General features: G+C 67.0%; 52 protein-coding genes and 1 tRNA gene (1 of these 53 running past the window's edge). 15 read left to right on the top strand and 38 right to left on the bottom strand.

The window, feature by feature from the left end; all coding sequences use genetic code 11:
* From ACZYZ5_RS17485 to ACZYZ5_RS17450, 8 genes are all read right to left on the bottom strand, one after another.
* Positions 1 to 1,027 carry the 5' portion of a DEAD/DEAH box helicase gene (locus ACZYZ5_RS17485; RefSeq protein ID WP_463903435.1) on the bottom strand. The gene continues 758 nt to the left of window position 1, outside the view, so the window shows 1,027 of its 1,785 coding nt (coding positions 1-1,027); its start codon is at positions 1,025 to 1,027; its stop codon lies beyond the left edge, outside the window.
* Positions 1,028 to 1,247: 220 nt separating this feature from the next.
* Positions 1,248 to 1,556: a DUF3039 domain-containing protein gene (locus ACZYZ5_RS17480; RefSeq protein ID WP_463903461.1), complete on the bottom strand. Its 309-nt coding sequence runs from the start codon at positions 1,554 to 1,556 to the stop codon at positions 1,248 to 1,250.
* A gap of 90 nt (positions 1,557 to 1,646) precedes the next feature.
* A complete protein-coding gene (nagB, locus tag ACZYZ5_RS17475) occupies positions 1,647 to 2,429 on the bottom strand; it encodes a glucosamine-6-phosphate deaminase (protein WP_463903434.1) in 783 nt (260 codons plus the stop codon).
* 106 nt (positions 2,430 to 2,535) lie between these two features.
* Positions 2,536 to 4,107 carry a transporter gene (locus ACZYZ5_RS17470; protein WP_463903433.1) on the bottom strand — a complete coding sequence of 524 codons (1,572 nt, stop codon included), beginning with the start codon at positions 4,105 to 4,107 and terminating at the stop codon, positions 2,536 to 2,538.
* Positions 4,089 to 4,895 (bottom strand): ABC transporter ATP-binding protein, encoded by an 807-nt coding sequence (locus ACZYZ5_RS17465; protein WP_463903432.1) that lies wholly within the window; start codon positions 4,893 to 4,895, stop codon positions 4,089 to 4,091. Before ACZYZ5_RS17465 ends, ACZYZ5_RS17470 begins: the two co-directional genes overlap by 19 nt.
* A gap of 77 nt (positions 4,896 to 4,972) precedes the next feature.
* Positions 4,973 to 6,073, bottom strand: a complete 1,101-nt coding sequence (locus tag ACZYZ5_RS17460) for an NADH:flavin oxidoreductase/NADH oxidase (RefSeq protein WP_463903430.1) — start codon at positions 6,071 to 6,073, stop codon at positions 4,973 to 4,975.
* Positions 6,073 to 7,080: a tetratricopeptide repeat protein gene (locus tag ACZYZ5_RS17455; RefSeq protein WP_463903428.1), complete on the bottom strand. Its 1,008-nt coding sequence runs from the start codon at positions 7,078 to 7,080 to the stop codon at positions 6,073 to 6,075. The genes ACZYZ5_RS17460 and ACZYZ5_RS17455 overlap by 1 nt, the downstream gene beginning before the upstream one ends.
* A 145-nt stretch (positions 7,081 to 7,225) precedes the next feature.
* Positions 7,226 to 9,049, bottom strand: a complete 1,824-nt coding sequence (locus ACZYZ5_RS17450) for a hypothetical protein (protein ID WP_463903427.1) — start codon at positions 9,047 to 9,049, stop codon at positions 7,226 to 7,228.
* 328 nt (positions 9,050 to 9,377) lie between these two features.
* Between ACZYZ5_RS17450 and ACZYZ5_RS17445 the strand changes: the two genes are divergently transcribed.
* On the top strand, positions 9,378 to 10,550 hold the full coding sequence (locus ACZYZ5_RS17445) for an AI-2E family transporter (RefSeq protein ID WP_463903459.1): 1,173 nt from the start codon (positions 9,378 to 9,380) through the stop codon (positions 10,548 to 10,550).
* Between the two features lie 84 nt (positions 10,551 to 10,634).
* Here the strand turns inward: ACZYZ5_RS17445 and ACZYZ5_RS17440 are convergent, their stop codons facing one another.
* Complete coding sequence (locus ACZYZ5_RS17440; protein ID WP_463903426.1) at positions 10,635 to 11,447, bottom strand: alpha/beta hydrolase; 813 nt, start codon at positions 11,445 to 11,447, stop codon at positions 10,635 to 10,637.
* Positions 11,448 to 11,494: 47 nt separating this feature from the next.
* On the bottom strand, positions 11,495 to 11,848 hold the full coding sequence (locus ACZYZ5_RS17435) for an Rv1322 family protein (protein WP_463903425.1): 354 nt from the start codon (positions 11,846 to 11,848) through the stop codon (positions 11,495 to 11,497).
* 59 nt (positions 11,849 to 11,907) lie between these two features.
* Here ACZYZ5_RS17435 and nucS point away from each other — a divergent pair, with 59 nt between their 5' ends.
* On the top strand, positions 11,908 to 12,603 hold the full coding sequence (nucS, locus tag ACZYZ5_RS17430; RefSeq protein WP_463903423.1) for an endonuclease NucS: 696 nt from the start codon (positions 11,908 to 11,910) through the stop codon (positions 12,601 to 12,603).
* A 488-nt stretch (positions 12,604 to 13,091) separates the two neighbouring features.
* Complete coding sequence (locus ACZYZ5_RS17425) at positions 13,092 to 13,295, top strand: cold-shock protein (RefSeq protein WP_024365900.1); 204 nt, start codon at positions 13,092 to 13,094, stop codon at positions 13,293 to 13,295.
* An 80-nt stretch (positions 13,296 to 13,375) separates the two neighbouring features.
* Here ACZYZ5_RS17425 and ACZYZ5_RS17420 read toward each other — a convergent pair whose 3' ends face one another.
* The 14 genes from ACZYZ5_RS17420 to ACZYZ5_RS17355 all read right to left on the bottom strand — a co-directional run bounded on the left by ACZYZ5_RS17420 (position 13,376) and on the right by ACZYZ5_RS17355 (position 26,952).
* Positions 13,376 to 15,931: a phosphatidylglycerol lysyltransferase domain-containing protein gene (locus ACZYZ5_RS17420; protein ID WP_463903422.1), complete on the bottom strand. Its 2,556-nt coding sequence runs from the start codon at positions 15,929 to 15,931 to the stop codon at positions 13,376 to 13,378.
* Complete coding sequence (locus ACZYZ5_RS17415) at positions 15,928 to 17,325, bottom strand: alpha/beta hydrolase (RefSeq protein WP_463903421.1); 1,398 nt, start codon at positions 17,323 to 17,325, stop codon at positions 15,928 to 15,930. Before ACZYZ5_RS17415 ends, ACZYZ5_RS17420 begins: the two co-directional genes overlap by 4 nt.
* Before the next feature lie 5 nt (positions 17,326 to 17,330).
* Positions 17,331 to 17,762, bottom strand: a complete 432-nt coding sequence (locus ACZYZ5_RS17410; RefSeq protein ID WP_463903420.1) for a DUF2550 domain-containing protein — start codon at positions 17,760 to 17,762, stop codon at positions 17,331 to 17,333.
* 10 nt (positions 17,763 to 17,772) lie between these two features.
* On the bottom strand, positions 17,773 to 18,057 hold the full coding sequence (locus tag ACZYZ5_RS17405) for a F0F1 ATP synthase subunit epsilon (protein ID WP_307459655.1): 285 nt from the start codon (positions 18,055 to 18,057) through the stop codon (positions 17,773 to 17,775).
* Between the two features lies 1 nt (position 18,058).
* Entirely contained in the window at positions 18,059 to 19,513 is a 1,455-nt protein-coding gene (gene atpD / locus ACZYZ5_RS17400) for a F0F1 ATP synthase subunit beta (protein ID WP_282382444.1), read from the bottom strand.
* A gap of 80 nt (positions 19,514 to 19,593) precedes the next feature.
* Positions 19,594 to 20,487: a F0F1 ATP synthase subunit gamma gene (locus tag ACZYZ5_RS17395; RefSeq protein ID WP_463903419.1), complete on the bottom strand. Its 894-nt coding sequence runs from the start codon at positions 20,485 to 20,487 to the stop codon at positions 19,594 to 19,596.
* A gap of 76 nt (positions 20,488 to 20,563) precedes the next feature.
* Positions 20,564 to 22,201 carry a F0F1 ATP synthase subunit alpha gene (gene atpA / locus ACZYZ5_RS17390; RefSeq protein ID WP_056426670.1) on the bottom strand — a complete coding sequence of 546 codons (1,638 nt, stop codon included), beginning with the start codon at positions 22,199 to 22,201 and terminating at the stop codon, positions 20,564 to 20,566.
* Positions 22,202 to 22,283: 82 nt separating this feature from the next.
* Positions 22,284 to 23,108: a F0F1 ATP synthase subunit delta gene (locus ACZYZ5_RS17385; RefSeq protein WP_463903418.1), complete on the bottom strand. Its 825-nt coding sequence runs from the start codon at positions 23,106 to 23,108 to the stop codon at positions 22,284 to 22,286.
* Positions 23,108 to 23,656 (bottom strand): F0F1 ATP synthase subunit B, encoded by a 549-nt coding sequence (locus tag ACZYZ5_RS17380; protein ID WP_463903416.1) that lies wholly within the window; start codon positions 23,654 to 23,656, stop codon positions 23,108 to 23,110. The genes ACZYZ5_RS17385 and ACZYZ5_RS17380 overlap by 1 nt, the downstream gene beginning before the upstream one ends.
* Positions 23,657 to 23,713: 57 nt before the next feature.
* Positions 23,714 to 23,917, bottom strand: coding sequence for an ATP synthase F0 subunit C (gene atpE, locus ACZYZ5_RS17375; protein WP_009356484.1), 204 nt, complete (start codon positions 23,915 to 23,917; stop codon positions 23,714 to 23,716).
* 79 nt (positions 23,918 to 23,996) lie between these two features.
* Positions 23,997 to 24,797 carry a F0F1 ATP synthase subunit A gene (gene atpB, locus ACZYZ5_RS17370; protein WP_463903415.1) on the bottom strand — a complete coding sequence of 267 codons (801 nt, stop codon included), beginning with the start codon at positions 24,795 to 24,797 and terminating at the stop codon, positions 23,997 to 23,999.
* Between the two features lie 91 nt (positions 24,798 to 24,888).
* Positions 24,889 to 25,218, bottom strand: a complete 330-nt coding sequence (locus ACZYZ5_RS17365; protein ID WP_463903414.1) for a hypothetical protein — start codon at positions 25,216 to 25,218, stop codon at positions 24,889 to 24,891.
* A complete protein-coding gene (locus tag ACZYZ5_RS17360; protein WP_463903412.1) occupies positions 25,211 to 25,696 on the bottom strand; it encodes a hypothetical protein in 486 nt (161 codons plus the stop codon). The genes ACZYZ5_RS17365 and ACZYZ5_RS17360 overlap by 8 nt, the downstream gene beginning before the upstream one ends.
* A 122-nt stretch (positions 25,697 to 25,818) precedes the next feature.
* The gene (locus tag ACZYZ5_RS17355; protein ID WP_463903411.1) at positions 25,819 to 26,952 is read right to left on the bottom strand and encodes an MraY family glycosyltransferase; all 1,134 of its coding nucleotides are present in this window, start codon (positions 26,950 to 26,952) and stop codon (positions 25,819 to 25,821) included.
* Positions 26,953 to 27,247: 295 nt separating this feature from the next.
* Between ACZYZ5_RS17355 and ACZYZ5_RS17350 the strand changes: the two genes are divergently transcribed.
* A complete protein-coding gene (locus ACZYZ5_RS17350) occupies positions 27,248 to 28,144 on the top strand; it encodes a glycosyltransferase (RefSeq protein ID WP_463903409.1) in 897 nt (298 codons plus the stop codon).
* On the opposite strand, the gene ACZYZ5_RS17345 is transcribed toward ACZYZ5_RS17350, so the two are convergent.
* The 10 genes from ACZYZ5_RS17345 to argS form a co-directional block, all read right to left on the bottom strand.
* On the bottom strand, positions 28,141 to 28,908 hold the full coding sequence (locus ACZYZ5_RS17345) for a WecB/TagA/CpsF family glycosyltransferase (protein WP_463903407.1): 768 nt from the start codon (positions 28,906 to 28,908) through the stop codon (positions 28,141 to 28,143). The genes ACZYZ5_RS17350 and ACZYZ5_RS17345 overlap by 4 nt on opposite strands.
* Positions 28,905 to 29,711, bottom strand: a complete 807-nt coding sequence (locus tag ACZYZ5_RS17340; RefSeq protein ID WP_463903405.1) for an L-threonylcarbamoyladenylate synthase — start codon at positions 29,709 to 29,711, stop codon at positions 28,905 to 28,907. The genes ACZYZ5_RS17345 and ACZYZ5_RS17340 overlap by 4 nt, the downstream gene beginning before the upstream one ends.
* Before the next feature lie 33 nt (positions 29,712 to 29,744).
* Positions 29,745 to 30,617 (bottom strand): peptide chain release factor N(5)-glutamine methyltransferase, encoded by an 873-nt coding sequence (prmC, locus tag ACZYZ5_RS17335; protein WP_463903403.1) that lies wholly within the window; start codon positions 30,615 to 30,617, stop codon positions 29,745 to 29,747.
* 17 nt (positions 30,618 to 30,634) lie between these two features.
* Complete coding sequence (gene prfA, locus ACZYZ5_RS17330; protein ID WP_463903401.1) at positions 30,635 to 31,708, bottom strand: peptide chain release factor 1; 1,074 nt, start codon at positions 31,706 to 31,708, stop codon at positions 30,635 to 30,637.
* A 191-nt stretch (positions 31,709 to 31,899) separates the two neighbouring features.
* The gene (rho, locus tag ACZYZ5_RS17325) at positions 31,900 to 34,110 is read right to left on the bottom strand and encodes a transcription termination factor Rho (RefSeq protein WP_463903399.1); all 2,211 of its coding nucleotides are present in this window, start codon (positions 34,108 to 34,110) and stop codon (positions 31,900 to 31,902) included.
* Positions 34,111 to 34,434: 324 nt separating this feature from the next.
* Positions 34,435 to 35,421, bottom strand: a complete 987-nt coding sequence (gene thrB, locus ACZYZ5_RS17320; RefSeq protein ID WP_463903397.1) for a homoserine kinase — start codon at positions 35,419 to 35,421, stop codon at positions 34,435 to 34,437.
* A 2-nt stretch (positions 35,422 to 35,423) separates the two neighbouring features.
* Entirely contained in the window at positions 35,424 to 36,530 is a 1,107-nt protein-coding gene (thrC, locus tag ACZYZ5_RS17315; RefSeq protein ID WP_463903395.1) for a threonine synthase, read from the bottom strand.
* Entirely contained in the window at positions 36,531 to 37,853 is a 1,323-nt protein-coding gene (locus ACZYZ5_RS17310; RefSeq protein WP_463903393.1) for a homoserine dehydrogenase, read from the bottom strand.
* The gene (gene lysA, locus ACZYZ5_RS17305) at positions 37,854 to 39,350 is read right to left on the bottom strand and encodes a diaminopimelate decarboxylase (protein WP_463903391.1); all 1,497 of its coding nucleotides are present in this window, start codon (positions 39,348 to 39,350) and stop codon (positions 37,854 to 37,856) included. It abuts the gene before it with no gap.
* 5 nt (positions 39,351 to 39,355) lie between these two features.
* Positions 39,356 to 41,020, bottom strand: coding sequence for an arginine--tRNA ligase (gene argS, locus ACZYZ5_RS17300; RefSeq protein WP_463903389.1), 1,665 nt, complete (start codon positions 41,018 to 41,020; stop codon positions 39,356 to 39,358).
* 170 nt (positions 41,021 to 41,190) lie between these two features.
* Between argS and ACZYZ5_RS17295 the strand changes: the two genes are divergently transcribed.
* From ACZYZ5_RS17295 to yidC, 6 genes are all read left to right on the top strand, one after another.
* The gene (locus tag ACZYZ5_RS17295; protein WP_463903387.1) at positions 41,191 to 41,628 is read left to right on the top strand and encodes an FMN-binding protein; all 438 of its coding nucleotides are present in this window, start codon (positions 41,191 to 41,193) and stop codon (positions 41,626 to 41,628) included.
* A gap of 68 nt (positions 41,629 to 41,696) precedes the next feature.
* Positions 41,697 to 42,569 (top strand): FAD:protein FMN transferase, encoded by an 873-nt coding sequence (locus tag ACZYZ5_RS17290; protein WP_463903385.1) that lies wholly within the window; start codon positions 41,697 to 41,699, stop codon positions 42,567 to 42,569.
* Positions 42,566 to 44,101: an FAD-dependent oxidoreductase gene (locus tag ACZYZ5_RS17285; protein ID WP_463903383.1), complete on the top strand. Its 1,536-nt coding sequence runs from the start codon at positions 42,566 to 42,568 to the stop codon at positions 44,099 to 44,101. The genes ACZYZ5_RS17290 and ACZYZ5_RS17285 overlap by 4 nt, the downstream gene beginning before the upstream one ends.
* 78 nt (positions 44,102 to 44,179) lie before the next feature.
* Positions 44,180 to 44,252 (top strand) — tRNA-Arg (locus ACZYZ5_RS17280).
* Positions 44,253 to 44,503: 251 nt separating this feature from the next.
* Positions 44,504 to 45,283, top strand: coding sequence for a potassium channel family protein (locus tag ACZYZ5_RS17275; protein WP_463903382.1), 780 nt, complete (start codon positions 44,504 to 44,506; stop codon positions 45,281 to 45,283).
* Positions 45,284 to 45,512: 229 nt separating this feature from the next.
* The gene (gene yidC, locus ACZYZ5_RS17270; RefSeq protein ID WP_463903380.1) at positions 45,513 to 46,310 is read left to right on the top strand and encodes a membrane protein insertase YidC; all 798 of its coding nucleotides are present in this window, start codon (positions 45,513 to 45,515) and stop codon (positions 46,308 to 46,310) included.
* Between the two features lie 25 nt (positions 46,311 to 46,335).
* Here yidC and ACZYZ5_RS17265 read toward each other — a convergent pair whose 3' ends face one another.
* Positions 46,336 to 46,791: an SRPBCC family protein gene (locus ACZYZ5_RS17265; RefSeq protein ID WP_463903379.1), complete on the bottom strand. Its 456-nt coding sequence runs from the start codon at positions 46,789 to 46,791 to the stop codon at positions 46,336 to 46,338.
* Between the two features lie 198 nt (positions 46,792 to 46,989).
* On the opposite strand from ACZYZ5_RS17265, the gene ACZYZ5_RS17260 reads away from it, so the two are divergent.
* On the top strand, positions 46,990 to 48,048 hold the full coding sequence (locus ACZYZ5_RS17260) for a M4 family metallopeptidase (protein ID WP_463903377.1): 1,059 nt from the start codon (positions 46,990 to 46,992) through the stop codon (positions 48,046 to 48,048).
* A gap of 59 nt (positions 48,049 to 48,107) precedes the next feature.
* On the top strand, positions 48,108 to 48,407 hold the full coding sequence (locus ACZYZ5_RS17255) for a protealysin inhibitor emfourin (RefSeq protein WP_463903376.1): 300 nt from the start codon (positions 48,108 to 48,110) through the stop codon (positions 48,405 to 48,407).
* Between the two features lie 12 nt (positions 48,408 to 48,419).
* On the opposite strand, the gene ACZYZ5_RS17250 is transcribed toward ACZYZ5_RS17255, so the two are convergent.
* Positions 48,420 to 49,388: a GlxA family transcriptional regulator gene (locus ACZYZ5_RS17250; protein WP_463903374.1), complete on the bottom strand. Its 969-nt coding sequence runs from the start codon at positions 49,386 to 49,388 to the stop codon at positions 48,420 to 48,422.
* A gap of 81 nt (positions 49,389 to 49,469) precedes the next feature.
* Between ACZYZ5_RS17250 and ACZYZ5_RS17245 the strand changes: the two genes are divergently transcribed.
* Positions 49,470 to 49,637 (top strand): hypothetical protein, encoded by a 168-nt coding sequence (locus ACZYZ5_RS17245; protein WP_463903372.1) that lies wholly within the window; start codon positions 49,470 to 49,472, stop codon positions 49,635 to 49,637.
* A gap of 122 nt (positions 49,638 to 49,759) precedes the next feature.
* On the top strand, positions 49,760 to 53,794 hold the full coding sequence (gene hrpA, locus ACZYZ5_RS17240; protein WP_463903370.1) for an ATP-dependent RNA helicase HrpA: 4,035 nt from the start codon (positions 49,760 to 49,762) through the stop codon (positions 53,792 to 53,794).
* A 55-nt stretch (positions 53,795 to 53,849) separates the two neighbouring features.
* Here the strand turns inward: hrpA and ACZYZ5_RS17235 are convergent, their stop codons facing one another.
* Both ACZYZ5_RS17235 and ACZYZ5_RS17230 read right to left on the bottom strand, forming a co-directional pair.
* The gene (locus ACZYZ5_RS17235) at positions 53,850 to 54,275 is read right to left on the bottom strand and encodes an HIT family protein (RefSeq protein ID WP_463903369.1); all 426 of its coding nucleotides are present in this window, start codon (positions 54,273 to 54,275) and stop codon (positions 53,850 to 53,852) included.
* The gene (locus ACZYZ5_RS17230; RefSeq protein WP_463903367.1) at positions 54,272 to 55,429 is read right to left on the bottom strand and encodes an NAD(P)-dependent alcohol dehydrogenase; all 1,158 of its coding nucleotides are present in this window, start codon (positions 55,427 to 55,429) and stop codon (positions 54,272 to 54,274) included. Before ACZYZ5_RS17230 ends, ACZYZ5_RS17235 begins: the two co-directional genes overlap by 4 nt.
* 306 nt (positions 55,430 to 55,735) lie before the next feature.
* Between ACZYZ5_RS17230 and ACZYZ5_RS17225 the strand changes: the two genes are divergently transcribed.
* On the top strand, positions 55,736 to 56,549 hold an 814-nt coding region (locus ACZYZ5_RS17225), incomplete at its 3' end, for a 13E12 repeat family protein (protein ID WP_463903366.1).

Raw genomic sequence — 56,549 nt, 5'->3', positions numbered from 1 at the left:
CCATCCAGCGCTTCTCGCTGGCCGTGAACTCCTCGATTTTGCTGGAGGCCTTGGTGTCGTCGGAGAGAATCACCGTCGGCGACTCACCCGTGATCCTCTTCAGCTGCCCGGCGTAGGCGCGCGCGTCCTCATGGTCGGTGGCGATGACGAGCCCGCCGGCGTCGGGAACGGTCCGGCGCACCTCGCTGAGGCGCTTGTCCGCCCCGGCCAGCACCGCGGGGATCCATTCGCCCGCGGGATTCAGCGCGGTCCGCCAGGCCTGGGAGGTGACGTCCTTGGTCACCGCCGACTCACCGAGCGAGGCCGCCATCTCCTCGCCGCCGCTGGTGCGCCAGCGCATCTGCCCGGAGTAGGCCATGAACATGACGGGACGGACCACGTGGTCCCGGAGGGCCTTGCCGTAGCCGTAGGTGTAGTCCGCCTTGGACCGCCGGATCCCGTCCCGGTCCTCAGCGTATTCCACGAACGGAATCGGCGAGGTGTCGGAACGGAACGGCGTACCCGTCAGTGCAAGCCGGCGTGCCGCGGGCTCGAAGGCTTCGCGGAGTCCGTCGCCCCACGACAGGGCCTCGCCGCCGTGGTGGATTTCGTCGAGGATGACAAGGGTGCGGGCCGCCTCGGTCTTGGCCCGGTGCAGCATCGGCTTGCTCGCCACCTGCGCGTAGGTGACCGCGACGCCGATGAAGCCGCGGCCGTGCTGGCCGTCGGCGTTCTTGAAGTTCGGATCGATGGCGATGCCCACCTTGGCGGCGGCGTCGGCCCACTGCCGCTTCAGGTGGTCCGTGGGCGCGACGATGGTGACGCGGTTGACGACGTTGGCCTCGATCAGCATGGAGGCCACCCGGAGCGCAAAGGTGGTTTTACCGGCGCCGGGCGTCGCTACCGCAAGGAAGTCCCTGGGATGGGTGGTGAAGTAGCTGTCCAGGGCCTCCTGCTGCCAGGCACGGAGCTTCGGCGCCGTGCCCCAGGCTGCCCGCTCGGGATACGCGGGAGGAAGCACGGGTCCGCCAAAAAGTGTCTCTGTCACTTAGGTGCCCTCCATTCCGCGCACTGCTGCCGCTACCGGAGAAACCCAAATAAGCACAAAAACACCAATCTTGTCGGATGAACCGTAAGCAATCGCCGGCCAGCATGGACCGGGCATCATTCACCGGGAGAACAGGGGTCCCAGGCGCACGGCGGCATGCCTGAGACCCAGGGGCGCGGTGACCCGCGACGCCCTGGCATCGCCGCTTTGTGTGGCCGCGCTACTTGTCGCCGGAGCCCTTGCCGCCGTCGCCGCCCGAGCGGAGGCCCTCATAGACCTCTTTGCATTCCGGGCAGACGGGGAACTTCTTCGGATCGCGGCCCGGAGTCCAGACCTTGCCGCACAGGGCGATGACCGGCTCGCCGGACAGCGCGGATTCCATGATCTTTTCCTTGCGGACATAGTGCGAGAAGCGTTCCCGGTCACCGGGTTCCACTTCCTGGCGCAGTTCCTCGCGCTCGATGGTTGCCGTCGACGTCCCGGCTCCGGAGAGCTCGCGCATCGGGTCGTTTTCGAGAGGATCGGTCATGCTGTTCATGAGACCCATCTTAGCGGCTGGATCGGACGGCGGTGCGACGGACGGGCGGCGGCATGGCGGCGTCGCCGCGAACATTGGGCCCTACAGGCCCTGCCACGACGGCTTGTTCTCGTAGCTGTGCCGGTAGTAGTCGGCGAGCCGCAGCGACGAGGCCGCCGCCTCGTCGAGCAGGACTGTGGCGTGCCGGTGCAGTTGCAGCACGGAAGCCGGGCAGATGGCGGCGACCGGTCCTTCCACGAAGTCACGGACCGCCTGGGCCTTCTGCGCGCCGGTGGCGATAAGGATCACATGCCTGGCCTCCAGGATGGTTCCCAGCCCCTGCGTAACAACGTGGTGCGGCACGTTGGACAGGCTCCCGAAGAACCGGGCATTGTCCCGGCGTGTCTGCTCGATCAGCGTCTTGATCCGGGTCCGTGAGGAAAGGGACGAACCGGGCTCGTTGAACCCGATGTGGCCGTCGGTGCCGACGCCCAGGAGCTGCAGGTCCACTCCCCCGGCCGCGCGCAGGGCGTCCTCGAAGGACCGGCAGGCGGCGGGGATGTCCGCGGCCGAGCCGTCCGGCCCCAGGACGTTCGCCGGGTCAATGTTCACGCGCTCGGTGAATTCACGCCGGACCACCTCACGGTAGGACTCCGGGTGGCCGGCCGGCAGCCCCACATACTCATCGAGGGCGAAGCCGCGCGCCCGGCTAAAGTCCAGGCCGTCCCGATCGTGCCGCAGCGCCAGTTCGTCATAGACCGGCAGCGGGGATGAACCGGTCGCCAGGCCCAGGACGGCGTCGGGCCTGCGCCGGAGCAGCGCCTCGACCGCATCCGCCGCGATGGCGGCAATCGGCTTGCTCCCGGAGAGAATGACGACTTCCATGGCCCTGCCTTTGCCGTTGCCTTGCCGTGCCCGTTGCTTGGGCCCGTGCCCGTTGCCGGACGTGCCCTAGGGGCAGGGTATCCCAGTCCCGGCCACCGCGCGCGGGTCAGCGGTTGACGGCCAGCTGGGCCAGGAGTTCCGGCCCGCGCGCGTCGAGCCATCTCCCGCCCAGCCGGATCCCGGCGGCGAACAACGCGAGCCCCAGAACCGGGCCGAGGACCAGGTTGATCCAGCCGGGGACAGCGCTGCCGGTGACGAACTGGGCCACGAGCAGCGCCGTTTCGGGGAGCGCGAGCAGAAGCAGCACTCCCATGCCGCCGAACTGCACTGCCATGGTCTGCGCCACATTGCCCGGCGGCTTTTTGAAGGGGCTGTCCCCGGGAAGCGGCACGGTGACGGTGTAGCGCGCGGACACCACCGAGGACAGGCCCATCCCGCTGAACAGCACCCCCAGGGACAGCCCGAGCACACCGGGCAGGAGCTGCCAGTCCGCGCCGAACAGGAACGGCAGGACGCTGAGCGCCAGCACCGCCGGCAGGGCAAAGACCAGGCACGCCACGGCACGGCCCAGCCGGTCGTGGACCCCGCTGACTCCCGTGGAGAGGTGCAGCGCGAAGGCGGTGTTGTCGTAGGAGACATCTGTTGAGATGGACCAGGCAAGCAGGAAGGCGGTGAGCGGACCGACGAAGAGGAGCATTGTGTAGGATCCGGTCTGGGCGGCCTGGAACAGGAGCAGGACCGGCAGCAGCGGCACGACGACGAGAGAGCCGGCGTAGCGGGGGTCCCGGAGCCAGTAGCTCAACGACCGTGCCGCGACCGCGCCCGTCGGCGTCGCGGGGAACAGCGCGAAGAAGCCCAGCCCGCCGGCCCGTTTTTTTGATGTGCCGGCGTAGGGCGGCGTCACGAGCGCCCGCTGCAGCAGGAGCTTCCAGCACAGCGCGAGCCCGGCCAGCGTGGCAACCGCGATCAAGAATTTGATGGCCGCGGCACCGTAGGTCCCCGCGGCCAGTTCGCCGCCGAGGGACCACGCGGCACCGGCCGGCGTCCAGGACAGCGTCCGGGCCAGTCCGGTCAGGAAGTCCCCAGAGCTCTTAATCCCCTCGGCGACACCCGCCATGATCGGTCCCATCAGGATCAGCGGAATCAGGAAAATCACGGCGCTGGCATCCTTGAACCGGCGGGAACTCGCCAGCCCCGCGGTGGCGGTGGTGACCACTTTGGACAGCACAATGCAGCTCAGCACCCCGAGGACAGCCCCGACCAGGGCGCCCGCCGCGCCGGGAACGCTCCGGGACCAGGTCCCGACGGTGCCCAGCGCCACCAGTGTGGTCGCCGTGCCCGGGATTCCGATCAGCCCGCCCAGGGCCAGCCCGGTCAGCAGCTGCGGCATCGGCACGGCGAAGGTGGTGAACCGTGCCGGGTCCAGGGTCAGGTCGGCGGCGGAGGCAGCGACCGGGACGACGGCCCAGCCCAGCAGCGCCGCGGCGCCGCCCAGCACGACGACGGTCTGCGCCACGCCGGCATCCGCTCCGCGCAGGAGCAGCAGCCCCGTGATGCCGAGCGCCACGAGCCCGAGCGCGTATAGGGTGCCGATGCCAAGGCCCACCAACTGCCACGGGCTGCGCCGGACGCTGTTGCGCAGCAGGGTCAGCTTCAGCCTCAGAAGGTGCGCAACCATTCCAGCCCCTCCGTCTGGTTGCGGCCGCCGACCAGCTGGACGAAGCGGTCCTCGAGCGTCTCTCCCGCGCGGACGGCGTCCACTGTCCCGGCGGCGAGGACCCGCCCGGCGGCGACGACGGCGACGTGGTCGCACATCCGCTGGACCAGGTCCATGACGTGGCTGGAGACAATGACGGTGCCGCCGGACGCCACATAACGGTCCAGGATGTCGCGGATGTTGGCGGCCGATACAGGGTCCACGGACTCGAACGGCTCGTCCAGGACCAGCAGCCGGGGCGCGTGGATCAGCGCCGAGGCGAGGGCGATTTTCTTGGTCATGCCGGCGGAGTAGTCCACCACCAGCGTTCCGGCATCCGGGCCCAGGTCCAGGGCGGCGAGCAGTTCCCTGACGCGTGTTGCCACCACGTCCTTGTCCATGCCGCGCAGCAGGCCGGCGTAGCTGACCAGCTGCTCGCCGGTAAGCCGGTCGAAGAGCCGGACGCCGTCCGGGAGGATGCCCATCAGCTTCTTGGCCTCCAGCGGCCGCTTCCAGACATCCACGCCGTGCACGAACGCCGTGCCGAACTCGGGCCGCAGCAGTCCGGTGGCCATCGACAGCGTGGTGGTCTTGCCGGCGCCGTTCGGGCCGACGATCCCGTAGAAGGAACCCGCCGGAACGTCCAGGCTGATGCCGTCGACGGCAATCTTGTCGCCGAAGCGCTTGGCGAGCCCGCGCAGCGACAGGGCGGGGACAGCCTGACCCGCCTGGTTTTCGGGGGCAGGCGGATGCGGTTGCTCGAAAGTCATGTCGTTAGACTAACCGCCCGGGTGTGCGGAAGGGATCGTCCGCAAGGCGTACCCCTGTCGGCGGACCCCCCGTTCCTTTAGAAGGAGTGGCGGGGAAGGGCCCGTTCGTACTGCGGCGGCCATGCCACGTCCTGGCCCAGCTCGAACGCGGCCCGCAGCCACCAGTGCGGATCCCGGAGTGCGGCACGGGCGATGAAGACACCGTCGGCCTGGCCGGTGGCGACGGCATGTTCCGCCTGGCCGGCCGAGGTCAACAGCCCGACGGTTCCGGTCTTGACCCCTGATTCCCGCCGGATCCGGGCGGCGAAGCCGGTCTGGTAGCCCGGTCCCACCGGAATCTTCTGGTAGGCGACGGCCCCGCCGCTGGAAACGTCGACGAGGTCCACGCCGTGGTCGGCGGCCGTCCTGGCCATCCGTACCGAGGCTTCGACGTCGATGCCGCCCTCGGCCCAGTCGGAGGCCGAGATCCGGAGCAGCAGCGGCATGGAGTCGGGAATGACGTTGCGTACGGCATCGACCACGGCGAGGGTCAGCCGGTTTCGGCCGGTCTCGTGACCACCCCAGCGGTCAGTGCGGTCGTTGACGAGCGGGCTCTGGAACTGGTGCAGCAGGTACCCGTGGGCGCCGTGGATTTCGATCGTGTCGAAGCCGGCTCCGACAGCCCGGACCGCAGCGGCAGCGAAGTCGGCGATGACGCCGTCGATCTGCCCTTCCGTCATCGCTGAGGGGGCCCCGTAGTCGTCAAAGGCTCCCGTGCCGGGACCAACGGTGGGCCAGCCGCCGTCGTCGGCGGGTACGGTGCCCTGCTTGCCGGAGAAGGGCCAGTAGGAGGAGGCTTTCCGGCCGGCGTGCGCCAACTGTGTGCCGATTTTGGTCTCCGCCGTGCCGTGACGGTGCACGAAGGAGGTAATCCGTTCCCATGCTGCCGCCTGGTCGTCGTTGTAGAGCCCGGCGTCCCGGGGGCTGATCCGCCCGGCGGCGTTCACGGCGGCGGCTTCGGTGAGGATCAGGGCTGCCCCGCCGGTGGCGAAAGAACCCAGATGCATCAGGTGCCAGTCGTTGGGCACACCTTCCCCGGTTTCCGGCTCGCAGCTGTACTGGCACATGGGAGACACCCAGCCGCGGTGCTTCAGGTGCAGGGAGCGCAGTTCCAGCGGCGTGAACAGGGCGGAGCCCACTAGAAGAGCACCCGGGCAAGGTTCTGGCGCGCCTTCGCCACCCGGTCGTCGCCGGTGCCGACGACGTCGAACAGTTCAAGCAGCCGGACCCGTGCCGTTTCCCGCTCCGGGCCGAAGTTCCTGCCGATGAACGCGACGATCCGGCCGAGGCCGTCCTCCACGTGTCCGCCGGCGATGTCCACGTCGGCCACGCTGAGCTGGGCCTCGAGGTTGTCCGGCTCCGTGGCGGCCTGCTGGCGCAGCGCCTCGGTGTCCGCGGCGGAGAGCGGCTGGAGCCGGCCCATCAGCTCCACCTGCGCGAGCCCGGCCTTGGCCGCGGCGTCGGCGGGCATTTCGAGGAGGGCCTGGCGGTAGGCGTCGGCGGCCGCAGCGTAGTCCCCGGCCTCAATGGCGTCGAACGCCTTCTGGTGCAGGGGCGGCAGCGGCGGAGCCTCCGGTTCGGCGGCGGGCCCGCCCGCGCCGACCTGTCCGGCCACGCCGTTGGCGGCGGCGACCTTGAGCAGTTCGTCCAGCAGGCTGCGGACCTGCGGTTCCTCGGCGCCGCCCTGGAATAGGGGTACCGGCTGGCCGTTGACGAGGGCGACGGCGGTGGGAACGGCCTGCACCTGGAAGGCCTGGGCCAGCTGCGGGAACACTTCGACGTCGGCGGCGCCGAGGACCAGCCGGCCCGCATAGCTGTCCACGGTCCGTTCGAGGACGTCGACCAGTTCGGCGGAGCCGGGCGAGTAGGCCGCCCACAGCGCAACGACGACCGGGACCTGGGCTGACAGCTCCACGAGTTCCTGGAAATTGGCTTCGGTGATGTCAACCCGCAGCGGACGGCGGGGGTGTTCCGCCTCGCCGCTGCCCGCGGCAGGCGCTCCGGGCAACCCGGGTGCGCCGGAGGCTCCTGGTGCGGCCGGCGGCGCCGCAGGTCGCTGTTTCAGGGAGGACAGGTCCACCGCACCCCGCAGGTTGAGCGGGTTGGCGGCAGCTGGCGGGACCGGGCGGGAAGCTGGCGAAGTCATGGTTCCACTCTAGCCATATCGGCCCGGTCCGACGCCACCGGAAGGCGCCCGGGCAGCAGAAAAGACCCGGCCTGCTGCCCGGGTCTTTTCTGTTGGCACTGGTTCTGCCGGTGCTGCGTGTGACTTTTTAGATGATGCGGCAGACCTACTTGAAGGTCGCTCCTACGAGGCCACGGGTGGCGGCGACGAGCTTCATCGGGTCTTGGGAACCGGCCGGCGGGATGTAGACGGCCACGGACTCGGCGAAGTTCAGCACCATGCCGGTCTTGGTCTCCTTGCCACCGGCCAGGGCCGCTGCGTCGTCACCGATCGTCAGCGTGTCGCCGGCTGCCTTGGGGGTGCCATCGAATGCGAAGTCCAGGCGGCCCATGGCCAGCGCACCGCCGTCGGCGGTCCGGAACACCACAACGCTCTCCGGGACGATCTGGTGGGTGAAGGAGAAGTTGCCGTTGACACCCGTGGTCACTACATCGGCCTGGTAGGCCAGCGTGTCCGCAATATACGGGGAGGACGCGCCCTCGGCGAGCTTGTCCTTGAACGTGGACTCGGCAGAGTTCAGCCGGTCACCCAGCACGCCCAGTGCTTCCTCACCGCTGTAGGGCAGGTCCGACTTGTCGGCGGGTGCCAGCGTCTCGGTGCCGCCGCGGGCGATCCCCGGGAAGGTCGTTCCCGGCTGCAGCGGCGTGGTGAGGACCAGCTTGTAGTTCTCCCGCGGGGAGGCCTGGGTCAGGGTGAGCAGCTGCGGAACGACGTTGCCCTCGCCCTGGGTAACCGCCATGACCGTGCGCGGCCAGCTGCGCTGTTCGGTGACCACGGTGGTGAGGAGCTTGGTGGCACGGACCGGCATCCGGGGCTCGTACGAGCCGACCTGGGAACGGATCTTGTAGTTCTGTGTGCGGACTTCGAGTTCAGGTCCGGCCACGCGCGGCTCCAGCTTGCTGGCGTCCTGGGCCGCGTCCCCGGCGTCGACCGCGCTGGCGACCTGTTCCAGGATGCGGCGGAACTGGGCATCAACCAGGACCGGTGACCCTGGAGCCTGCTCCGCTGCGGCAGACGAAGTGGCCGGCGACGGGGCGGGCGCCTGGCTGGCCTGGGCCGCCACTCCGCTGCCGGCGACGGCAGTGGCGGTCAGCACGGCCATGACCGCTCCGGAGCGCCGCAGGCGCCGTACCGCGGTGGCCGGTGCGGCGGTGAGCTGCTGGGAGGCGTTCTTCGGGGCGGCGTTCTTCGGGGCGGCGTTCTTCGGAGCGGCGGCCTGGGCCTCGGAGCCCCGGGCGGCAGTGCCCTCGGCACCGGCGGCCGGCTCGCCGCCGGTGCCGGAATCGCCGTTGCCGGAATCGCCGTTGCCGGGGCGGGTGCCGGACTTGGGCTTGAGCACCAGCAGTACGGCGCCGGCCAGGATCAGCAGGCCGCCGATCACCATCAGGGGAATGGCCCACGGGGTGGAGGTGTCGTTCGGGAAGGTCATGCTGATGGATTCGGGGGCCGGCTTGGTGCCGTCCGTCGCGAGCAGCAGCGCCCAGTCGCCGTCGGCGGGCGGGGTCCAGTTGTACTTCAGCTCGCCGCTGGCGTTCTCTGTGCTGACCCAGAGGTCCGAGCCGGCCGGCGAGGCCACCGTGGCTTCCCCGTCAGCATGGGTCAACTGCAGCGCCTTGCCGTCCTCGGAGACACCGGAGACGGTGTTGTGCGCGGTGGCGCCAACCCAGGCATCGACGTCGTCAGGGCGGCCGGCGGCCAGCATGAAGCTGCCTTCGCCCTTGACGTTGATCGTTACCATGCCGTCGTGCAGGGTGCGGAGCTTCTCGTCAAAAACGGTCAGCGGCGCGGCGGTGGCACCTGAGGGGGCGGTGGCGGTCACGGTCTCCGGCGGAGCCCAGAATGTCTTCTGGCCGATTCCGGCCAGCAGTGTCAGGAGGCCCAGCAGCACTAGTGCGACTGCAGTCTTGAAACGCAAAATATTACCTATCATCAGCGGACACGTAACTTCAATAGTAACCGTTCTGTTACCACAGAGTCAGATCGGGCTGCTTGTCAACCCCTTCCGAGGTCCTCACGGCAGCCTCAAAAGAGCGCCCTAACAAGCCTGCTGATAGTGTTTGCGGTGATCATCACACTGGGCCGCCGCGGCGTCCCCGCCGGGGATATACAGAAAAATAGAGGGCTTCAACGCAGTGACTGGACACACGGATTCGTCCCCCTTAGGACCGGAAGAAACCCAGGAATCCGGCAGCACGGCAGGCAGTCCGCAGGAGCAGGTTTCCCCCCGCCGCGCGGCCCTGGCCGGGGTCCTGAACTCGATGGCCCACCGCTTGCGCCAGCCCCTGCCGGGAGCCCAGCCGCGGCTCCGCTTCGAGATGCCCCCCGAGCAGGAGGACGACGAGACGACGCCCGAGACCGAGACGGGCACCCGCTTCGGCGATCCCGGTCCGCGGATGTCCTCCCAGCACCCCCTCTACGTCGGGTTCATGGGGACGGTCGGCGTCGGTGTGGCCCTGCTCGTCTACTGGATCGGCTCCAACACCACCCAGCTGATCCTCTGGATCGTCGCGGCGCTCTTCATCGCCCTGGGCCTGGACCCGGTGGTGCGCTGGCTTGAGGGGAAAAAGCTCCCCCGCGCCGCGGGCATTGTGGTCGCCGTTTCCACGCTGGCCCTGGGCGTCGCAGCCTTCTTTGCCACGCTAATCCCCACGATCGTCCAGCAGGTCACCCAGATCGTCGAAGAGGCGCCGCGGTGGATCACGGAATTCATCAACTCCGACTTCTTCCGCAGCATCGACAACCAGTACGGGGTGCGCGAACGCATCACCCAGGAACTGGAGAAGTTCGTCAACGACCCGGAGGCGATGGGCGGCATCTTCGGCGGTGTCGTCGGTTTCGGCTCCACCGTGGCCAACGGACTCTTCGGCGCCCTGATTGTGCTGGTGCTGAGCCTCTACTTCCTCGCCGCCCTGCCGGCCATGAAGAAGTGGGGCTACCGGCTGGCCCCGCGGTCCCGGCGGGCCAGGGTCGAGGCCCTGTCCGAGGAAATCACCGGGTCGGTGGGCAACTACGTGATCGGCCAGGCCGTCGTCGCCCTCGTAAACGCTACCTACGCGTTCATTGTGATGACGATCATCGGCGTCCCGTTCGCCGTCCTGCTGGCCTTCGTGGTGGCCCTGCTGGCGTTCATTCCCCTGGTGGGCGGGCTGATTGCCGGTGTCATCGTCACGCTGATCGCCCTCACTGCGGGCTGGCAGACCGCCGTGGTCTATGCCGTCTGCTACTTCGCCTACCTGCAGTTCGAGGCCTACTTCATCTCCCCGCGCATCATGCAGAAGGCCGTTGCGGTCCCCGGCGCCGTCGCCGTCATCTCGGTGATCGCCGGCGGCAGCCTGCTCGGTGTCCTGGGCGCGCTGATCGCCATCCCCACGGCGGCCGCCATCCTGCTTCTGGTCAAGGAGATCTTCATCGTCCGCCAGGACAAGCACTGACACTTTCCGCTACAGAAAAGGACAGCCGCTGCGTGGATCCACGCGGCGGCTGTCCTTTTCCGTAGCAGGAAAGTCCAGGGGCGCTCAGGCGTGTGCGGTGGCCACCGGACCGGCCCATTCGTGCGGCAGTTCGGTGCGGGTACTGCCGGCGCCGGCACGGCCCGGGAGCACTTCGTCGACGATTTCGTTGAGCACCCGGCCGGCGTACTTCTCCCCCACCCACAGGTGCTTGGCGCCGTCCACGCCCACGACGCGGGCCTGCGGCACCACCTTGAAGCGTTCCGTGGCCTCGGCCGGCTGGAGGTAATCGTCAAGATCGGGCACCAGGACCTTGAGCGGTTTGCCGGAGGCTGCCCATTCCTTGAGGTGCACGTCCGTGGCCCGGTGCAGCGGTGGGGAGAGCAGGATGGCACCTTCCACTTCGGAGGCCACCGGTTCCGACGCCCCGTACATCAGCGCGAGCTCAGTGCCGAACGACCAGCCGACCAGCCAGCGGTTCGGCAGGCCGCGGTCGACGGCGAACTTCACGGCCGCCTCGACGTCGAGGCGTTCGCCGATTCCCTCCTCGAACGCTCCGTCGCTGGTTCCCCGCGGTGATCCGGTGCCGCGCGTGTTGAACCGGAGCACGGCGAGGCCGGCCAGGGCGGGCAGCCGGTAGGAGGCTTTCCGGTAGACGTGCGAGTCCATGAAGCCGCCGTGGGTGGGCAGCGGATGGAGCGTGATCAGAGTGGCCTTCACCTCGCCGGATTCCGGAAGCGCCAGCTCGCCGACGAGCCGGTGTCCGTCACTCGTGCGGAGCTCCACGTTCTCCCGGCGGGCCGGGAGTACGGTGGACGCGCGGATCGCGGTCGGTGCGGACGGCTGGCTGAAGACGTATGACGCCGGGTCAAAACTCATGTGTCCAGCTTAGCGAAAGCGGCCGGCGAAGCGGCCCGGGCCGGCACTCAGCGGTACCGGTAGCTGCGTGAGGTCCAGCAGTTCGTGTGCCAGTGCCGCCTCTCCGCGAGGCCCGCGGCGGGCCCGAACAGATGGGACTCGGACCACACGACGAGATGCGCCACGCCGGGCAGCACCGCCGTCGAGCAGCCCGGACAGATATAGGTTTTTTCCGCACGGCCGGCGGTCACGGGCCGGACCGTCCACTCGCCGTCCGGCGCACTCTCCCGCCGGGCAAAGCCCGAGCGCGCGCGCTCCAGGTCCAGCTCCGGCACGGGTCCGCCCTTGACTCCGGGCTTGGCGGCTTTGCCCGGGCCGGCTCGTCCTGGCACGGCTCGGCGGGGGCGGTTGGAACGGGGCATGGTTCCATTCTGCCCCAGTCCGGGTGCCCGTTGTCCCTGCAGACGGTAGTGTTGACCGGGTGCGTTTAGTCATAGCCCGTTGCTCCGTTGATTATGTCGGCCGGCTCAAAGCCCATCTCCCGCTCGCCACCCGGCTCCTGTTGGTCAAGGCCGACGGCTCCGTTTTGGTCCACTCGGACGGCGGATCCTACAAGCCGCTGAACTGGATGAGTCCCCCGGCGTCCCTGCGGGTTTCCACCCCGGAGGAGGTCGACGTCGAAATCGGCGTGGTCGAACAGTGGACCGTTCAGTCGGCCAAAACCGACGACCGCCTGATCATCAACATCCATGAGCAGCTGCATGACACCTCCCATGAGCTGGGCCAGGACCCCGGGCTGATCAAGGACGGTGTGGAGGCGGACCTGCAGCGGCTGTTGGCCGACCAGATCGAACTCCTCGGCGCCGGGTTCTCCCTCATCCGCCGAGAGTACTTCACCGCCATCGGCCCCGTGGACATCCTTGCCAGGGACGCCCAGGGCGCCACGGTGGCCATCGAGCTTAAGCGGCGCGGTGACATCGACGGCGTCGAACAGCTCACCCGCTACCTCGAACTGCTCAACCGGGACCCGCTCCTGGCTCCGGTCCGCGGGATCTTCGCCGCCCAGCAGATCAAGCCACAGGCCAAGGTCCTGGCAAACGACCGCGGCATCGACTGCGTCACCCTCGACTACGACGCCATGCGCGGCGTCGACGACGTCGAGTCCCGGCTCTTCTAGAACGCCCCGCGCGGGCCTACTACCCTGCTATGAGCCCATTGTCGGCGCCAACTGTTCCCTGAGCCCGGACAATGCCTCGCCCGGTTGCAGGGTGAGTGTGGTTTTCCCTGAGCCAGGAAGACCATTTACCTAAATAGGGGATTCAGCCATGCTCCATTGGCGTCTGAGCAGGGGCGCTGCCGTGAAGCCGCTGTCCAGCATGGGTGAAAGGGCTGGCGGTATTCCGCGTGAAATCATTCGTCGATACTTTGTACAAATTTTATGAATTTGTGCGCCGGGCCCGTTGACCTGAAGCAAATGACATGAAATTCTTAGACCAGTCTTTGTGTAGGTGTTTTTTCATGCTCGCAAGACATGTTGCGAGCGTGAAGCTCCTGCCGCCGAAGTCCGGTTGATCCGGTCCCACAGCCAAGGTTCTTCTCGCGGAGTGACCAAGTCCGGCACGAAGTGTGCCGGTCTTAATCCAGATCCAAAATGAGGAGATATACATGGCACAGGGAACCGTCAAGTGGTTCAACGCTGAAAAGGGCTTCGGCTTCATCACCCCGGATGACTCCGATGGCGATGTCTTCGTTCACTACTCTGAGATCCAGACCGGTGGATTCAAGACCCTCGACGAGAACGCTCGCGTTCAGTTCGAAATCGGCCAGGGCGCCAAGGGCCCCCAGGCTACCGGCGTGACGCTGGTCTAGCACCCCGCAGCGGAACTGCCAGCGGCAGTCTCCGCGCAGAAATGGTTCCCGGCCTCCGTGCCGGGGACCATTTTTTTGCCTCAGCGCACGAGGGTCCGCAGCAGCCGCGCACTGTGGCGCACGGACAATCCGGGCAGATAGGCCCGGCTCAGCGCCCTCCCCATGGCGGGCAGCTGCAACGGGTCCTGGTAATAGAGGTACAGCGTCCGGTAGTCGGGTTTGAACCGGGACTTGAAAGTAGCCAGGGAACGGAAGCCGTACACCGGCTCCAGGGCCTTCCCGACGACGTCGAGGATTCTGGCCAGCGCTTCGGGCCCGCCCTCACCGCCGGGAACATCCGCCGCCGAGTCAGCTTCCTTCGCCAGCGGAGATCCGGACAACGAGATGATCTCCACGGAGCTCCGGAGCTCCTGGACCGCCGAGGCGATCAGGAACTCCATGACGCCGGGGAAGGCATCGCCGCGCCGGCGCATGAAGTCCAGCGTCCAGCTCACAAGGCGGCCGTCCGCATAGACCGGCAGCCAGCTGGTGACGCCCTGGACCTGCCCCTCGGCATCCACCGCGAGGCAGCAGAGCACCTCCGGGTCCTCAAGCTCGTCGATGCCACCGAGGGTGAAGCCCATCTCCGGGACTGACTTCTGGGCGGCCCACTCCTCCGAGACCTCGCTCAGCTGGGCGCGCACCGCCGGCGCGAAGTCGGCGTAGCGGCCCCACACCGCGCGCACCCCGGTCTTCTTGGCCCGGTTCAGGGCGGTCCGGACGTTCTGCCACTCCTTGCCCTTGAACTCGAGCGAGCGCACGGCCAGCCGGGTCTCCTGCGCCACCGCCACCCGCCGGAACCCGCGGCCCTGCAGCAGCGGCCACAGCTCGTCGGTGCAGGAATAGAAGCAGGGAATGAGGGCATGCTCGGCGCAGTACCGGATGAAGCCCGCCGCGGTCTCCTCGTGGAACGCCGCCGGGCCGAAGGGTCCCGCCAGCGTCAGCGCGACGTTGCCATGCTGCTGGTAGGCCACTCCCCCGCGGCCGTCCGGCGCGAACCAGTACCTGTTCGGCTCCCACAGCGCCATCCAGGACAGGGAGTCGCCGCCCTGGCGGATCAGGCTGCGGGCCACGTCGCGGTCGCCCGCCCCTGCGTCGCTGAGATGCAGCCGGCGCTGCAGGACCAGCCAGACGGCGGCCAGGGCGACCGCCCAGAAGATGATGCCGGAGGCGGCGAAGAGGAAAGCCTCGACGGCGTCGCGGCCCTGGAAGATACGGCTGTAGATTCCGGGGATGGGCAGCGGCAGGTACTGGCGGGACAGCTCGGCAGCCAGGCCCAGCAGGCCGCCGTCGCGGTCCATGCCACCGGCGGCGAGCCAGACTCCGGTATAGCAGGCCGCCAGCACGAGCCAGGTGCCGCCGACAACTGTGGCGAGGGCCCAGCGGGCCCGGGGACTTGTCTCGACGCGGAACTGGCGGCGGTGCGCCGCGAGCAGGACAACGAGCACGAGCGGAACCACCACCAGGGGCAGCACGTGCACGAACCCCGAGCCCATCACGCCGGTGTGCGGCCCGTTGGCGTACTGCGGAATCCTGGCGAACAGCGACAGGTAGACGGCGGCCAGGGCTGTCACGGCGAGCTGGAGGGTGATCGCGATCCGCAGGGCGAGCCGGCGGCCGTGCCGCATGCCGTCGGCGCAGATGAGCAGCAGCACCACGGGCACCACCGCCAGCGCGAGGCCCAGCGGCCCGGCGAACCCGGCGCGGCCGGCCTCCAGGCAGGTGACGTCGATGGTGCCGCCGCAGTTCTGCTCCAGTTGGTTCAGCGTGGGCAGCGGGTTGAGCACGACGTCCCGCAACAGCGCCAGCGGCCCGGTGGGGGTCCGGACCGTGGCAGTCAGGATGGGTCCGACAGCGAAGATCGCCACGGTGAGGGCGAGCAGGTTGCGGGTTTCGCGCCCCGTGGAACGGTGCCGGTGCAGGGTGCCCTTGTCGCCCTGGATCCACCAGCCGGCCGCCAGTCCCGCCAGCGCCCCGGCGAACCCGACGACGGTCTCGGCATGCCCCACGTACAGCACAAGCATCAGGGAAACGGAGACGACGCCGGTGCGCAGCCGCCGCTGCCAGAGCGTGGGCAGCAGCCCGCTGGACGCCAGCGACACGGCCAGGACGGCCGCGTACGGGCCCATGAGCCGCGCGTCCACCATCCGGCCGAGCCAGCCGTCGTCGGCGTAGCGGGCGAGTTGTGTCACCAGCAGGAACACCGTCACGGCCGCGAACTGGGCGGCGAAGTAGAACACGGCCGTGCGCCGCGTACCGAGCTGCCGCTCGGCGATGCCCAGCAGGAGGAGGATCATCAGCGCGGCCGAGGCGTAGGCCAGCAGGTTCGTGGCGAAGAACATCGAAGTGAACAGCGACCACCAGCTCCCGGCCTTCAGTTCGGGGGCACTGACGGACGCCACGTCCAGCAGTGACTCCGGCGGCCCGGAGAGGAAGCTTCCGGTGGCCGCGCCGGTGGCCAGGAAGACCGCGAGGACGCCGAGCGTGAACGGTATGGCCCGCAGGTGGGCCAGCGACTGCCGCAGGCCCTCGCGGCCCAGGCCCTGGACGGAGCCGGCCCCGGTCCCCCGCCGCCCTGCCGTGGCTGCCGGGCTCACTGCGGGATGCCCCAGCGGGACGCCAGGAAGTCCAGTCCGGCGGGCAACCCCGTGGACCCGGTCTCCCAGGAGTGTCCCGCATCGGGGACCAGACTCGCTTCTACGGTGAACCCGGCGGCGCGGGCGGCGGCGGACAGAACCTCCAGGTAGCCGACGAATTCGGGGTCCCGTTCGCCGGCGGCAAAGTAGATGGAGTGACCCTCAAAGCGGTGCTCCCGCATGAGCCGCAGCGGTGTCTGGCGGTCGAAGGCCTCGGTGTCGCCGCCGAAGGAGGCCGCGATGGTCTTTTCCCGCTCCTTGGCGAGGGCAGGCTCTTGCTCGCTCGAAAAGGCCAGGGCGGAGCTGTAGATATCAGGATGACGCGTCACCATCTGCAGGGCGCAGGTCGCGCCGAAGGAGAATCCCCCGGCCGCCCACTGACGAGGATCCGGATCCACGTCCAGCGTCCGGTTGATCCAGGCCGGCACGTCCTCGGCGAGGAACGTGTCGGCCCGGGCGATCCTGCTGTCCATGCACAGGGTGTTGCCCGCGGCGGAACCGTTCGGGTCCACGACGACGACCACCGGAGCCACCCCCTGGTGCGCTGCCGCGTACCGGTCCATGCGGCTGCGCAGTGCCCCGCCGGTGAGCCAGTCTGCCGGCGCGCCCGGCTGGCCGGCGAAGAGGACCAGGACGGGCAGTGCCGGACGGGGCGAGGCCTGGTAGGCCGGGGGCAGATAGACATAGGCTTCACGGCTTGCAAAGCCTGAGCTGGTGCCGGGGATTCCGGCACGCCGCAGCACGCCGCCCTCGGGCAGGTCAGCCGGCGGGTTCCACCCGGACAGGCTCACGGCGGCGGAGGGTCCGGGGGCGCGTTTCAGCCCGTCTTCCAGTGGCTGGATCCGGGCCAGGGCGGTGCCGGTCAGGTCACTCACGGTGTGGTTGAGGCCGAAGTAGCCGTTGATCTGGACGGCGGAGAGCAGGACGACGCCGAGCAGGGCAGCCGTAGCCACCGCCGTCGTCCGGGCCGGGCGCCTGGCGCGGTTGTGGCCGGGTGCCCGGGCGGCGCCCGGGGGCCGCCAGGCGCCCCACAGGCGCATCAGCCAGAGCAGCAGGGCCGCTACGGCGGGAAGGGACCAGGCCAGAACCTCGGGCGGGAGTTCCCCGGGGAAGACGGAGAAGACGTAGATCAGCGCCCAGTGCGCCCCGGCCAGCAGCACGGCGGCGGCCAGGATCGCGGCGGCGGGGGGAAGCAGGAGGGCCAGCCGGCGGGGGGCGGCTTTACTTCCGGCGGAAACCCGGCCGGCGCGTCGTCCGCCCTGCCACAGCAAGTAGAGCAGGCCCGCGGTGCCCGCAGTCCAGGCGAGCCAGAGCACAGGCCCGTCGACGAGCCGGAGGTCTTCGATGAAGTCCACCGGGGCTAGCGCCAGGTGCCGACGCCGACGACGGGCCCGGCCTCAAGCCAGGAGGAGAGCCCCGTGTAGGCGTCGAACCGCATGGCCAGCAGGATGTCCTGGCCTTCGTACCGGAGTTCGACAATCACGGCGTCGGGCTGGACTTTGACAAGTTCGGATTCGGTGGGTTTTCGCCGGCCGATCAGCTCAAGCGAACTCCGGCGGAAGGTGTGCTTCGGCCGCATGCTCAGCGAGGCAAGGCGGAACCACTCAAGGTCGTTGTCCTGATAACGACAAACCCCCATCTGCCAGCTGGTTCCAGCCGTGCAAATGGAGGCGTCCACCGTGCCCAGGGCGCGCCGCAGATTGAAGCGGCGCACCCCGGAAAGGCACAGTGCAAATACCAGCAACGCGAAGACCGTTGCCAGGACGATGAACGGAAAAACAGTATCGTTCATCAAGGTCGTGCTAGCGGATCCCCGCAGTAGCCGCGTCGCCCATTTGGGCGTTGTCAGCAACAATGACGACCCGGTTGTTGTCGACGGAGAAGAACCCGCCGTCCACAACTACGGCAATGCGGTCACCGGAGACCGGCTGGATTGCCAGCTCACCTTCGGCCAGAATCGCCAGCAGGGGCGCGTGGCCGGGCAGGATTCCGATTTCACCATCGCTGGTGCGGGCCTTGACCATCGTGGCCGCACCGGACCACACGAAGTGGTCCGCTGCGACAATCTCAACCTCAAGCTCAGCCATATTACTTGGTCTGTTCCTGGATCTTGGCCCACTGGCGCTCAACGTCATCCAGGCCGCCGACGTTGAAGAACGCCTGCTCTGCAATGTGGTCGAGCTCGCCGTCGCAGATCGCGGTGAAGCCTTCAACGGTGTCCTTGATGGTCACGGTGGAGCCCTCGACGCCGGTGAACTGCTTGGCGGTGTAGGTGTTCTGCGAGAGGAACTGCTGGATGCGGCGTGCACGCGACACGACGATCTTGTCTTCTTCAGAGAGTTCGTCAACGCCGAGGATGGCGATGATGTCCTGAAGTTCCTTGTTCTTCTGCAGGATCTGCTTGACGCGGACGGCCGTGTTGTAGTGGTCGTTGCCGATGTACTGCGGATCCAGGATGCGGGACGTCGACGTCAGCGGGTCAACGGCCGGGTACAGACCACGGGAAGCGATTTCACGGGAAAGTTCCGTGGTCGCGTCGAGGTGTGCGAAGGTCGTGGCCGGGGCCGGGTCGGTGTAGTCATCTGCGGGGACGTAGATGGCCTGCATCGAGGTGATCGAGTGGCCCTTGGTGGACGTGATGCGCTCCTGCAGGAGGCCCATCTCGTCAGCCAGGTTGGGCTGGTAGCCCACGGCCGACGGCATGCGGCCGAGGAGGGTGGAAACCTCGGAGCCTGCCTGGGTGAAGCGGAAGATGTTGTCGATGAAGAGCAGCACGTCCTGGTTCTGCACATCGCGGAAGTACTCCGCCATGGTCAGGGCCGACAGGGCGACGCGCAGACGCGTTCCCGGCGGTTCGTCCATCTGGCCGAAGACAAGGGCGGTGTCCTTGAGGACGCCTGCCTCTTCCATTTCAACCCAGAGGTCGTTACCTTCACGGGTACGCTCGCCGACACCGGCGAACACCGAGGTGCCGCCGAAGTTGCGGGCAACACGGGTGATCATTTCCTGGATCAGCACGGTCTTGCCGACACCGGCACCACCGAACAGACCGATCTTGCCACCCTTGATGTACGGGGTGAGAAGGTCGATGACCTTGATGCCGGTTTCCATCATCTCGGTGGAACCCTCAAGCGTCGCGAAGGCCGGAGCCTTGCGGTGGATGGGCCAGCGCTCGGTAATTCCGAGTTCCGACTCAGCCACGTCCAGCGGCTGTCCGAGGACGTTGAAGATGTGTCCCTTGACGACGTCGCCGACAGGAACGGAGATGGGGGCACCAGAATCCACTACAGCGGTGCCGCGGACAAGTCCGTCGGTTGCCTGCAGGGAGATGGCGCGAATGACGTTGTCGCCGAGGTGCAGGGCAACCTCGAACGTGATCGTCTTGGTCTCACCGTTGAGAGTAATCTCGGTGGTGAGTGCGTTGTAAATCGAGGGGATTGCGTCAGCCGGGAATTCGACGTCGACAACCGGGCCAATAACACGTGCAATACGGCCGGTAGCACCGGTCGTCGCGGCTACGTGTTCGGTAGCAGTGGCAGTCATCTCTCTCACTTCACTCAGTAGATGGCGTTGGGGTTAAGTTTACTTTGGTGCAGGTACAGCAGGTTCCGAGACCGGGGTGGCTAGGACGCGTTCAACGCGTCGGCGCCGGCCACGATTTCGGAAAGCTCCTGCGTAATTTCAGCCTGGCGGGCAGTGTTGCGCAGACGCGTGAACTTCTTGATGAGGTCCGTGGCGTTGTCGCCGGCGGACTTCATTGCCCGCTGGCGGGCAGCCAGCTCCGAAGCTGCTGCCTGCAGCATCGCGGCGAAGATGCGTGATTCGATGTAGCGCGGCAGCAGAGCATCAAGAACCTGCTCCGTTTCCGGCTCGAATTCGTAGAGCGGCAGGAGGTCCGATTCGGACGCAGCCTGCTCTTCGACAACCTCAAGCGGGAGAAGACGGATAACCGTCGGCTCCTGGGTGACCATGGACTTGAAGCGGGTGTAGACGACATGGATCTCGTCGACGCCGCCCTCTGCATAGTCCGTCGCAAAGTCAGACAGCAATGCCTCGCCGATTTCCTGTGCGGTGGCAAACTCCGGCGCATCCGTGCCGCCGGTCCAAACGCGCCCGTAAGGACGGTTCCGGAAGTCGAAGTAGGCCTGCGCCTTGCGGCCGACCAGGTAAAACTTCACTTCCTTGCCCTCCTCGACGAGCAGCTCGTTGAGGCCTTCCGCCTGCTTGAGCACGCTCGCCGAGTACGAACCTGCAAGGCCACGGTCCGAGGTGATTACCAGGACGGCGGCCCGGCGGATCTGCTCCGGCTCGGTGGTCAGCGGGTGGTCGATTTCGCTCTGGCTTGCGACAGCAGAAACGGCACGCGTGATGGCGTTTGCGTAAGGCAGTGAAGCTGCTACGCGTGCTCGGGCCTTCCCGATGCGCGAGGTAGCGATCAGTTCCATCGCCTTGAAGATCTTGCGCATCGACGTCGTCGAGCTGATCTTCTGGCGGTAGACCCGGATCTGGGCTCCCATACTTATCCTTTCCTAAGATCCCGATGGCCGGGACTGCCGGAACCCGGTGGGGTCCCGGCAGTCCCTGCCAGCGAAACTAGCGCTTCTGCTTGACGATTTTTTCCTGGTCGACCTGTGCCTCGTCGATGGCGGCGTGCTCTTCGTGCCCCGCACCAACCAGGTGGTTGTCTCCCTCGCCGAAGAAGCCCTTCTTGAAGTCCACGATCGCGGTCTTCAAGGCTTCTGCAGTGTCATCGCTCATGACGTTGGTCTGGGCCAGCGTCGTCAGGATGGAGGACTTGTGCTTGAGGTGCTCCAGGAACTCGGTCTCGAAGCGGTTGATGTCTTCAACCGGAACGTTGTCGAGGTGCCCGTTGGTGCCGGCCCAAATGGAAACGACCTGGTTCTCAACCGGGAACGGCGAGTACTGGCCCTGCTTGAGCAGTTCCATCAGGCGTGCGCCACGGGTCAGCTGCTGGCGCGATGCGGCGTCGAGGTCCGACGCGAACATGGCGAACGCCTGCATGTCGCGGTACTGAGCCAGTTCCAGCTTCAAGGTACCGGAGACCTTCTTCATTGACTTGACCTGAGCGGCGCCACCAACACGGGAAACGGAGACACCCACGTCGACGGCGGGACGCTGGTTAGCGTTGAAGAGGTCCGACTGCAGGAAGATCTGGCCATCGGTGATCGAGATCACGTTGGTCGGGATGTAAGCGGAGACGTCGTTTGCCTTCGTCTCGATGAGCGGCAGGCCGGTCATCGAACCTGCACCGAGCTCGTCAGAAAGCTTGGCACAACGCTCCAGCAGGCGGGAGTGCAAGTAGAACACGTCGCCCGGGTAGGCTTCGCGTCCCGGCGGGCGGCGGAGCAGCAGCGACACTGCACGGTAGGCCTCGGCCTGCTTGGAGAGGTCATCAAACACGATGAGGACGTGCTTGCCGCCGTACATCCAGTGCTGCCCGATGGCCGAACCGGCGTACGGTGCCAGGTACTTGAAGCCTGCGGGGTCAGACGCGGGGGAAGCCACGATGGTCGTGTATTCCAGTGCGCCGTTGTCCTCAAGGGTCTGACGGACAGCCGCGATCGTAGATGCCTTCTGGCCGATGGCTACATAGATGCAGCGCACCTGCTTGTTGACATCCCCGGAGGCCCAGTTGGCCTTCTGGTTGATGATCGTGTCGATGGCGATAGCCGACTTGCCGGTCTGACGGTCACCGATGATCAGCTGACGCTGGCCGCGGCCGATCGGGATCATGGCGTCGATAGCCTTGAGGCCGGTCTGCATCGGTTCGTGGACCGACTTGCGCTGGGTCACGCCGGGCGCCTGGAGTTCCAGGGCACGGGTGGTTTCGGCCTTGATCTCGCCGAGGTCATCGATGGGCTCGCCCAGCGGGTCGACAACGCGGCCGAGGAAGGCGTCACCCACCGGTACGGACAGAACCTGTCCGGTGCGGTGAACTTCCTGGCCTTCTTCGATGCCGGTGAAGTCACCGAGGATGATGACGCCGATTTCGCGGACGTCGAGGTTCTGGGCCAAGCCCAGGGTGCCGTCTTCGAAGCGAAGCAGCTCGTTCGCCATGACCGAGGGAAGGCCCTCAACACGGGCGATGCCGTCACCTGCGGTTGTTACACGGCCGACCTCTACGCGCTCTGCGTTTCCGGGTTCGTAGGACGCCGCGAACTCGTTCAACGCATTACGGACGTCGTCGGCGTTGATGGTCAATTCGGCCATCTGCAGTCCCTGCTCTCCTGTTTTCGTGATCATCGTTGCTCACGATGACCGGGGTTTCGTTTAGTTGTGCTGGTCCGGCTGGCTAAGCAAGCTGGCGGTGGAGCTGGCCCAGGCGGGCGAGGACCGAAGCGTCTACCACTTCGTCACCAACCTGGATCCGGATGCCACCGATCAGTGCCGGGTCAACGTTCATGTTGATCTTGAGCTCGCGCCCGTAAAGGGCATTCAGCCCCTTCTGCAGACGGCTGGTCTGTGTCTCCGTCAGCGGACGGGTGACGCTGACCGTTGCAATCCAGCGCTGCTGGCGCTTGGCTGCAAGCTCCGCGAAACGACGGACGAGCTTAGTTACCTTGAGGCCACGCGGCTGCGAAACTGCCTGTCCGATAAGGACCTTCGCTTCCTCGCTTGCATCAGGTACGAGCTTTTCGGCGAGGGCAACCTTGGCGGCCGCGCCAGCCTGCGGCTCGGACACAGCACGCTGTACCTCGTGGTTGGACTCGACGGCCTGGTTGAAGGAGAACAGATCGTTCTCCAGCGTTTCCAGGCCGGTGATCCCCGAGGCAGAGACGGCAGACTTATTCTCAGCAACGGCAATTACCACCGAAGCGGCAAGAGTCTCGAGTGCATCGCCGATATCCCGGGCCGACGCCCAGCGTGAGCCGGCCAGTCCGCTCGCAATATCCACAGCATCCGCGGAGACTTTCCCGCCGAAGAGCTGCTTGATAAGCGCCGACTTTTCGTCACCGCTGCGGGACGGGTCAGTCAGGGCGCGGCGCAAGCCAGCCGAGCTGTCCACCGTTCCCAGGATTCCGAAGAGTTCCTTAGCCAACTGCAGCGAGGCGAATGGAAGCTTGGCTTCCAGCGCCACCAAGGCCGCGGTGAGCGATTCGCTCGATACACCTGCCATTACTTAGCTGCACCTGCGTTCTGGTTCTCCAGATCTGCCAGGAAGCGGTCAACCACACGGGCTGAGCGCGCGTCGTCCTCGAGGGACTCGCCAACAATGCGGCCTGCAAGGGTGGTGGCCAGCGTGCCAACTTCCGCGCGCAGCGACACAACGGCCGCCTGGCGCTCGGACTGGATCGCCGCGTGCGCCTGCGCCGTGATGCGGGCAGACTCGAGAGCTGCCTTCTCCTTCAGGTCCGCAAGGATCTGAGCGCCTTCGGCACGTGCTTCCTCGCGGATGCGGTTGGCCTCGGCACGGGCATCGGTGAGCTGCTGCTTGTACTCTTCGAGAGCGGCGGAAGCCTCTGCCTGGGCCTTTTCAGCCTTGGCAATGCCACCTTCAATGGCCTCGGCACGCTCTGCGAAGGTCTTCTCGAACATCGGGACAACGTACTTGACCACGATGTACATGAGGACAGCAAAGCCGGCGAAGACGACAAGCATTTCCCAAGGATTGGGAACGAGAGGGTTGGTGCCCTCTGTGGCGGCTGAGATGATCAGCTGATTCATAATTCACCCGTCCTTATCTACTCGGTTCTGGATGTTCGCTTAGTTCTAAAGTTCAGACTAAAGAACGAACGCGAAGACCAGGCCGAGGATGGCCAGGGCTTCAGTCAGCGCGAGGCCGAGGAATGCGATCGGCTGGAGCACACGCTGTGCCTCCGGCTGACGTGCTACGCCGTTGATGTAAGCGGCGAACACGAGACCAACACCGATACCACCGCCGATTGCGGACAGACCGTAACCTACGAGGTTGAGATTGCCTTCCATTTTTTTCCTTTCAAGATGCCATCTATGTGGCAGGTTGTTTGGTGTACTTCATCCCCCTTGAGGGGAAGACTTTGGGTGCCTAGTGGCTGTCCGCGTGCAGCGCGCCTTCAATGTAGATGGCGGTCAGCAGCGTGAACACGTACGCCTGCAGGACCATGATCAGCGCTTCCAGCATGTACATGGCAATCGCGCCGCCGAGGACGAGGACCGAGGCGCCCTTCAGCAGGAGGTTCTCCTGCGTGACGAGGTACTCGATTCCGGAACCGGCAATCATGACGATGAGGTGGCCGGCCAGCATGGTCGCGAACAAACGCAGACTGTGCGTGACCGGGCGGACCAGGAAATTGGAGATGATCTCGATCGGAATCACGATCGGAAGAATGTAGCCCGGGACTCCGGACGGCACGGTGGCCAGCTTGAAGTAGCGCAGGCCGTTCTTCTTGACGCCGATGGCGATCCAGGTGACGTACACGATTCCGGCCATCACGTAGGCGCCGCCGACATGCGAGAAGGTGGGGAGCTGGATCAGCGGAATGGCGCCGTAGATGTTGTTCACCAGGATGAAGAAAAACAGGCTGAACAGCAGCGGGACGTACTTCATGAAGTCTTTGCCGCCGATGATGTCCTTGCCGATGCCGTTGCGGACGAAGCCGTAGGCGGCTTCACCTGCAAACTGGAGCCTGCCGGGGACGAGCTGACCCTTGCGGGCAGCCATCAGAAAGAATGCGGCGATAATAACGGCCGAAAGGATTACAAGCAGCATTTGCTTGGAGAATCCGTCGGCCGCCCCCCACGGCAGGATTGCCGGCAGGTGGATTTCTTCAATTCCAGGAGGCGTAAAAGTTCCTGAATTCTGGGCCGGGAGCGCAAGCGCGATCAACGCGTTTCCTCTCTGCAGTGTCCATCATTGGGCGTTGGTCGGGTAAAGGCAACGTTGCTGTCGCACTCTCCCCGTGTGAAATTATTTGGCATTACTGATCCTCGTCCTGAGACGGGCCACGTGCAGCGTTGTCCCCGCCGGCGGATTTATCCGGGCTGGTGAGGCCGTGCATATGAGAAAGATAGAACCCTCCCGCGGCTCCCAGCAGGGCGCCTGCGAGCACAATCCAGCGGGTTCCCCACAGATTATCCAGACCCCACCCTATCAAACTCCAGACGAGGATTCCGCCAACAATGTAGCTGAAGACGGCGATGCCGGCGTTGTATCCGCCGTCGCGTCCGTTGTCGGAAACACCGGGGGCTCCGGAGGTGATTTCCCGGCTGCGGGGCTTGTTCGTGGGGCGCTCTTTGCGGCTAAACATCGGTGCCGCCTTCCGGTGTCTCGGGGTCGTTGTAGAGCTGGAGCCGGGCCTTGCTGAAACCGTAGATTTCGGCGGCCTGCCACAACACCACAGTCACAACGGCGCCGGCCAGGAACCAGCGCCCGTTCAGCCACTCGGGGCTGCCGATGGCAAACAGCACGACGGCAAAACCGACGACCTTGATGAAATAGGTGGCAGCGAACAGGCCGATGGCTCCGGAGGAGTGATTGCGGCCGCCGAAGTGGCCGACCAGGAGGCTGATCGAGAAGAACGCGATCACCAGCGCGCCGCCGAAGAGGGATGAGAGCGCCGCGGCCATGCCGTCCAGCAGGAGAGCTGCCAGGCCGGTGAGCAGCAGGGCGCCGCCGCCAACGGCCGAACTGATGGCCAGCAACCGCAGCCACAATGATTTTGTGGGACCTGAGACACCAACGTCTCCGGCGCCGGACGATCGTCCGGGTTCGGCGTTGGAGGTCATGAGATCCCAATCGTCGAGGCGTGGTTTGCTGGTCAAAGCGGCGCGGCGAAGGACCGCACATGAATTCTACATGAGATAGAAATTATTCGGAAAAGCCTTTCAGAGTGCGATTCCCTGCGTCGTCATTCTTCCTCGGCCGAAGAACGCGGCCCCAGTCCCGGGGCCCGGTGGCGCAGGTACGGCCACGCCGTCACGCCGGCCATGATGGTCGTCGCGGCCACGTTAACGACCATGACGACCTGCCACTGGAAGATGGCGAGGGCGAGGCCTCCGAACGCCAGCACACAGGTCCACAGGTACATCAGGATGACGGCGCCCCGGTGCGAATACCCGATATCCAGGAGCTTGTGGTGCAGGTGGCCGCGGTCCGCCGACCAGGGCGACCGCCCGAGCGCGGTGCGGCGCACGACGGCCAGGCCGAGGTCCAGCAGCGGCAGGAACAGCACCGCAAAGGGAAGCAGGATCGGGATGATGGTGGGGATGCCGTTGGCCCGGTCGTACAGCCCGGACGTGATCTGGCCGGTGGACACAATGCCCGCCGAGGCCATGATCAGACCGATCAGCATGGCGCCGGAGTCACCCATGAAGATCTTGGCGGGAAACCAGTTGTGCGGCAGGAAGCCGATGCAGGCGCCGACGAGCACGGCGGTCAGGAGGGTGGCCAGGTCCGAGCGGTCCAGCAGGACGGCCGTGCGGTGCACCCAGTACGCCGTCAGGAAGAACGCCGTCCCCCCGATGATGGCCACACCCGTAGCCAGTCCGTCCAGGCCGTCGATGAAGTTGAACGCGTTCATCGTCGTCACAATCAGCCCGGCCGTCAGCGCGATGCTCATGGCATCGCTCTCGATCACATACGGCTCCGGGACGAACGGAATGATGGTCATTCGAACGCCCCAGATCGCCACTACCAGGGCGGCGGCGCTTTGGCCGATGAGCTTGACCCACCAGCGCAGGTCCAACAGGTCATCCGCCACGCCGACCAGCACGATGACCGCTGCACCCGCGAGGATCCCCCAGGGTGCGTCGTTGTTCCGGAAGATGTCCTTGACGAAGAAGGACTGGCTGGCGATGAGCAGTGCCACGAAGAACCCGGCAAAGATTCCCAGGCCGCCGAGCCTCGACACGGGGGTCGAGTGCATGTCCCGGCTGCGGATCGGGGAGAACAGCTCCATCCGGTTGCCGACATAGCGGGCACCCCAGGTCGCTGTGTAGCTCACGACTGCCGCTGAGAGCATCATGAGCAGGTACATAATCACTGCGAAGACACCCGCTTGGAGCCGTCCGCGCAGGGCACACCCGGTTTCACAGCGCGGAGCCACGGTGATGCTGCGTGGCTCCGGGGGTGGGGTGAACTCAGTTGCTGTGGGTCTGTCTTGCGATAAATGAACTTCTCCGTCGCCGCGCGCAGGGCAGGCAGTGCATAGTGCCTGACAGGGCTGTATTACAGTGGACTCTAGTCAAGATACTAACGCCAACGGCCACTTGTCTTCGCGTCACACGGCCCATCGCCGGCGGGAAAACCACCGGCGGCCGTGCTGAAAGGAACACTCGATGACCCTGTCGGTTGCAGTTGCCGCCGTGACGTTTGACCGTCCCCGGGAGCTGGCAGTTCTGCTGAACGCCATCAACAACCAGACGGCATCGGTTCGTTCAATCTGTCTTGTCGACTCCGGCACGGTCCCCGCCGAGGATGTCGCACGGGGGCACGAAAACGTGGATTACGTCCGGTCCGAGGCCAACCTTGGCGGTGCTGGGGGCTTCTCCCTCGCGATCCTCAAGGCCGTCGCCACCGGGGCCGACTGGATCTGGATGATGGACGACGACGCCGAGCCCGCCGACCCGGAATGCCTCGCCACGCTCGTCCGCGAGGCGGAGGCCCGGGACCTCGAGGCCGTCGTTCCGCTCGTGGTTGCCCCCGGCCACCCCGACCGGCTCTCCTTCTTCTTCCGCCTGGACGGCAAGGTCACCCACGACCGTGCCGAGGTGGAGAAGATCGGTTTCCTGGCGGATGACGGCCACTTCTTCAACGGCGCCCTGATCCGCTCGGATGTCTTTTTCAAAGTCGGTCTGCCGGACATGCGCCTGTTCATCCGCGGGGACGAAGTGGACTTCACCATCCGGCTCCGCAAGGCCGGCATCCGCTTCGGGACCGTCACGACGACCGCGATCACGCACCCCCACGCCTTCTCCGAGACCAAGCACGTCTATGGCGCCCGGTGGCATGTCATCGTGCCGGAGTCGGCTTTCAAGCGCTACTTCTATTACCGGAACCGTGGCTACCTCATCCGCCGCCACTTCCGGGTTAAGTCCTTCGTCGCGGATGTTGGCGGCTACCTCGGCTACTTCCTGCAGCGCGGCGATCTCCGCGGCCTGGCCGACTGGTTCGGGGCTTTTTCCGCCGGTTTGCGCGGCAAGGGCTTTGGCCCACTCAAGGACCAGAAGTTCTAGCGCCCGGGCTGTAGCCGGCGCCGGATCAGTAGCCCGGCGAGCAGCCAGGGCTCGCCGAACACCCGGTAGGCGACCCGCCGGGGGTGCAGGGCCAGCCGCCAGGCCCATTCCAGGCCCAGGCGTCCGAGCCACCGCGGTGCCAGTTTCTGGATCCCCGCAATTTGCTCGATCGCGCCGCCGACGGCACAGTAGACCGCCGGGGGCAGCGTTGACAGCCGGCGCGTGAGAACGTGCTCCTGCAGCGGCATACCCAGCCCGAGCAGCACCAACTGCGGCCGGAACTCGGCGAGCCAGGTGACGGCCGAGTCCTCGAGTTCCTCGTTCCAGCCCTCCCCCGGCAGTCCGGCCACCCGGGCCTGCGGTAGCAGGGCCGCGAGCCTGGCCACGGCCTGGGAGTTCGCCTCGGGTCCGGCTCCGATCACGGCGACCCGTTTAAGGCCCTCGACGTTGGCCAGCGCGGGGATCCAGTCCGTGGAACCCAGCCGGTAGTCCATGACGGGCCCCCCGCCCTGCCGTGCGCCGCTGCCGCGGGCCCAGAGCATCAGCACCGGAGCACCGTCGATCAGGACCACATCGCTTTGATCGTAGAACGCTCGGAAGGCCGGGTCGGAGTGGCACAGTGTGACGCTGTGCAGGTTGTGTCCCACGACTGTGCGGGTGGTGCCTTCGGCCACGAACCGGTTCAGGACCCCAGTCAGTTCAGGAACGGTCAGGGGCGTCGCGTCCACGTCAAGGACGGGGACGCGTTGTCGCTGGAGGATCATGCGGTGCCGGCCCCCGTGCTGGGACGTTCAGCGGGTTCCGGATTCACAGCAGCTTCCGCCGGTTCAGCGGGCACCACACCATGCGCGGGTTCCCCGGGCTCGGCAGCGTCCGCCGCCGCCATATCCTCGTCCGCTTCCGGTTCCTCGCCCATGCCAAGCAGGGACGGGACGACCTCGCGGAGCCGTTCCAGGCTGATGGCACCCTGGCGGACCACCCGCAGCGGCACGGCGGTGGCATCAACGATGGTGGACGGCAGGGCGTCGGCGCCCTCGGCCGGACGTGGCCCGCCTTCGAGGTAGACCTCCACTGACTCTGCAAGCTGGGCTTCGGCCTCGGCGGCGGTCAGCGCCGCCGCCTGGCCCGTGCGGTTCGCCGAGGAGACGGCCAGCGGCCCGGTCAGCGTCAGCAGGTCCTGGGCGATGTCGTCGGCCGGGATCCTCAGGGCGACGGTGCCCTGGGTCTCACCAAGGTCCCAGTCCAGGGACGGCTGGGCATGCAGGATCAGGGTGAGTCCGCCAGGCCAGAACGCCTCGGCCAGGCGCCGGGCCTCGGCCGGAACGTCCGTGGCGAGTCCGTCGAGGGCATTGAGCCTGGGGATCAGGACCGGCGGCGGCATTTTCCGGCTGCGGCCCTTCGACGCCAGCAGCAGGGTCACCGCGAGGGGGGAGAACGCATCGGCGGCGATCCCGTACACGGTGTCCGTCGGGAAGACCACGCACTTGTGGTCCCGGATGGCCCGCTGGGCATGTTCAAGTCCGGCAGCGCGCTGCTCAGCTGCTGTGCAATCGTAGCTAGTCGTCACTGGCCTATTCTTTCATCACTTCGTTTGCCCGATTCACCGTGAGGCAGCCGGGCCGGCAAGGACGGCGCTGGTGGCCCGGTCCCTGCCGTTGAGGTCACGATGGGTGGCCACCTCGGCCCACAGCCCCGAGCGCTCCAGCATCGCGGCAATCCAGCCGGCCTGGACTTCGGCATGTTCCATCACGAAGTAGCCGCCGGGACCCAGCAGCCGGGCCGCGGAGGCTGCGGCCGCCGTCGGAAGCTCCATGCCGTCCGCTCCCCCGCCGTAGAGTGCCTCGGGGGGATCGTGCAGTGCCACTTCGGGTTCGTTGGGGACCGCTTCGGCGGGAATATACGGCGGATTGGACACGACGACGTCGAACGTCCCGTTGTGCTCCGGCAGGGCGTCGCGCAGATCACCGCGGACCAGGTGGACGCCGAGCGGCAGCAGGTTCCGGGCAGCCCAGGCGTGCGCAAACTCGCTGAATTCGACGGCGTGGACCTCCACGTCGGGAACCTCGTGCGCGATCGAGCCGGCGATGGCCCCCGACCCGGTGCCCAGGTCCACCACCTTGGGGTGTGCCTGGCCCCGCAGCCGGTCAATCACGAGCTGCACGACGGATTCGGTTTCCGGGCGGGGAATGAACACTCCCGGCCCGACGGCCAGTTCCAGGTAGCGGAAGTGCGCGACGCCGGTGATGTGCTGCAGCGGAATGCGCTGGGCGCGTTCGGCGATGAGCTCGTCGTAGCCGTCCGGGGCTGCGGTGTCGCCCAGCATCAGGGCCCGGAGCCGGCCAAGCCCGACGCCGAGCAAGTGCTCGGCGAGGAGTTCGGCGTCGGCCCGGGGGCTCGGGACGCCCGCGGCCGCCAGGACGGCGGTGCCCTCGCGGACAGCGTCCGCAAGGCTCAGCCCGGTTCCTTCTGTCATCACTGCGCGGGCCGGGATCAGTCGCCGATGGCGTCGAGGCGGGCCTGTTCGTCCATCTCGATGGCCGACTGGATGACCGGCTCCAGGTCGCCGTTCATCACCTGGTCCAGGTTGTAGGCCTTGTAGCCGGTGCGGTGGTCCGCGATCCGGTTTTCCGGGTAGTTGTAGGTCCGGATGCGCTCCGAACGGTCCATGGTGCGGATCTGCGACTTGCGCTGGGCCGAGTTCTCGGCGTCGATCTGCTCCTGCTGGTGCGCCAGGATGCGGGCGCGGAGGACGCGCATGCCGGCTTCGCGGTTCTGCAGCTGGGACTTCTCGTTCTGCATGGCCACCACGATTCCGGTGGGAAGGTGGGTGATCCGGACGGCGGAGTCCGTGGTGTTCACGGACTGGCCGCCGGGGCCCGAGGAACGGTAGACGTCGATCTTGAGGTCATTCTGGCTGATATCGAGTTCTTCGGGCTCGTCCACTTCCGGGAGCACCAGCACGCCGGCAGCGGAGGTGTGGATGCGGCCCTGGGATTCCGTCACGGGAACGCGCTGCACCCGGTGCACGCCGCCTTCGAACTTGAGCCGCGCGTAGACGCCCTCGGCCGGATCGTTCGAGTTGCCCTTGATGGCCACCTGGACATCCTTGTAGCCGCCCAGGTCGGATTCATTCGCGGAAATCATCTCGGTCTTCCAGCCGCGGGATTCCGCGTACCGGGTGTACATCCGCAGCAGGTCGGCCGCGAACAGGGCGGCCTCGTCACCGCCCTCGCCGCCCTTGACTTCGAGGATCACGTTGCGGGCGTCGTCCGGGTCGCGCGGGATCAGCAGCCGGCGCAGCTTGGCCGCAGCCGTCTCCAGCGCAACCTCAAGCTCCGGCACCTCGGCCGCAAACTCCGGGTCCTCCCCCGCCATTTCCTTGGCAGCCGCAAGGTCATCCTGGATGCCGTGCCAGGCATGGTACGCCTCGACAATGCCGTTCAGCTGGGCAGAACGCCGCCCCAGCTTCCGGGCCAGCTTCTGGTCAGCATAAACAGCAGGATCCCCAAGCTGTGCCTGGATAGCGTCATGCTCATCCAACAGGCCCTGTACGGACTCAAACATTTTCAAAACCTCTTTCGACTCTTACAAGTCTAGTAATGCGACGGCGAAGGTGGGGCAAACAGCGAAGCCGCTCAAAATATGCCGGCCAGGGAGTGGCTTCGGGCCTGCCGGAGCCGGGTGGCTGACGATCGCAGATCGTCAGCCACCCGGCGTAGGGGCGGGGCCGGCATATTTTGAGCGGCTAAAGCCAGCTACTTGTCGTTATCGGACTTCGCACCAAGCGTCGTCTTCTGCACCTGCATGAGGAACTCGACGTTGCTCTGGGTCTCCCGGATCTTGTTGGTCAGCAGCTCAAGGCTCTGCTGCGTTTCGAGTCCGGAAAGGACGCGGCGCAGCTTCCACATGATCTTGACTTCCTCGGGGGAAAGCAGGTTTTCCTCACGGCGGGTACCGGACGCGTTGACGTCCACGGCCGGGAAGATGCGCTTGTCCGCGAGCTGGCGGGACAGCCGCAGTTCCATGTTGCCGGTGCCCTTGAACTCTTCGAAGATGACCTCGTCCATCTTGGAACCGGTCTCGACGAGCGCGGTTGCCAGGATGGTCAGTGAGCCACCGTTTTCGATGTTGCGGGCTGCACCGAAGAAGCGCTTCGGCGGGTACAGCGCTGCGGAGTCGACGCCGCCGGAGAGGATACGGCCGGAAGCCGGCGCCGCAAGGTTGTAGGCACGTCCCAGGCGGGTCATCGAGTCGAGGAGCACCACAACGTCCATGCCCATTTCCACGAGGCGCTTGGCACGCTCGATGGAAAGCTCGGCCACGGTGGTGTGGTCGTCGGCGGGACGGTCGAAGGTGGAGGCAATGACCTCACCCTTGACGGTGCGCTGCATGTCCGTGACTTCTTCGGGGCGTTCGTCAACGAGCACCATCATGAGGTGGACCTCAGGATTGTTGGTGGTGATGGCGTTGGCGATGGACTGCAGGATGAGCGTCTTGCCGGCCTTCGGCGGCGAAACGATCAGGCCGCGCTGGCCCTTGCCGATCGGGGCAACCAGGTCGATGACGCGGGGGCCGATCTTCTTCGGGTCCGTCTCAAGGCGCAGGCGCTCGGAGGGGTACAGCGGAACGAGCTTCGCGAATTCGACGCGGTCCTTGAGTTCCTCGGGGGTCTTGCCGTTGACCGAGGTGACGCGGACCAGTGCGTTGAACTTCTGCCGCGCGGTCTGCTGCTGGCCGCCCTGCGGGGCCTCGCCTTCACGCGGTGCGCGGATGGCACCGACGACGGCGTCGCCCTTGCGCAGGTTGTACTTCTTGACCTGGGCGAGGGACACGTACACATCGTTCGGGCCCGGAAGGTAGCCGGAGGTGCGGATGAACGCGTAATTCTCCAGCACGTCCAGGATGCCGGCAACGGGCAGCAGGACGTCGTCCTCGGTGACCTCGACGTCGTCGACGTCCGGCCCCTGGACGCGTCCACGACGGCGGTCGTTGCGGTCGCGGAAGCGGTCGTTGCGTGAGGTGTTGTCTCGGCTGTCCTGCCCGCCGGAGCGCTCGGGACGGTCGTTGCGGTCACGCCGGTTCCGGCGGTTCCGGCGGCTGCCGCCGTCGCTGTCGTCGCTGTCGCGGTTGTCGCGGTTGGCAGTGTTGTCGCGGGTGTCGCGGCTGCCGGCAGCCTCGTCGCGGCCGCCGCGGGTGCGGGTGCCCTCACGGCGCTGGCCGTCGTCGCTGCCTTGCTCCGCCTGGCGCTGTTCGGTGCGCTGGTCCGAACGCTGTTCGGTGCGCTGGTCCGAACGCTGTTCGGTGCGCTGGTCCGAACGCTGTTCGGTGCGCTGTTCAGTGCGCTGTTCAGCCTGACGATGCTCGGCCGGAGCCTCGACAGCGGTTGCGGCCGGGGCTGCGGACTGCTCTGGGCTCTGGGCGGCGGCATCGCCGCGGCGGCGGTTGCGGGTGCGCGGCTGGCGGGTGCGGTCGCTGCCCTCCGTCGAGGAAGCGGCGGAGCCGTTCTCGGCAGAGCCTGCCTCGACGGAAGCCGCAGGGGCCTCCACCGCCGGAGCGGCTGAGGGTGCCTCAGCGGCGGGAGCCGTGATGACGCCGTCGCTGCCGGCGCGGCGGCTGCGGCCACGTCCGCGGGCACGCGGGTTCTCCTGGGCCGGGGCCTCGGAGTCAGCGGCAGCAGGCGCGGCGGCCGGTGCCTGGGCGACGGTACCGTTGTCGGTCGCCTTTTCAGCACCGCGGGCCGGAGCCTTGCTCACCGGAGTACCGGCGCGGTGGGCGGAAATGGCCGACACGAGGTCGCCCTTCCGCATCCGCGATCCGCCGGAAATCCCCAGCTGGCTGGCAAGAGCCTGGAGCTGGGCGAGCTTGAGGCCGGCAAGGCCGCTGCTCTTGGCGGGTGCTGCCGTAGACGAACCGGCAGCAGAAGATGATGTTTCCACAGCTGAAGACAGCTCAGTGGTTTCGGTCACGAAGGATCCTTCCCCCTCGACGGCGTCCAGGCTAGGAGCTGGACGCGATGATTTGATCTGGGCTGCAGTTCAGATCTGCAGCCGGGATTTCGGCCTTGCCGGATGGATATTGGCCAGCACGGCCGGATATAGCTCCACCTGGCGCGTTCCCGAAGAGATGGAACGGCGGGCTGACGTTTAAGGGGTGCAGATATTTGTTCTGCGGATTCCTGCGTCAGACCAAAAGCAGGTGGCACCGGAAAATATTGCGCAGTGAAAGATGAGAGAGGCAACTAGGCCAACATCGCGGTCTTTTGAACAGTAACTGAATTACTGCCTGCGTGATTACCGCCGGTGCACTTCCACTTTAGCACCTTCGACGTCCACGGCCAGCTTCATCACACGCCAGCCCACGTCCGGCGTGTTGCCGGACGTGAAGGTGCCGATGAACCCGACGGCGGCATCGGCCTGGGCCTCGCCGTTCGCGAGGACCAGCACGGTGGGCCCAGCGCCGGAGACGACGGCGGCAAAGCCCGCCCGCCGCAGGGCTGCGATCAACTCCGCGCTGGGGCGCATGGCCGCGGCGCGGTAGCTCTGGTGCAGGTAGTCTTCGGTGCCGGCCAGCAGGAACTCCGGCTTTTGCGTCAGGGCGTGAATCAGCAGGGCCGCACGTCCGGAGTTCATGGCGGCAGCGTGGTGGCCCACCGAGGCAGGAAGCAGCGCACGTGCGGCCTCGGTGGAAAGTTCGAAGTCCGGGACGGCAACCACCGGAATGACCGCGGAGGCGACCGCTGCGCAGGTACTGCTGTACTGGTCACTGTCCTGCCACGACAGCGCCAGCCCGCCGAAAATCGCGGGTGCGACGTTGTCAGGGTGCCCCTCCATCTCACTGGTGAGCTGCAGGACCCAGTCCTTGTCCCGGCGCGCCGCCTCCGGGACCAGGGCATTGGCGGCGGTCACCGCGGCGACGACGGCACAGGCCGAGGAGCCCAGGCCGCGGCCGTGCGGATTGATGTTGTCGGCCGTGATCCGCAGGCCGTCGTGCCGGAAGCCCAGGCGGTGCAGGGCCTCCGTGATGGCCCTGACCACTAGGTGGCTGGCATCTCTGGGCAGGGATTCCGCGCCCTCACCGCTGAGCTCGAATTCCAGCTCGCCGCTGTCCAGGGTTTCCACCGTCAGCGTGTCGAACAGCGTCAGCGCCAGGCCGAGGCTGTCATACCCGGGGCCGAGGTTCGCGCTCGTGGCCGGCACGCGGACCGTCACGAGCTGCCCGGCCGGAACCGCCGGCGTGTCGGCGGCGGACTCGGCCGGGATGGTGAGGGTGGTTTCCACTATTATTTTTCTTCCAGTCCCAGGGCCGTGGCCACGGTGACCACGTCGTTCGAGACCTTGACGGGCTGCACGTCGCTGCCGTCCTCGGTGCGGAGCGCCCACTGCGGGTCCTTGAGGCCGTGGCCGGTGACCGTGATGACAATGGTCTTGCCGGTCGGCACTTCGCCGGCGGCATGCTTCTTGATCAGGCCGGCGACGCCGGCAGCGGAGCCCGGCTCGACGAAGACGCCTTCACGGGCGGACAGCCAGCGGTGGGCGGACAGGATTTCCTCATCCGTCACCGCTTCGATCACGCCGCCGGACTCGTCGCGCGCGGCGATCGCGGAGTCCCACGACGCGGGGTTGCCGATCCGGATGGCAGTCGCGATCGTGTCGGGTTCCGTGATCGGGTGGCCGGCGACGAACGGTGCGGCGCCGGCGGCCTGGAAGCCCCACATGACCGGGGTCCTGGTGGAGACTGCGGCCAGCGTTCCGGCGGTGGCGGACTCGAACGGCGCGCAGTATTCCTTGTAGCCCTTCCAGTACGCGGTGATGTTGCCGGCGTTTCCCACCGGGAGCACGTGGAAGTCCGGGGCGTCGCCGAGCCAGTCGACCACCTCGAAGGCGCCCGTCTTCTGGCCCTCGATCCGGGCAGGGTTGACCGAGTTGACCAGGAACACCGGGTAGGACTCCCCCAGCTTGCGGGCAATGTCGAGGCAGTCGTCGAAGTTGCCGTCGACCTGCAGCAGGGTTGCGCCGTGCGCGATCGCCTGGCTCAGCTTCCCCATCGAGATCTTGCCTTCGGGCACCAGCACGACGCATGTGAGCCCGGCCGCGGTGGCATACGCGGCGGCGGAGGCGGAGGTGTTGCCGGTGGAGGCGCACACGACGGCCTTGGCCCCGGCGGCGACCGCCGCGGTCATGGCCATGGTCATGCCGCGGTCCTTGAAGGAGCCGGTCGGGTTCATCCCCTCAACCTTGAGGTAGACCTCGCAGCCGGTGAGGGCGGAAAGCTGCTGCGCGTGAACCAGCGGGGTGCCACCCTCCCCCAGGGTGATGACCTTGGTCGTCTCGGTGACCGGCAGTCGTTCGGCGTATTCGCGGATAACGCCGCGCCATTGGTGAGCCACTTAGACTCCTTCTACCCGCAGTACGGATGTAACGGAATTGATGACGTCCAGGCCCTTGACGGCCTCGACGGTGGCTGCCAGTGCAGCCTCGCTTGCGCGGTGGGTCACGATCCGGAGTTCCGCCGACTCGATATTCGAATCAGCATCGCGATGGATGGTCTGCCGCATGATTTCAATGGAAACGCCGTGCTCGGCGAAGAGATGGGCGATCCTGGCCAGCACACCGGGCTGGTCCGCGACGTCGAGTCCGATGTAGTAGCTGGTGACCGCGGCGGAAATGGGAAGCGCAGACACCTGGCCCGTCGTGGTCTCGGCGCGGCCGGGACCGCCCAGGACGATGCTGCGGGCAGCGGAGATGAGGTCACCCATCACGGCAGAGGCGGTCGGCTTGCCGCCGGCGCCCTGGCCGTAGAACATCAGCTCGCCGGCGTTTTCGGCCTCGATGAAGACCGCGTTGAACGCTCCGCGTACCGCTGCCAGCGGGTGTTCGCGCGGCAGCAGGGTCGGGTGCACGCGGACGGACACGCCCGTGTTCCCGCCGGCGTCGGCTTCGGTCAGCTTCTCGGCGATGGCCAGCAGCTTGATGACAAAGCCGGCGTCCTTCGCCGCGGCGATGTCCGCGGACGTGACGGAGCTGATGCCCTCGCAGTACACGTCAGCCAGGGAGAAACGGGTGTGGAACGACAGCGAGGCGAGGATGGCGGCCTTCGAGGCGGCGTCGTGGCCCTCGACGTCGGCGGTGGGGTCGGCTTCCGCGTAGCCCAGCCGCTGGGCCTGGGCCAGGGCATCGGCGAACTGCGCGCCGGTGGAATCCATCTGGTCCAGGATGAAGTTGGTGGTGCCGTTGACGATGCCGAGCACCCGGGTGATCCGGTCGCCGGAGAGGCTGTCCCGGATGGGCCGCAGGATGGGGATCGCGCCGGCAACGGCGGCCTCGTAGGACAACTGCACACCGGCCTTGTCCGCCTCCTCGTGGAGGGTGGGGCCGTCCTTGGCGACGAGCGCCTTATTGCCGGTGACCACGCAGGCGCCATTGCGCATGGCGGTCAGGATCAGGGTCCGGGCGGGTTCGATCCCGCCCATCAGCTCGATCACCAGATCCGCGTCCTTGACCAGGGTCTCGGCGTCGGTGGTGAACAGCCCGCGGGGCAGCTCGACTTCGCGGGGGGCGTCGAGGTTGCGCACGGCGATGCCGGCCAGCTCCAGTCGGGCTCCGGCGCGCGAGGCCAGCATGTCGGCGTCGTCAAGGAGAATCCGCGCGACCTGGGCCCCGACGTTGCCACAGCCCAGCAGGGCTACTTTCAGGGTTCGCAATTCGGTCATTCAGACTCCCATGTCGCGGTTGAGCAGATCTTCTTCGGTTTCCCCGCGGACAATGAGCCGGGCAGATCCGTCGCGCACAGCGACAACGCCCGGCCGGGCCAGATAGTTGTAGTTGCTTGACAGGGCCCAGCAGTAGGCGCCGGTACCCGGTACAGCGAGCAGATCACCGGCTGCCACGTCCTCGGGCAGATATACATCTCTAACAACTATGTCGCCGCTCTCGCAATGTTTGCCCACCACTCGGGACAGCTGCGCGGCCGCGTCCGACGTCCGGGAGGCCACAATGGCCGAGTAATCCGCGTCGTAGAGCACCGGGCGCGGGTTGTCGCTCATGCCGCCGTCCACCGACACATACCGGCGCGGGTACGTAACGCTTTCGTCGGGTTTGCTGAGTTTTCCGGCTTCGCCGGGTGCGCCGGGAGCCGGGGCATCGACCCGGACGGTCTTCAGCGTGCCCACTTCGTAGAGCGTGAAGGTGGTGCCGCCGACGATCGCCCGGCCAGGTTCGATCGAAATCCGCGGGGCGGAGATCCCCAGCTCGGCGCATTTGGAGCGGACGACGGCGGCCATCGCCTGGGCGATTTCGGCCGCCGGGCGCGGGGTGTCCACGGGAGTGTAGGCGATGCCGTAGCCGCCGCCGAGGTCCAGTTCGGGGAGCACGATCGAGTACTTGTTCTGCATCGCGGCGAGGAAGTCCAGCAGCTTCTCCGCGGCCAGGTTGAAGCCGTCCGGCTCGAAGATCTGCGAACCGATGTGGCAGTGCAGGCCCAGCAGTTCGATGCTGGGGTAGCCCGACGCCGCGGCCACGGCTTCCTCGGCTGCGGACAGCCCGGCCTGCTCCGTGGAGTCCCCGGCCATGGAGAGACCGAACTTCTGGTCCTCGTGGGCCGTGGCGATGAATTCGTGGGTGTGGGCGTGCACGCCCGGGGTCAGCCGCAGCATGACCTTCGCGGTTTCCCCGCGGGCGTCGGCGATCTTGGCGACTCGCTCGAGTTCGACGAGGCTGTCCACCACGATCCGCCCCAGTTTCAGGTCCAGCGCGCGGTGGATCTCACCGTCGGACTTGTTGTTGCCGTGCAGCGCGACGTCGGGTCCGGGGATCCCGGCGCGGGCGGCGACGGCGAGTTCGCCGCCGGAGGCCGTGTCCAGCCGCAGGCCCTCTTCCTCCACCCAGCGGACCACTGCCGTGCACAGGAAGGACTTGCCGGCGTAATAGACGTCCACTCCCCCGCAGATGTCGGCGAAGGCGTCGTTGAAGGCGTCGGAAAAGGCACGGGCCCGGGCCCGGAAGTCGTTTTCGCTCATCACAAACAGGGGTGTGCCGAACTGGCGCTGGAGCTCGCTGACGGTGATGCCGTCAATGGCGAGTTCGCCGGCGTCGTTCCGGGCGACCCCGGCGGCCCACAGCGGCTCGTGCAGGGCATTGAGGTCAGCGGGGACCTGCAGCCATTCCGGCGCGAGCGGGGAGGCGGCGGTGGTGGACGGGTTCGTGGTCATGGCAGTTACATCCGTTCCGGCGCCGAGACGCCCAGCAGTTCCAGTCCGTTGGCCAGCACCTGGCTGGTGGCGTCGTTGAGCCAGAGCCGGGTGCGGTTGAGGTCGGTGATCGGCTCGTCGCCCAGCGGCGCCACCCGGCAGGCGTCATACCAGCGGTGGTAGGCGCCGGCGATGACCTCAAGGTGGCGGGCCACGCGGTGCGGCTCGCGCAGTTCGGCGGCCTTGGCCACAATCGAGGGGTAGCTGCCGAGGTAGGAGAGCAGCTCGTTTTCGGTCGCGTGCTCGAGGAGGGACGCCTCGAAGCAGTCCTTGCCGTCCACACGGCGCTCTACCCCGGCGGCAACGGCGTTGCGGGCGGTCCCGCGGGACCGGGCGTGCGCGTACTGCACGTAGAACACGGGGTTCTCGTTGCTGTGCTTCTTCAGGAGTTCCGGGTCCAGGGTCAGCGGCGAATCGGCCGGGAAGCGGGCGAGCGAGTAGCGGACCGCGTCCTTGCCCAGCCAGGAGATGAGGTCCTTGAGCTCGATGATGTTTCCGGCGCGCTTGGAGAGCTTGGCGCCGTTGACGGAGACCAGCTGGCCGATCAGGACCTCGATGTTGACCTCGGGGTCGTCACCGGCGGCGGCCGCAATGGCCTTGAGCCGGTTGATGTAGCCGTGGTGGTCCGCGCCGAGCAGGTAGATTTTCTCGGTGTACCCGCGGTCCTTCTTGGACAGGTAGTAGGCGGCGTCGGCGGCGAAGTATGTCGGCTCGCCGTTCGCGCGGATCATCACGCGGTCCTTGTCATCACCGAAGTCCGTGGTGCGCAGCCAGACCGCGCCGCCGTCGTCGTAGACGTGGCCCTGTTCCCGGAGCCGCGCGACGGCGTCCTCGATCGCCCCGCCGTCGTGGAGTTCCTGCTCGGAGAAGTAGACATCGAAGGCGACGCCGAACTCGGCCAGGGTGCGCTTGATGTCGTGCAGCTGGGCCTTGTAGGCCGCGCCGCGGATCACCGGCAGCGCGGCGACGTCAGTGAGCTCGCGGATGTCCGGGTGCTGGGTCAGCACCTCATGGCCAAGATCCGCGATGTACTCGCCGGGGTAGCCGCCTTCCGGGACCCCGCGGCCGTGCAGCCGGAACAGTACCGAGTGGGCGAAGACGTTCATCTGCGACCCGGCGTCATTGATGTAATACTCGGCCGTGACGTCGGCGCCTGAGGCCCGGAGGACGCGCGCAATTGCGTCGCCCAGGGCCGCCCAGCGGGTGTGGCCGATGTGCAGCGGGCCGGTGGGGTTGGCGGAGACGAATTCCATGTTGACTTTGTGGCCCGCGAGCGCGGTGTTGGTGCCGTACTCCGGCCCCGCCTCGACGATGGCCTTGGCCAGGGCACCGGCAGCGGCAGCGTCGACGGTGATGTTCAGGAACCCCGGACCGGCGATGTCGACGGCGGAGACCCCGTCGATCGACTTCAGCCGGGCACTCAGGACTGCGGCGAACTCCCGCGGGTTGGTACCCGCGCTTTTGGCCAGCTGCAGGGCGATGTTGGTGGCCCAGTCACCGTGGTCCCGGTTCTTCGGTCGCTCAACGCGCACGTCACCCGGGACATCGGATGCGGAGAGGGCGATTTCACCGGCGGCGACGGCGTCCTTCAGGCAGGCGGATATGGCGAGGGAGAGTTCTTCAGGGGTCACGGTTCCAGCCTACCGGTGGCCTGCAGTGTGGCGGAATTGAGGCTGGTTCACAGGGTGAACCACTACGCTGATTCATACGTTGTCATGGGAGTATCCGCTGCGGGCTTCCGCCTGCGGCCCACAACTGTCCGTCATTCACCCCGATCGTCGCCAGAGAAATGAGCAGATGCATGAATACCTCTTTCCGGAAAAGCGTTTTCGTCGGCATTGCCGGACTGTCCCTGGCCGGCTCCGCGGCCGGCTGCGCGCCGGGGCAGGCCACCGGCACGCCGGAAACCAGCGCCGCGCCGCCAGCCGCCGCGGGCAGCGCCAGCTACAAGGACGGCAGCTACAGCGCGGACGGCAACTACGTCTCACCGAACGGCACCGAGACGGTGGGTGTGACCCTGACCCTGGCCGGCGGCGCCGTGTCCGACGTCCAGATCACCCAGCATCCGTCCAACCCCAACACCCGCAAGTTCCAGGGCGAATTCGCCGGCGGCATCCAGTCCCAGGTCGTGGGAAAGAGCCTCGACGAGATCAAGGTCTCCAAAGTGGCGGGGTCATCGCTGACCAGCGGCGGCTTCAACCAGGCCGTGGAAAAGATCAAGTCCGACGCCCAGTCGTAACCAGCCAGTCGTAGACAGCACCTCGTAAACAACAGGTCGTAACCGGCCAGTAGCCAGCAGGAGGGAACGTGCCGCATCCGGGCTGGTCGGATTTCAGTTTCGACGGGATCGGTACCCGCTGGGACATCTCGACACCGTCCCCGCTCTCCGGCGCGCTCCGCCGCCGGTTGCTGGATGCCGTGGCGGACTATGACGCCGCGTGGTCCCGTTTCCGGCCGGACTCCGTGATTGCGGCCGCCGCTCGGCAGCCGGGGCGCTACACCCTGCCGTCCGGGGCCGCCGCGCTGGGCCCGCTCTACGAGACCCTGTACCGGCTCAGCGACGGGGCCATGACGCCGCTGATCGGCGGCAGCCTCGAACAACTCGGCTATGACGCCAGCTACTCCCTCCGCCCTGGCGGGCCTCCGCTGCCCGCACCGCCCTGGGACGGGGTGCTCGACTGGCAGGGCACGGTGCTGACCACCCGTGCCCCGGTGGTGATCGACGTCGGGGCGGCCGGAAAGGGCCAGCTGGCGGATCTGCTGTCCGCCGTACTGCGCGACGGCGGCATCAGCGAGCACTTCATCGACGCGAGCGGGGACCTGGTCAACGCGGGATCCGTACCCGTGGAGGTGGGCCTGGAGCATCCGTACGATCCGACCCGGGCCATCGGCATCGTCAGCCTCGGGGCCGGAGCGCTCTGCGCCTCGGCCGCCAACCGGCGCGCCTGGGGCGACGGGCTGCATCACATGCTGGACGGCACCACCGGCGCCCCGGTGCGCACTGTCGTCGCCAGCTGGGCGATGGCGGAGAGCGCCATGGTGGCCGACGCTCTGGCAACCGCGCTGTTCTTCGTCGAGGGACCCCGCCTGCGGGAGGAATTCGATTGTTCCTGGCTGACCGTCCACTCGGACGGCCACGCGGAGTATTCGGCCCATTTTGAAGGGGTGTTGTTTACATGACCGCCACCATCACCACGCCCATCGGTTCGCGGCTGGACACTGCCCTGGGCCGGTTCACGATGTACCGGCTGGTCCTCTGGGTCCTCGCCGTGCTCGCCGGCTACAGCCTGCTGCTCGATGTGCTCGGCTGGCTGACCTTCGGGCTCCCGGAGATGATCGCACACTTGGCGCTCTGCCTCGGCCTGAGCTACGCGTCCAACCGCGCCCTCGCCGCCGTGTTCGGCGTGAGGCCACACTCCGAGTCGTCCCTGATCACCGGCCTGCTGCTCTACTTTCTCTTCTGGCCGACGCAGTTCTCGGCGGGACTGCAGTACCTGGACCTGGCCGGCGTCGCCCTCGCCTGCGTGCTCGCCTCGGCGTCCAAGTACGCCCTGGCCTGGCGCGGCCGCCACATTTTCAATCCGGCGGCGGCAGGCGCGTTCATCACCGGGCTGACCGGGCTCAATATCGCCACCTGGTGGGCCGCCACGCCCGCGATGCTGCTGCTGGTGCTGCCAGGGGTCCTGCTGGTGCTGTACCGGGTCCGGAAGCTGCTGATGGCGTCCGTGTTCACCGTCGTGGCGGTGTCGATCGTTTCCGTGGAACTGCTGCGCGCCGGCATGGGAGCGGGCGAAGCGCTGTGGCAGTCCATCGCCCAGCGCCCTGTCCTGTTCTTCGTCGGCTTTATGCTGACCGAGCCGCTCACCCTGCCGCCGCGCCGCTGGCAGCAGCTGGCGCTCGCCGCCGTCGTCGGACTGCTGTTTGCCATTCCCTACAACCTGGGCTTCGTGGCCAATTCGCCCGAACTGGCGCTGCTCGTGGGGAACGCGCTCGCCTTCGCCGCCGGGCAGCGCGGCCGCATCCTGCTCCGCTTCCGCAGCTCCCGCCCCCTGACGCCGACGACGACGGAGTTCAGCTTCCAGCCCGAGCGGCCGCTGCGCTTCATCCCGGGACAGTACATCGAGCTGAACCTGCCGCAGGGGAAGGCCGACCACAAAGGCCGGCGGCGGGTGTTCAGCCTCACCAGTCCCCCGGACTCCCCGGAACTGACCATCGGGGTGGGAACGGCCGAACCGCGGTCGACAGCGAAACGGTCGCTCCTTGCCCTGGAGCCCGGCGACGAGCTGACGGCCACCACCGTGGGCGGCGACTTTGTCCTGCCGCGGAGTCCGGAGGCGCCCGTGCTGCTGATAGCGGCCGGCATCGGCATCACCCCGTACCTGGCCCAGCTGTCCGGGGGCTCCGCCGGGGACCGGGATGTGGTCCTGCTGTACCTGGCCAGGACTGCCGCCGAGCTCGCCTACGCCGCGGAACTCGAACGGTCCGGAGCCCGGGTCATCGCCCGGCTGGCCGACGGCTCCGCACCGCCGGCGTTCATGCAGGATGCCGGCGCCGTCCGGATCGACGGGGCCACGCTGAAGGACCTCGTCCCCGACATCACGGGCCGGGTTGTCTATGTCTCGGGTTCGCCGGCGAGTGTCCGTTCCCTCCGGGCCGCCGCCCGCCGGGCCGGGGCACGGCGGATCCATGTGGATTCCTTTTCGGGCTACTGATGGTCCCGATTTTCCCTTCGACCCCACCTTCCTGCTAAGCTCTAGGACGTCCCGCCGGTAACGGCAGGAACCCTGACTGCCCTCGTAGCTCAGGGGATAGAGCGTCTGCCTCCGGAGCAGAAGGTCGTTGGTTCGATTCCAATCGAGGGCACAGACAAAACCCCGTCACTTCAACGAAGTGGCGGGGTTTTTGCTTTCCCGCTTGGCAGTCCGTTGTGTCCGATTCCCACCAATTCCCGGCCTTGGCGTCGCTTTCATGTCACCTGCGGCTGAGCGGGTGTGTTCAAAAGTAGCGGCGCCCTCGCCGGCGCACGCGATGCGGCGCAGAAGGCCTAAGTCCCGCCCAAATATGCAACACAACTTAGTGAGGTAATCCGGGGAGCAAAGTCCTACGATTCAGCCATGACGCAAGAGACGTGGCAAAAGTATTCCGAGTGGCCCCTCCTCGGCGCGGCTTTCCTCTACCTGGCGGCCTACTCCATCCTGGTCCTTGTCCAACCGCCGGACCCCTACGCCACGGTCCTGACAATTGTCATCTGGTCAACGTGGTCTGCTTTCGCCATCGACTACATCGTGAAATTGCTCCTGGCCCCCCGGCCAGGCCGGTGGCTCGTCCGGCACCCCCTGGATTTGCTCATGGCGCTGGTCCCGGTAGTTCGGCCACTGCGGCTCCTGCGTCCATTCTCCTTGCGCCAAGTGATCGACCGGGCCCCGGGCACTGCCATCAGGACCCGCGTCATGGCCTACGTCGTTGCCTCCGCCGTCATTCTGATCTACACCGTGGCCCTCAGCGTTCTCAGTTTCGAAAGAAATGCTCCGAACGCGAACATCACCACGATGGGCGACTCACTGTGGTGGGCGATGGTCACCATCACAACCATCGGTTACGGCGACTTTTACCCCGTAACTGTTCCTGGCCGATGGGCTGCGGCCGCGCTGATGGTCGGAGGGTTTGCCGCCCTGGGCATGGTCACCGCGGCCTTATCATCCTGGCTCGTTGAAAGCGTGAGCGCTGCAAAGGAGGTACGGACTACACAGGCCGATACCTCAAAGAACGAGGAGCTTGCCCGCCTCACAGCCCAAATAGAGACGCTCCAGAACCAATTAGCCCAAGTGCAGGGAGAAACCGCCTCCAGCCACGCCAACGACAAACCACTCCAGGAACCACGCCAAGGGAAATAGCGCCGTCGATAACAAAGACGAACTGCCGGGCACACGGCCACCCGAGACCTACGTCAGGGCATGGATTGGTAGACCGCTCTGAATCCAATGTCACTTTGCTGTCACCTTGTGGGCAAAAAGGGCACAGACGAGAACCCCTGGGATCCACTGGCTTCTGGGCGTCCTTTCGTGTTGGCTGACAGGGTGCAAGGTCAAGGCCGCGCTGCGGCCTTACGAACGGGGGCATCGGATGGACTTCGCAGCGCTGCTGTTTCCGTTCCAGTGGCTGGTGTCCGCCATCATGGTGGGACTCCATGAGGGCCTGAGCGCCCTCGGCATGCCTGCTGCCAGCGGCTGGACGTGGACGCTATCCATCATCGGGCTGGTGCTGGTCATCCGCGCCGCCCTCCTTCCGGTATCCCTGCGCCAGATCAGGGCCCAGCGTCGCATGCGGCTCCTGCAGCCGGAGCTGAAGCAACTGCAGGAGAAGTACAAGGGCAGGACGGACCCGCTCTCACGGCAGGCCATGGTGCAGGAGCAAATGGCCCTCTACAAGAAGCACGGCACCAACCCTTTGTCTGCGTGCCTTCCGCTGCTGATTCAGGTGCCGTTCTTCTTTGCCCTCTTCACCGTACTGTCCGGCATTTCGACGGCGGCGGCTACCGGTATTGGCATCGGCGCTATGAGCCACGAGCAGGCGGTTCAGTTCGACGAGTCGAGCATTTTCGGTGCCCCGCTATCCGCCGAGTTGCTTCACGGCACCCCTGGGAGCGGCGACGTGGTCGCGGTGTGGATCCTCTCGATCGTGATGATCCTGACCATGACGGCGGCGCAGTTCATCACCCAGAAACACATCATGGCCAGAACTGTGCCCGTCGAGTCCATGGAGGGCCCGTTCATGAAACAGCAGAAAGTGGTGCTCTACGCCCTGCCGATCGTCTTCGGCATTGGCGGCATCGTCTTCCCCATCGGTGTCCTGATCTACTGGACCACCACAAATTTGTGGACCATGGTGCAGCAGTTCGTTCTTGACCCGCGCTCCCCCTAAGGCCGGGCCGGCGATTCCGGCCGGCTCAGCTCCGGGCCTCCACGATGTCCCTGAGCTTCTCCAGCGCCAGCGGCCAGGCCTCGTCGAACATGGCGACGAACTCGTCCTCGCTGTCGAGCTCCACATCCACTGTCGTCACGCCGCCGGCGGCGCTGAAGGCGTACTTCTCATGGGCGCCCATAAAGGCCTTCGCAGCCTCGCTGGTGGTGTCATCCTCGCCATCGACGACCTGCCCGATGTAGCGCAGGGAAATGAGCTCGTTCGGTTTGTTTTCCTCGACCGTGGCGATCATGCCCGCCAGCGAGCCGTCGCCGTCGGGCCCGAGAAAGCGGATTTCGCTTCCCTGGTTCCAGTCCCCCTCGTAGTAGGAATCACTGTTGAACACGCTGGTCCACTCCCGGTACGTGGCATCGTTCAGCATCGTGGTCCACACGTCCTGCACGGGGGCGTTGATCTTCACCGAATACCTTAACTTTTCCATGCGTGATTTTACGCCCGGGACGGAACCGCGGAACAGGCCGGGTGCGGAACAGGGAACTAGGCGCGCCACCCTGCCAATTGTCGGTGCCCGCTCGTAGGCTGTCTGCATCGGCAGCGGGGTTCCGGCGGCCGGGTGGCTGGACTGGGTGCCGGCCGCAGCACCACCACGGGATCCCGCCGAAGCACTAAGGGGTCTCACATGCACTGTTCCATCATTCCGCCGTACATGCTCCGCCGCCTGGCGGCCCAGCGCGAACCGGAGCTCTCCAAGGCCGCCCGCGCGGCAAGGGAAGCCCTGCATCACGTCCCGAGCTTCCAGGCCTCCCGCGCCGTGCCCGCGCCCGGCACGCCTCCGGGGATACGGGAGCTCCAGCCGTCCGCGCCGGAACGGACGGTCTACGACGCCAAGTCCGCCGAGCAGCTGCCCGGCAGTGTGGTCCGCAAAGAAGGCGAACCGCCCACCGGCGATCCCGCCGCCGATGAGGCCTATGACGGGCTGGGGCACACCCACCGCCTCTATGCGGAGGCTTTCGGACGGAACTCGATTGACGGCAAAGGCCTCCCCCTCGAGGCAACAGTCCACTACGGCCGCCTGTACGACAACGCGTTCTGGGACGGCCGGCAAATGGTCTTCGGCGACGGCGACGGCCAAGTCTTCCAGCGGTTCACCAAGTCCTTGAGCGTGATCGGCCACGAACTTGCCCACGGCGTCACCCAGTACTCCGCGGCTCTGGTCTACCGCAACCAGGCCGGCGCACTGAACGAGTCGATGTCCGACGTCTTTGGGGCGCTCGTTGAACAGCATGTCCGACAGCAGTCGACTTCCGAGGCCAGCTGGCTGGTCGGCGAGGGCCTCTTCACGGATCAGGTTCAGGGAACCGCTTTGCGTTCCCTGAAGGCTCCGGGGACGGCCTACGACGACGACGTGCTCGGCAAGGACCCGCAGCCGGATTCCATGGACGGGTACGTGCGCACGAGCGCTGACAACGGCGGGGTGCACATCAATTCCGGGATTCCCAACCGGGCGTTCTGCCTGGTCGCCACGGCGCTCGGCGGCAACGCGTGGGACGCGCCGGGCCGGATCTGGTACGAGACCCTGACGGGCGGCACGCTGGCCCCGAATGCCACCTTCGGGGCGTTCGCCAAAGCCACTGCCGCCTCCGCCAAGGAGCTTTTCGGGGCGGATTCCACAGAGCATGACGCCGTGCGGTCCGCGTGGGAAACTGTGAAGGTAAAGTTTCCTGGCGCCAGACGATAACCGGGCTCATGGCGATCCGAGGCCTATGAAGGTTACCGTCTCCTGACGATCCGAGACCGATGAAAATCACAGTCCAGCGCAGCGGCGGCATGGCCGGCATGAAGCGGACGTGGACCGTGCAGCCCACGCCGCCGGAGGATACTGACCTCTGGCAGCCCCTCATCGAGGCCTGCCCGTGGGACGCCATTCCCGACGCCGGCCGGGGTGCCGCAGCCGGTCAGCCGGACCGGTTCCTGTACAACATCCGGGCCGGACAGCACCGCGCTACCCTGCCCGAACAGGCCGTCACCGGACCGTGGCGGGACCTCGTCGAAACGGCGAAGGCGGCGGCCGAGCCCCCGTCTTTGGGCCGCGCCTAGGCCTGGGCCTACCTAAACAGCGGCGGCCAGGTGTCCGCGGAACGTGCGGCGGTAGGACTGCGGGCTAGTGTCCAAAACCTTGGCGAAGTGGTGCCGCAACAGCACGGAGTGGCCGAAGCCGGATTCGCGGGCGATTTCGTCGATGTTGAGGTCCGTGGTCTCGAGGAGTTCCTGGGCGCGCAGCACCCGCTGGGAGTTGAGCCAGGCCGCCGGGGTCGCACCCGTTTCGGAGCGGAAGCGCCGGGCAAAGGTCCGGGGCGACATGTGGACACGCTCGGCGAGCTCGTTGACCGAATGGTCCTCTCCCAGATGCCGCACCATCCACTGCAGCAGTTCCTCCATGGGCTCGGAGCCGCAGGCCGGGATCGGCCGGTCGATGAACTGGGCCTGACCGCCGTCGCGGTGCGGCGGAACCACCATGTCCCGGGCGATTGCCGCCGCCACGTTGGCGCCGAACTCCATGCGCACCAGGTGCAGGCAGGCGTCGATGCCCGCGGCCGTGCCCGCGCTCGTAATGATCCTGCTGTCCTCGACGTACAGGACGTTTTCATCCACCCGCGCAGCGGGGTAGCGGCTGGCGAGCTCCTGGGAGTAGTGCCAGTGCGTTGTGCAGCGGCGGCCGTCCAGCAGCCCGGCCCGGGCCAGGGCGAAGGCCCCCGAACAGATGGACATGACCCACGCACCGCGGGCGTGCGCGGCGCGCAGTGTGTCAAGTACGGCTTCCGGGAGGTCCTCGTCGCGGCCGTAGGGGGTCATGATGACCAGGTCCGCGTCCGCCGCGGCGTCGAGCCCGAGACCCACGTGCAGGGACAGCCCGGACTTCATCGGGACCTCGCCCGGGACGGGGGTGCAGACCCGGAAGTCGAAGGCCGGCACGCCGGTCCCCCGGTCCGACCGGTCCACACCAAAGACCTCAAACGCGGTTCCGAACTCGAAGATCGAGAAGTTGGGAACCACGATCATTGCCACTGATTTGATCATGAATCCATTATGGCAGAAATTATCTCTTTTTGGGCATTTCTGCCACTTCTTTTGCCTCCCCGACCGGAGAACCATGGAGGTATGGAACTCATCGGAATCGCCCTCATTGTCCTCATCGTCGTCGGCCTCGCCGCCACCGTCGCAGCACTCCGCAAGGACGGGCTCGGCCACAACCCGCCGGTCCGCTCGGAAGACTACTGGTCCGCCCTGGACTTGCCCAGCACCAACTACACCTTCCGGATCTTCTGAGCCCCGGCCGCCCGATCACACCGCATCCCGTCCACCACCCGCTGCCCGGCCCCGACAGGGACCGGGCACTTCTTTGTCCCGGAACTGCCACGCGGACAGTTCCCAGTAGACTGTGTGCAGCCATGACACTGCATATCTCCTACCCCGCCGAGCTGCCGGTCTCCGAGCGCCGCGAGGACCTGATGGCCGCCATTGCGGCCAACCAGGTGACCATCATCGCCGGCGAGACCGGTTCCGGTAAGACGACCCAGATTCCGAAGATGTGCCTGGAACTTGGCCTGGGCGAGAACGGGCTGATCGGCCACACGCAGCCGCGCCGGCTGGCCGCCCGCACGGTCGCAGAGCGCATCGCGGAGGAACTCGGCGTCGAGATCGGCCAGGAAGTCGGCTTCCAGGTCCGCTTCACCGGCGAGGTCGGCCGCGACACCAAGGTCAAGCTCATGACCGACGGCATCCTGCTGGCCGAAATCCGGCGGGACAAGCTGCTGCGCAGGTACAACGCCATCATCATCGACGAGGCACACGAGCGCAGCCTCAACATCGACTTCATCCTCGGGTACCTCAAGCGGATCCTGCCGCAGCGGCCGGATCTGAAGATCATCATCACCTCGGCCACCATCGATCCGCTGCGCTTCGCCAAGCATTTCGGCAGCGAGGAGGAGCCGTCGCCGATCATCGAGGTCTCCGGACGCACCTACCCGGTCGAGATCCGCTACCGCCCGCTATCCCAGCCGGCCGGCGGGGCCGCCGGTGACAGCACCGACGACGCTGCGGTTGCGGCCTCCGACGACGAGCTGGAAGAGGACCGCGATCCGCTGGACGCCGTCTGCGACGCCGTCGACGAACTCGCGCAGGAGGCGCCCGGCGACATCCTGGTTTTCTTCTCCGGCGAACGCGAAATCCGCGACGCCGCCGAGGCCCTCAACGGCAGGATCCAGTCCAACCGCAAGCTGGCCGGCACCGAGGTGCTTCCGCTCTTCGCGCGGCTGAGTCTGCAGGAACAGCACAAGGTCTTCCACCCCGGCAGCAAGCGCAGGATCGTGCTCGCCACCAACGTCGCCGAGACCTCCCTGACGGTTCCCGGCATCAAGTACGTCATTGACACCGGCACTGCCCGCATCTCGCGGTATTCGCACCGCACCAAGGTCCAGCGCCTGCCGATCGAGCGGGTGTCGCAGGCGTCCGCCAACCAGCGCTCCGGCCGCTGCGGCCGCGTCTCCGACGGTATCGCCATCCGGCTGTATTCGGAGGAAGACTTCGAGTCCCGGCCACCCTTCACGGATCCCGAAATCCTGCGCACCAACCTCGCCGCCGTCATCCTCCAGATGACCGCAATGGGCGTCGCCCGCGGGCCCAAGGATGTCGAGAACTTCCCGTTTGTGGAGCCGCCGGATTCCCGGGCCATCAACGACGGCGTCACCCTCCTGCGCGAGCTGGGCGCCCTGAGCGCCGCGCGTCCGCAGGAGGAGTCCGGCGACGGCACCGACGACGGCCGCACCGGCCGCCGGCCGGCTGCCGGCAGAAACGGTGGCGGGCTGACCGCCGTCGGGCAGCAGCTTGCCCAGCTTCCCGTGGACCCCAGGCTCGGCCGGATGATCGTCGAGTCCGGCAAGCGCGGCTGCGTTCGCGAGGTCATGATCCTCGCCGCGGCGTTGACCATCCAGGACCCGCGCGAGCGCCCGACCGACAAGCAGCAGCTCGCCGCGGAAAAGCACGCGCGTTTCCGGGACGAGAACTCGGACTTCACCGGCTTCCTGAACCTCTGGAACTACATCCAGGAGAAGCAGCAGGAGCTCTCCTCCACAGCCTTCCGCCGGCTCTGCCGCGCCGAGTTCATCAACTACCTGCGCGTGCGCGAGTGGCAGGACCTGTTCGCGCAGCTGCGCCAGCTGGCCCGGCCGCTCGGCATCAGCCTGGACAACAAGCGCCTGGCCGACCCGGTGGGCAACCATGAGGGCATCCACATCAGCCTGCTCTCGGGCCTGCTGAGCCACGTGGGCATCCTCGATGAGCGCAAACGCGAGTACGCCGGGGCCCGCGGCAGCCGCTTCGCGATCTTCCCTGGCTCGGCGCTGTTCAAGAAGTCCCCCACGTTTGTTATGGCCGCGGAGCTTGTGGAGACGAGCCGGCTGTGGGCCCGCGTGGCCGCGAAATTCGATCCGCTCTGGGTCGAGCAGGTGGCGCCGGACCTGGTCAAGCGCAGCTACAGCGAACCGCACTGGTCCAAGAAGATGGGCTCGGTGATGGCCCATGAGAAGGTCACGCTGTACGGCGTGCCCATCATTCCGAGCCGCCGGATCAACTACGGCAAGGTGGATCCGGAGCTCTGCCGGGAGCTGTTCATCCGGCATGCCCTGGTCGAGGGCGACTGGCAGACCCACCACAAGTTCTTCCACCGCAACCGGGCGCTCCTCCTCGAGGTCGAGGAGCTCGAAGCGCGGATGCGGCGCCGGGACATCCTGGTGGACGACGAAACACTCTTCGAGTTCTACGACGCCCGGATCGGCAAGGAAGTCGTGTCCGAACGGCACTTCGACAAATGGTGGAAGGAAGCGCGGCAGCAGGACCCTGCGCTGCTCGACTTCGACCAGGCGCTGCTGATCAGCGAGGACGCCGATGCCCTGGATGACTCGGCCTACCCGAAGACCATGCTGCACAAGGGCTTTGAGCTGCCGCTGAGCTACGAGTTCCACCCCGTTGCCCCCGGCTCGCCGCCCAACCCGTCGGACGGCGTCACCGCCGAAGTGCCCGTGCTGTTCCTGAACCAGCTCGACGACGCGGCGTTCCGCTGGCTGATTCCCGGCCAGCGGGTGGAGCTGGTCACGGCCCTGATCAAGTCCCTGCCCAAGCAGGTGCGCAAGAACTTCGTGCCGGCCCCGGACGTCGCCCGGCAGGCCGTCGCGGCCCTCGAGGCGGACTTCGATCCGGCCACCGACGAACTCGAGGCGTCCCTGGAGCTCGTCCTGCGCCGGCTCCGCGGCCAGGTCGTTCCGCCGAATTCCTGGAACTGGGATGCCGTTCCGTCGCACCTGCGGGTCAGTTTCCGCGTCGTGGATTCGCAGGGGAAGGTGCTGGACGAGGGCAAGGACCTCGGCGTGCTGCAGGAACGGCTGGCACCGGCCACGCGCAGGGCTATCGCCGAGTCGCTGGGCGCCACGCCCGCGACGACGGCCCCCGCGTCGATCGGCAGGTCCAACGGGAAAGCGCCCGGGAAGGCGGCAGCCCGGACCGCCGGAGCGGCGCCGGGGACCGCGGCTTCCGCTGCGTCGACGGCCGCGACCGGTTTCGCCGAGAAGACGGGGCTGACCTCCTGGTCCTTCGGAACTCTGCAGCGCCAGGTCCAGGGCACGGTGAAGGGCCATACCGTCACCGGCTATCCTGCCCTCGTGGATGAGGGCCAGTCCGTGGCCCTGCGGCTCTTCCAGACGCGTTCCGAACAGGAACAGGCCATGCGCGGCGGCATCATCCGCCTGCTCGCCCTGAAGGTACCACCGCCGGACCGCTACGTCCTGGAACACCTGAACAACACCGAGAAACTCACATTCAGCCAGAATCCGCATGGGTCCGTCACGGCGCTGATCGCCGACTGCGCCCTCGCCGCCATTGACAAGCTCACCCCGGCCGAGCTGCCGTGGGATGAGGCGTCCTTCCATGCACTCTACGAGAAGGTCCGCGCCGAGCTGATCGACACCGTCTTCACCGTCACCGTCGTCGTGGAGCGCATCCTGGCCAGCACCCGGCGGATCGAGAAGGCGCTCAAGGGCAGCACGAGCCTGGCCCTGATCAGCGCCCTCAACGACATCAAGAGCCAGCTGGAGCAACTTGTGTTCCCCGGCTTTGTGGCACGCACGGGCTACAGCCAGCTGAGCCAGCTGCCGCGCTACCTGGCCGCGATCGAGAAGCGACTCGAGAAGCTCCCCACGAACGTCCAGCGGGACGCCCAGAACATGGACGCGGTCCAGGCGCTGGAGGATGACTACGACGACGCCGTGTCGGCACTGCTCCCGGGCCGGCGCGCCGGCGGGGAGTTAACCCAGGTCCGCTGGATGATCGAAGAGCTCCGGGTGAGCCTCTTCGCCGTCGAACTCGGGACCGCCTATTCCGTCTCCGAGAAGCGGATCCGCGCGGTGCTTAATAAGGCTCTGGCGCCGGCCTGACGCCCGGCTGGGAGCGGCAGACCCGCGCCAGCGCGTGGTCCGGTACGGCGCCGCCCTACTCCGGAACGTGGGCCGCGTGTCCGGCTTTCCGAAGACCGTCGCGGAGCCTCTCCGCGTTGGCGTCCAGCTGCGCGGGATCGGGATTCTGGTCCACCGAGCCGAAGTCGAAGTCCGCCATGGTGTTGGACGGCCACACGTGGACGTGCAGGTGGTTGATCTCGTAGCCGGCCACAATGAGTCCGGCGCGCGCCGCGTCGAACACCTCGACCTGGACGGCGCCGATCTTTTGGGCCACCTGCATCACGCGGGCCAGCACCTCAGGGGACGCATCGGTCCAGCGGTCCACTTCCTCGGTCGGCACCACGAGGGTGTGGCCGTCGGCAAGCGGACCCATCGTCAGGAACGCCACGACGTCGTCCTCCCGCCAGACGAAGCGGCCGGGGATCTCGCCGTTGATAATCCTGGTGAAGAGAGTGCTCATGCGTCTGCCCTTTCCGAAGGTGTTCCGAGGGTACTGGTGTCCAGGACAAAACGGTACTTCACGTCACCGGCCACCATGCGGTCATAAGCCTCGTTGAGCTGGTCGGCACGGACCACCTCAACATCGGAGGTGACGCCGTGCTCGGCGCAGAAGTCCAGCATCTCCTGGGTCTCGGCAATGCCGCCGATCAGCGACCCGGCGTACGCGATCCGGCGCCGAATCAGCGCACCGGGGTTCACCGGGGGCATGTCTTCCGAGGGGAGCCCGAGCTGGAAGAGGGCCCCGTCAACGCGCAGGGTGCGGAAGTACGGGTTGAGGTTGTGGGGCGCCGCGACGGTGTCGATGATGACGTCGATGCTCCGGTTCGCGGCCTCCATCGCGGCCTCGTCGCGGGACAGGATGACCTCGTCCGCGCCGAGTTCGCGGGCTGCGGCGATTTTGGACTCGGACGTGGTGAAGACCTTCACTTCGGCGCCCATGGCCTTGGCCAGTTTCACGGCCATGTGGCCCAGTCCGCCCAGGCCGACGACGCCGACGACGTCGCCCTCCTCGACGTCGAAGTGTCGCAGCGGTGAGTAGGTCGTGACGCCGGCGCACAGCAGCGGCGCGGCCGCGGCGGGGTCGAGGCTTTCCGGGACATGCAGCACGTAGCGGCGGTCCACGACGACGGAGCTGGCATAGCCGCCCTGCGTGATGGCCTCCCCGTTGCGGCGGTCCTTCGCCCCGTAGGTCCCGGTCATGCCGTTTTCGCAGTACTGCTCGAGGCCGTCGAGGCAACTGTCGCATTCACGGCAGGAATCGACCAGGCAGCCGACGCCGACGAGCTCGCCGATGGTGAAATCATCGACGGCGGATCCGACTCGGCTGACCCTGCCCACGATTTCGTGGCCCGGGACCAGCGGGTAGTTCTGGTGGCCCCATTCGCCCCGGGTGGCGTGGACGTCCGAGTGGCAGAGTCCGCAGAATTCGACGGCGATCTCGACGTCGTCCTCCTTCGGCGCGCGGCGGGCCACCGTCAGGGGAACCAGGCCGCTGTCGCTGGCTGTCGCGCCGTAGGCCGCGGCAAGGCGCGGGCCGTCAGTGGCTTCGGCCGGCGCGCCGAGATCGGGCAGGGGCATGGCGAGGGGCGGCGGTACCGGGCGTCCAGGAGTCATGACTCGACGCTACCCCCGGGTGACGGGACTTATCCAATCAGCGCGGGCAGCCTGTTGAGGCCATCTGAGAATGGCGGTCCCCAGCACTCGGATTCCCATTCGCACGACGGCGAACTACGGGCGCTCGGTGACCCCGCATTGCTGTGGCGGGCAGTCCTGCAGTGCTTTGGCCCGCGTCCCGGCGGTGCTTCACGGGCGCGACTATGCCCGCGTCCCGGCAGTGGCAAACAGGCGGGCAAATCGTGGAAATACCTACGGCGGATCAGCCGGCGTCTTTTTGTCCGAGGTGCTCGATAGTGTGTTTCCATGGACGGCAATCAGGGGCCCGACGAGGCTCAGCCAAATCAGGTGACGGTCATGGATGTGGCCCGGTCGCTAACCGCTGTCCGGCCGTCCGGGGACGTGCCTGAGCTGGATGGTGCGCGTTTGATTGCTGAAATCCGGACCCTGGAAGATCGAAAGTCTGCCCTTTCTGCCCGTCAGGCCCGGCTGTCCGTCGCCTTCGACCTGATCCAGCGCCGCGAACAGCGGAACCTCGGGGTGCCGGCGGCGGAGCTGGGCTCCGGGGTCGGCGCGCAGATCGCCCTGGCGCGGCGGGAATCCCCGGCCCGCGGGGCACGGCTCCTGGGCCTGGCGAAGGCCCTCGTCACCGAAATGCCGCACACCCTCGCCGCGCTGGAGACCGGCCGGCTCAGCGAATGGCGCGCCACCCTGCTCGTGAAGGAAACCGCGTGCCTGTCCGTGGCGGACCGGGCCGCCGTCGACGCCGAACTCGCGCCCGACACCGGGACCTTCGACGGCGCCGGAGACCGGACGATCATCGCCGCGGCCCGCACCGCCGCCTACCGGCGGGATCCGCGTTCGGTCACCCAGCGGGCCAGCCACGCAGCGACCGAACGGCACGTCAGCCTCCGCCCGGCCCCGGACACCATGTGCTACCTCACCGCCCTGCTCCCCGTCGCCGCCGGCGTCGCCGTCTACGCCGGCCTCACCCGGCACGCCGACACCCTCCGCGGGTCCGGGGACCCCCGGACCCGCGGGCAGCTCATGGCCGACGCCCTGGTCGAACGCACCACCGGGACCCCCGGCGGGATCAGCGGGATCGAGATCCAGCTCGTCA

The sequence above is a fragment of the Pseudarthrobacter ribosi genome (genome assembly GCF_055412865.1).
Note: the sequence above shows the minus strand (reverse complement) of the source record. Positions and strands in the feature narration are given on the sequence as shown.

Excerpts from the sequence above, each read along its gene's own strand:
- ACZYZ5_RS17255 (WP_463903376.1), top strand. The coding sequence starts at position 48,108 with ATGAAAATCACAGTCCAGCGCAGCGGCGGCATGGCCGGCATGAAGCGG.
- prmC (WP_463903403.1), bottom strand. The coding sequence starts at position 30,617 with ATGACAGAAGGAACCGGGCTGAGCCTTGCGGACGCTGTCCGCGAGGGC.
- ACZYZ5_RS17465 (WP_463903432.1), bottom strand. The coding sequence starts at position 4,895 with ATGACTTTCGAGCAACCGCATCCGCCTGCCCCCGAAAACCAGGCGGGT.
- ACZYZ5_RS17260 (WP_463903377.1), top strand. The coding sequence starts at position 46,990 with ATGCACTGTTCCATCATTCCGCCGTACATGCTCCGCCGCCTGGCGGCC.
- ACZYZ5_RS17275 (WP_463903382.1), top strand. The coding sequence starts at position 44,504 with ATGACGCAAGAGACGTGGCAAAAGTATTCCGAGTGGCCCCTCCTCGGC.
- ACZYZ5_RS17245 (WP_463903372.1), top strand. The coding sequence starts at position 49,470 with ATGGAACTCATCGGAATCGCCCTCATTGTCCTCATCGTCGTCGGCCTC.
- atpD (WP_282382444.1), bottom strand. The coding sequence starts at position 19,513 with ATGACTGCCACTGCTACCGAACACGTAGCCGCGACGACCGGTGCTACC.
- ACZYZ5_RS17360 (WP_463903412.1), bottom strand. The coding sequence starts at position 25,696 with ATGACCTCCAACGCCGAACCCGGACGATCGTCCGGCGCCGGAGACGTT.
- ACZYZ5_RS17265 (WP_463903379.1), bottom strand. The coding sequence starts at position 46,791 with ATGGAAAAGTTAAGGTATTCGGTGAAGATCAACGCCCCCGTGCAGGAC.
- ACZYZ5_RS17470 (WP_463903433.1), bottom strand. The coding sequence starts at position 4,107 with ATGGTTGCGCACCTTCTGAGGCTGAAGCTGACCCTGCTGCGCAACAGC.
- hrpA (WP_463903370.1), top strand. The coding sequence starts at position 49,760 with ATGACACTGCATATCTCCTACCCCGCCGAGCTGCCGGTCTCCGAGCGC.
- atpE (WP_009356484.1), bottom strand. The coding sequence starts at position 23,917 with ATGGAAGGCAATCTCAACCTCGTAGGTTACGGTCTGTCCGCAATCGGC.
- ACZYZ5_RS17380 (WP_463903416.1), bottom strand. The coding sequence starts at position 23,656 with ATGAATCAGCTGATCATCTCAGCCGCCACAGAGGGCACCAACCCTCTC.
- ACZYZ5_RS17250 (WP_463903374.1), bottom strand. The coding sequence starts at position 49,388 with ATGATCAAATCAGTGGCAATGATCGTGGTTCCCAACTTCTCGATCTTC.
- ACZYZ5_RS17365 (WP_463903414.1), bottom strand. The coding sequence starts at position 25,218 with ATGTTTAGCCGCAAAGAGCGCCCCACGAACAAGCCCCGCAGCCGGGAA.
- ACZYZ5_RS17405 (WP_307459655.1), bottom strand. The coding sequence starts at position 18,057 with ATGGCTGAGCTTGAGGTTGAGATTGTCGCAGCGGACCACTTCGTGTGG.
- ACZYZ5_RS17230 (WP_463903367.1), bottom strand. The coding sequence starts at position 55,429 with ATGACTCCTGGACGCCCGGTACCGCCGCCCCTCGCCATGCCCCTGCCC.
- ACZYZ5_RS17295 (WP_463903387.1), top strand. The coding sequence starts at position 41,191 with ATGAATACCTCTTTCCGGAAAAGCGTTTTCGTCGGCATTGCCGGACTG.
- ACZYZ5_RS17385 (WP_463903418.1), bottom strand. The coding sequence starts at position 23,108 with ATGGCAGGTGTATCGAGCGAATCGCTCACCGCGGCCTTGGTGGCGCTG.
- atpA (WP_056426670.1), bottom strand. The coding sequence starts at position 22,201 with ATGGCCGAATTGACCATCAACGCCGACGACGTCCGTAATGCGTTGAAC.
- ACZYZ5_RS17440 (WP_463903426.1), bottom strand. The coding sequence starts at position 11,447 with ATGAGTTTTGACCCGGCGTCATACGTCTTCAGCCAGCCGTCCGCACCG.
- nagB (WP_463903434.1), bottom strand. The coding sequence starts at position 2,429 with ATGGAAGTCGTCATTCTCTCCGGGAGCAAGCCGATTGCCGCCATCGCG.
- ACZYZ5_RS17410 (WP_463903420.1), bottom strand. The coding sequence starts at position 17,762 with ATGAACGATACTGTTTTTCCGTTCATCGTCCTGGCAACGGTCTTCGCG.
- ACZYZ5_RS17285 (WP_463903383.1), top strand. The coding sequence starts at position 42,566 with ATGACCGCCACCATCACCACGCCCATCGGTTCGCGGCTGGACACTGCC.
- ACZYZ5_RS17425 (WP_024365900.1), top strand. The coding sequence starts at position 13,092 with ATGGCACAGGGAACCGTCAAGTGGTTCAACGCTGAAAAGGGCTTCGGC.
- prfA (WP_463903401.1), bottom strand. The coding sequence starts at position 31,708 with ATGTTTGAGTCCGTACAGGGCCTGTTGGATGAGCATGACGCTATCCAG.
- ACZYZ5_RS17450 (WP_463903427.1), bottom strand. The coding sequence starts at position 9,049 with ATGATAGGTAATATTTTGCGTTTCAAGACTGCAGTCGCACTAGTGCTG.
- ACZYZ5_RS17435 (WP_463903425.1), bottom strand. The coding sequence starts at position 11,848 with ATGCCCCGTTCCAACCGCCCCCGCCGAGCCGTGCCAGGACGAGCCGGC.
- ACZYZ5_RS17310 (WP_463903393.1), bottom strand. The coding sequence starts at position 37,853 with ATGACCGAATTGCGAACCCTGAAAGTAGCCCTGCTGGGCTGTGGCAAC.
- ACZYZ5_RS17445 (WP_463903459.1), top strand. The coding sequence starts at position 9,378 with ATGGCCCACCGCTTGCGCCAGCCCCTGCCGGGAGCCCAGCCGCGGCTC.
- lysA (WP_463903391.1), bottom strand. The coding sequence starts at position 39,350 with ATGACCACGAACCCGTCCACCACCGCCGCCTCCCCGCTCGCGCCGGAA.
- ACZYZ5_RS17350 (WP_463903409.1), top strand. The coding sequence starts at position 27,248 with ATGACCCTGTCGGTTGCAGTTGCCGCCGTGACGTTTGACCGTCCCCGG.
- ACZYZ5_RS17455 (WP_463903428.1), bottom strand. The coding sequence starts at position 7,080 with ATGACTTCGCCAGCTTCCCGCCCGGTCCCGCCAGCTGCCGCCAACCCG.
- ACZYZ5_RS17235 (WP_463903369.1), bottom strand. The coding sequence starts at position 54,275 with ATGAGCACTCTCTTCACCAGGATTATCAACGGCGAGATCCCCGGCCGC.
- yidC (WP_463903380.1), top strand. The coding sequence starts at position 45,513 with ATGGACTTCGCAGCGCTGCTGTTTCCGTTCCAGTGGCTGGTGTCCGCC.
- ACZYZ5_RS17345 (WP_463903407.1), bottom strand. The coding sequence starts at position 28,908 with ATGATCCTCCAGCGACAACGCGTCCCCGTCCTTGACGTGGACGCGACG.
- ACZYZ5_RS17480 (WP_463903461.1), bottom strand. The coding sequence starts at position 1,556 with ATGACCGATCCTCTCGAAAACGACCCGATGCGCGAGCTCTCCGGAGCC.
- ACZYZ5_RS17395 (WP_463903419.1), bottom strand. The coding sequence starts at position 20,487 with ATGGGAGCCCAGATCCGGGTCTACCGCCAGAAGATCAGCTCGACGACG.